This window comes from Chryseobacterium carnipullorum, assembly GCF_900142785.1.
GTDB classification, from domain to species: domain Bacteria; phylum Bacteroidota; class Bacteroidia; order Flavobacteriales; family Weeksellaceae; genus Chryseobacterium; species Chryseobacterium carnipullorum.
The window spans coordinates 115,344-172,171 of sequence record NZ_FRCD01000005.1; the positions used below are offsets into that span (position 1 = coordinate 115,344).

The following is a 56,828-nucleotide window of genomic DNA, read 5'->3' on the forward strand; positions in this document are numbered from 1 at the left end:
GTTTCATTTTTTAATAAAGCAGCTCCATTTTCATGCGTTCCAAACTGAGATTTTACTTCATAATTGGGATCAATTAATTTAACCTCAACTGAAACATCATTGTTCCAGAAGGAGTAAATACCGCTTTCCAATATTTGAGTTAATTTACCGTCAATTAACAATAAACCTTTGTGGTGATGAGGAACAAGAAACTTTCTTACAAAGCTTTTCACCTTTATATTTTCTAAAATTGTCTTAGAGATTCCTTCCGGGATTTCAATATTTGTTAAATCTATTTTCTGAAATTCTCTGTTGACCATTCCCATCCAGAATGCATAGTGTCCAACAGTCAAAACATCTTTAAAAGTTCCGTTTTCATGAACTAAAATGATTTCTCCATCTTTTACCTCTACGGTTTCCAAGAGATTTTTCAATGTTTCATTTTTCAACAGAATCGGTAAATCTTCACCGGCTTCAAAACGGGATTTCATCTCATAGATTTCTACCGATTTATTTCCGAAGACATAATGATTACCTTCTTTGAGAACTTCAATTAAGTTTCGGTTTTTGAAGACCAAACCCATTTGGTATGCTTTAATGTGTACATTTTTTATCATTTTATTATATTTTTAAATTGTATTATTTCAATTAAAAAGAGAAAACCGAATTTCTTTCTTCCAAAAAATGGCGGAAGCAAAGGAGTTTCAAAAAGCTCAAATCATTTCAAAATACTGTTCTTAAACTTATTTTTCCAATTGGTAAAATCTTGGGCGTGTCCCTTGGCCACCGCTGAAAGCAGCAACCCGGGTCGCTACGTTCACTGCTATCTTTTTTGCGTACAAAAAAGGATATCCGTTACCATCGCTCACGCGGAAAACCCGTCCTTATCAGAAAACTCCGTTCAATTGTGGTATTCATCAACTGAATTTCACTTTCAGAAAAAATCTTTCTTACTGGCTTTTTCAAAAATGTTGATTCAACAACTGAAAAAACTCAGATTTTCTCTATCAAGATGTTTTTAAAGAAAAACATTGAAAACTTTGTAAAAAATAGATTTTCAGTCTATCTTTAACTACATGTAAAGTGTAGTGCTCTAACCACTTGAGCTATCTCAATCTTAATTGAGAGAAGGATTCGAACCTTCGCAAAAAAACTATTTACTCTATCCTCTTGAGTTATATTTCCCTTAAGGAAACAGAAGGATTCGAACCTTCGTACAATAGCTAATGGTAGAAGTTTTTTGGTTAACTCCTCAAACCTTCGGGCCAAGCTGAACAGAGCGAAAACAATGTTTTTCAACAAATTCTTCTGCAATGGTGCTATACAGAAACACACAACCTGACTTGCCTGATATTTTAACTGAAATCTGTTTTTCAAAATTTCAGTGCTGTTTCATTTTGATAATGCAAAGTAAAAACTGTATTGCGCAATCATTCTGCGTAGGAAATAAAATTTGATAAAAAATAAAAAAAGACAGCTTCAAAATATGAAACCGCCTTGCGTTGTCTGATAAAGTTTATAATAAAACTTCCCTAAAAAAGAGATCCCTCTTATATGTCCTCCATTAAAATATCCAAAATTCCGAAAACCTGAGATTCTTTATCTGCGAAATATAATTTCAATTCCTGATAAACAAATTCTTTAATTTCAGTTTGAACTTTTGGAGTTCCTAACTTCCATCTTGTTGCGCCTAAGTAGGCTAACTCACCTCTTACTGAAGCATAAAGACAAAGATGTTTTTGAAGTTTTACAGTTCTAATACTTAATTTCAGGTTTCTTTTTGAAGATTCTTCATTTAAAAATTTCTTAAGACCCTGAAGAATTCCATCCAGTAATGAGCCCCCCAAAACTGTTTCTTTATAGTTCGCATATATTTTTAATTTAGGTTTTACCCAATAACTACTTACAAATGCCAGCGCCAGTGAATAGGAAAACTCTGTCTTTTTTTCAAAGTTCAGTTTAAAAACTGATGAATAGTAAGAAAAACTTTTCTCCAATTCGTAATCAATTATTTCGGACAAACCTTTTGGGTAATGGAAAATATTAATTTGTTTTTCAGTTTTGGACTGATCGATACATTTAATTTTTAATTGACTGTCTAAAAATGAAAATCGTCTCAATAAATTATTGAGTAAATCATAATTTAAAATTACATCTTGAAAAATTTCTTTATCTGGTATAAATTCAATTTTTATTATATTGGAGTCAGCATTCTGAACATCTTCTAAAAATTCGGGATTTCCTTTTTCAGATCTAAAAGCATGTACACCATTAATTTCAATCCTTGTGTATTTAGATAAAGCAACAATTCCTGCCAGTGATAAATAAAATTTTTCGTTTTTATAATCATGAAGATGTTTCAAAGCATTTAAAACAGGTAGAAAAGTTTTGGTACAAGAACCTTCTATTATTAATTGATTATTCTTTTTCAGTAAGAAAGTCATCTCATAAATACCTGCTTTTATAAAATCTTCAATCAGATAACTTAGTAATTCCTGATAACCATAGTGATTTAAAGCACCGATATACATTCCCGGACGTTTTCTGATATGCTCTAAAATATTGAGTTTTTCGATCATAATTTAAGTTCGAAATAAATTTAAATATACGATTTAATGCCGAATTGTTCATCTCTAATTATGCCTTTTGAATGCACCAATGCAAAATTTTCGCAATATTCTTCGCATCGTCTACTCCTCTGTGGTGAGTCCCTTCCAGCTTGAGATTCAACTCTCCTAAAGCTCTGCTCATTCCTACACTTTTTCTGACGGTAGGATGCAGCTGTCCGAATAATGTTTTTACATTGATATGGTCATCGCTCAACGGATAATCCACATTGAATCTTCTGGCCTGGTTCTGGAGCATATTCAAGTCATAATTACCGTAGCTTGCCCAGGTAAGATCTTCAGAATCGTATTCTGCTCTGAGGATATCCAGAGCGTCTTCTAGCATGATTCCTTCATCATCCAACATATTCTGCGTTATGGAAGTCAGTTCTGTACAGAAAGGACTGACCTTTGAGTACTGTGGCTTTACTAAAATGCCTTCGCTTTTTGAGACTTTGCCGGTTGCTGCATTCATGATGCATACTCCTATTTCGATGATCTCGCTTTCCTGGCCTCTGGGCGGTCTGTCGTCCCAGCAGGTGGCTTCCAGATCTATAATAAGTATATTTTCTGTTGTTTTCATTTGTTTAAAATTTAATGTTTAAGAAGATAGAAGTGAAGAATGGACATTCTTTTTCCAGCTTCTGGCTTCATTCTTATTCCAAAATCTTCTGTAAAATTTTGGCCGCATTGTAAGCATCATCTGCTCCACTGTGATGGTTTCCTTCAAAATCCATTTTCAGGTAGTCAAGGGCTCTTTTCAGGCCTATCATTTTATGGAGTCTGAAATGATCTCTGAATTCTTCCATGATGTTCAGATATTCTCCGTCAAAAGGAATGTCTATTCCGAGCCAGTCACACTGTTCAAAAATCTGCTCCTTGTCGAAGTTTCCAAAACCCGCCCAGTTAAGTGTTGACGGATGATATTCATGTATGATCTTTTCACAGGCTTCTTCAAAATAGATTCCTTTTTCTTCGATCATCTGTGGTGTAATTCCTGTTAGTTTTGTGCAAAAATCATTGATCTCTGATCTTTCGGGAATGACATAAATGCTTTGTTTTTGGGAAATGGCTTTTGATTTTAAATCAAGTTTGCAGATCCCTATTTCTATAATATCGACTTTCTCTCCAATGGGAATCCTGTCGTTCTCCCAGCAGGTAGCTTCTAAATCGATGATAAGTATTTCGTTGGTTGTGTTCATTTTTTTGTAAAATGTATAATGTAAAAAGTAAAATATATTCATGATTGTGTTAGTCCAATGTATTATAATGGCCGCCACTCATTACTCATTACTCATTACTCATTACTCATTACTCATTACTCATTTCTCATTATTTATAGTCCTCTGTCTCCAAACGGAGGTGACCATTTCTTTCGTTTCATAATTTCCTTAACCTCTTCGTAGGAAACCGGATAAAAATCGTGGCAGTCTACTCCCACGTCGAAGCTTAAAGCCATCTCATCATCGGGTAAAGTTCCGTGTGAATGGCCGTAGAGCTGCCAAACCCCGCGATGAGAGCCGTTCCAGATACGCATAGCGTAATGAAGGAGGATAATCTTTTGTTTGCCATTGCTGTTTTCCGGCTCATCAATTTTCAGTTCATGATAATCTCTCACGGATTCAAATCGTTTGGGGTATGTGAGCGCGGCACCTTCATGGTTTCCTCTGATCAAATGGATATTGCCGTTTAATCTGTCAAGAATTTCCTTGGTGAAATCCGGTTTTCCCAAACTGATATCGCCAAGATGGTAGACGGTATCATTGGTACCGATTCTTTCATTCCATCTTTTAATCAGTTCCTCATTCATATGGTCTAAAGATTCGAATGGTCTTTCTGAAAATTTTATAATATTGGCGTGACCGAAATGGTGGTCCGCTGTAAAAAATATATTAGGTTTCATTTTTTTAATAATTGGGTTGTTTAATCTTTACTACGTTTTTTCCCACGGATTACACAGAATACACAGATATTCTGTTGATTTGTATAAATAATTCGTGGTATTTGTGTTTAAGAAAATCAATTCTTTTGTAGTTCAAATTTTTATTTAATTTTCGCGAAATGCTTTATAAAAAGCAGTTTCAATTTCAATAACATCAGTTTCTGTATATCTTCTTGAAAAGTGAATAGGAATGGCTTCTTTTACCTTACATTCTCTCATAATCTTCCCTGATGCAGATGCAAAACTATGATGGTTAAGTTGGGCAAATTCCCGGTCAGAATCTTTATAGAAGCTCTCAATATACATCAGATTGGCTTCGTTGAAAACAGTCTTTATCTTTGTATAATTTTCTTCATCTGCTGCATGGTCCATGATGACCCCAAGCTTGTGACCGGGATTAAGGGTCAATAAATGAAAAAGATCAGATGCTTTGTAAGCTGCTCCTTCAATCTGAATTTCCAGATCCTGATCATTATTTTCAAAAGCCGTTTTCAGTTCGCTGATCCACTTTCCTTTTTTAAAGCCGGAAGCCTCTTCATGAAAGGTGACTGAATCTTTTTCTTTAAACAGATACGCAATGGAATCTGTTTTATGATCAAGAATGGCAAAGTCTATTTTTACCTGATCATCTTCAAAAAGAAAGTTCTGTGTCTTCACCAGTTCCAGATTCCAGTGTGGTGGACGGAGGATATAAACATTAATTTCTTCAGGAGAAATGATCTCCCGGATCTCATATTCAATGGCTTTTTCATCAATCAGATTCCATGTGTAAGATTTTAACCGCGCTTCAATCTGATGATGAATATTTTTCGGTCCGCAGATCACCACTCTTTCTCCACTACCAATCTGATGTCTAAAAATTCCGTCAAAATTCGAAAAATGATCAATGTGTGTATGACTGATGAACACTGCTGAAACCGACTGTATTTCTTTTACCGTCAGCTGGCTGGCTTCACCGCAGTCACACAAATAGTGTTTTCCTGAATTTGCAATTTTTATTAATATGCTGATGTCTTCTCTCAGAAGACTTTTTATCTCTGCCTGTATCATTGTATTCGTTTTTAAACATAAAAAAGTTCCGGTAAAAATATACCGAAACTAAACTTTAAGAGTCATCAACTCTTCTTTAATAAGATCAATCACTAAAGTATTCAACTTTTTGTTGATTCTTTTCTGTTCATCCTTTTCTATAGAATTGAAAGCATCAGGAAAATCTTTTTCAAAATCTTCCAGAATGTCCTGAGCAAAAAGACCTATGATCTTACCTGTCATTTTGGGTTCAAATTCTCCAATTTTACTCACCACATTATTCAATCTGTTGGCTGTAGCGTACCTCTGAATTTCTTCCCAGATATTCTGAGCATTTTCTGAAAAATCTGCCGGTTTATGAGTTTCTTTATGGTCTTTTTTCACCATTTTAGATCTTTCTACCCACTTGTCATTCTTATTTTTAAGAATAACTCTGGCGCCGTTTCCAAAATATCTGGTTTTCAAAGTTTTGACAATCGTTCCTTCGCACCTATTGTTCTCCATTTCGGGTAGGCCAAGCCAAGCCGGAATTTTAGAGTCAAATACATTCGGGAACCTCAAAGCATCTTCCAAGCTGCCCTGGAATAAAACCTTTGCGTAGAAAAATCCGGTTTCCTCAAAAATCTGATTCACCACATCGGTGTCCAAATAAGTAGTACCGTTCAATTTAATATCGAATCCATAGAATTCGTTATGAGGTGCGTATTCAATACCTTTTTGTACTTTGATGGCCTCTTTTACGGGTTCTACTTCTGGATGTTTGTAGCCACCTCCGAACAGTTCACCGTAGATCACGACCGTTTCCAATTCCGGATGAATGGTTTTAACCTTTTGAAACACATCGATTACATTTGTTCTGTACCTTTCTAAAATGTGGTGTGCGTTGTAGAATTTTTCATCCTTTTCAATGAAAGCGGTTCTCTTCGCGATTTTAATTTCCTTCCCGTCGGTAAAGAAAGAGAAATTAGCACCATGAACCTTTTCCTGCACGATGAAAACCTCATCCCCAAATCCCTGCAACCTGATCTGATCGATCACGCGGGCTTGGTAAGCATTTTCTATAGAGTTATATGTTTTGAAAATCATTTTTTTAGTTTTTAGTTTTTTTATCGTTTTCCAAAAGGCCTGGAATATTTTCCTGCCTTTCGATCAATCATCTTCATTTCCTTTTTTTCAGTAATCTTTGATATTTTGATTATGCAAAGTAAAAAAGTAAGAACGCAATCTTTTTGCGCTGATCTGAAAATGTTGATTACAGTTGTTTAAAATTTTCCAAAAGGCTTAGAACATTCTTCTTTCCCACCGGATTCATTGAATGACAATAGAATTTTGGCAGATCCAAATAATTATCCATGCAGTATTCTACCAGCCATTTGGCACAGTCATAGCCAGTTTTTCCAGTATATTCCTGAGAATCCGGTTTCAGATAGTGTTGGTCTGCCAGGTCATGGTCAAAAGAAATCATTTCGGGAAGTCCTTTTTCCACCATTCTGTTGACAAACTGCTCATAATTACGAACAATATGCCAGTCTTTTCTGAGGAAAATATCCTGTTTGGTATAATGATACGCTTCAATCGGATATCTTATATCGTCCAGAAATAATAGTCTTTTTGTCATTTCCATTGTTTTTATTTTTTTAGCCCGAAAGCTTGTCTTAACATTTTTTTTAAACCATCATATCAGCACAATTGGAGCTTGCGAATGCATAAGGTTTTGCCTTAAACACATATCCCATTCCCAGAATATATCCCATAGCATCTTTCAATGCTGTGTTTGATTTAAAATCAGGGTCGGTATTAATGTCTGCGTGTACCTCCATTTCCACTCCATAAGCATCCAGAATGGCACAGATAGCGTAAGCAATTTCTACGGATCTGTTGACCTCGTTCAGCATTCTTTCTTTGATACTGATCTTCTGTATTTGTCTTTCTTTTCTGATAAAGGTAAACGCTCCTTTTCCCTCCCGTACAAATACTACTGCCGTAGCATAGCTGATCGCTTCGCCGTAAACGTGGGAATCTGAGCCCACACATACTTTCAGGCGGTGACCGTTAGCCTGTTCGCGGATGATGGCTTCTTCTACCAGCTGGGTGATAGATTTCTGGAAAAAATTTCCTTTCATATTCTGCCATACTTCTTGTTGCGTTTCCATTTTTTTTACATGTTTTAAATTCTGCTTTATATTAATTTGTCTATTGTCAATTCGTTTCACAGTCAATTTTATAAAATTCACCATTGACGATTCACTATTGACCTTCATTTTTTGCACTCCGAACCGGACTCGAACCAATACCATCAGTTTTGGAGACTGAGATGCTGCCATTACACTATCAGAGTAGTTTTTTGTTGATTCATCAGGACTCGAACCTGAACAACAAGAGTCAGAGTCTTGTGTGCTAAACCATTACACTATGAATCATTTTTTGTGGATCAAAACCGAATTGAACGGTTCCCTTTTGCTTTTCAGACAAATGTGCAGACCTTCTACACCACTGATCCCTGTTTATATATAATGAGTAATTGGTAATGAGTAATCCCGACATAGTCCTATGGGTATTTATCAATCATCTTTCATCATTCATGTTTTGTACAGAAAAAGGGATTCGAACCCTCAATATCTTGATCCTAAATCAAGCGCGTCTGCCAGTTCCGCCATTTCTGCAGGTTTTATAAGTAATGAGTAATTTTAAAAAATTGACTTATTGACCATTCACCATTGATTACTCATTGCTTATTACTCGTTACTTATAAATTTGTGAATGATCGGATCAATTTTATCTCCTCGATCTGAACTTTCATGGTATTATTATTCACAATTGATTTTTGACCATTCACATTGTACTCCATAAGGGAATCGAACCCTTATCATCTGCTCGAAAGGCAGGCGTCCTAGCCGTTAGACGAATGGAGCGTGTAAACCAACTAACCAGGAATCGAACCTGAACAACAAGAGTACTTTTCCTGCATGCTGCCGTTACATTATCAGCGGTTTTTGTGGAAGCAGTAGGATTCGAACCTACTCAGCAATAAAGCAACAGATTTACAGTCTGCCCCGACTCTCCAACTCCGGCGCGCTTCCCAGTATAATGAGTAATAGATAATTAGTAATGAGCAATTTTCTAACTTCTAACCTCTAATTTCTATTTGAAGAAAAATAAAGTCTGTCTTAATTTTTTGTTTGATATAAGAACTTCTTCGCCCGACAAACTTTTACTTTTTCTTCTGAACTAACTAAATTTTATAATGATAAGTGATATGTAATCTTATAATTCCCTCTTACTTCTAATTTCTAATCTCTAATCCCTTTGTGAAGAAAAACAAAGCCTGTCTTAATTTTTAGTTTGATATAAGAACTTCTTCGCTCGACAAACTTTTACTTTTTCTCCGGAACTAATCTCATTTTAGTTATTTGAGATGGTTATGGGATTGTTCATAACCATTTTATTTTTGTTATTGAATTCACGAATATTTCACATTTTAAACCCACTCAGCTTACGCAACGGTTTTGCAGACCGCCCCGACTCTTCCCCTTCGGCGAACCATCAGATAGGATTATAAATGATAATTGATGATTAATAGTGAATTTACACCCCTATTAACTTCTAAAATCTAGCTTCTAATAAAAAAAGAAAAAGGCTGTCGGTATTTTCCATATTTGGCGTAAAGATCTTCTGCTCTTGACCCACCTTATTTCTTCTCTTTTGAAACAATTAACATTTAGTTTTTTGCGATTCCCGAAAGATTCGAACTTTCAACTTCCAGTTTAACAGACCGGCGCTCTACCATTGAGCTACGAAATCATTTTTTTTTGTGAATGGTCAATGGTCAATCCGTTTTACTGTCAATTTTTAAAAATTCACTTGCGAAGCAAAATTCACTATTTACCATTCACTTTTGCATCTTTTGTAATTCCGGAAGGACTCGAACCTTCAACCTTCGGCGTATCAGACCGACACTCTAACCACTTGAGCTACGAAATTGTTTTTTGTTTGTGAATGGTCAATTGTCAATTCGTTGTACTTTCAATTTTTAAAAATTCACTTGCGAAGCAAAATTCACTATTCACCATTCACTTTTACACCAAGCAAAACTTGTCTGGAAAGCAAGATTCGAACTTGCAACCTCCCGCGTCCAAGACGGGTAAACAACCACCGTTATCTTTCCAGTTTTTCAGGTTCGGTTTCCAATTTTTTTGCCGGGAGACAGCCGGAGCTAAAATTTTCCGTGAACCTTGCGGTCTATGCGGGAATCGAACCCGCAGTGCCCAAGAGACAGTCGGGCAGGTTAGCCTTTACCTCAATAGACCTTTTTTGTAATTCTGAGAGGGATCGAACCTCTAACCTTCAGTTTAGAAAACCAACGCTCTATCCAATTGAGCTACAGAATTGTTTTGTAATCCCAGAAGGAATTGAACCTTCAACCCCCGGTTTAAAAGACCGGTGCTTTGACCAATTGAGCTATGAGATTGTTTTTCTATGTGAATGGTTAATTGTCAATTTGCTTTGCTTGCCAATTTTAAATTCATTATTCACTATTGACCATTCATTCTTACCAAAATTCATTATTCCTATTCACTTTGGGTATCTTCGGGGATCGAACCCTGTTCTCCGGTTCCACAGACCGACGCTTTACCATATAAGCTAAAGAAACCATAAAAAAAGCACCTCTTTTCGGGAGGTGCTGTATATATTTTGACGTGTCAGATCACTGAGACCTACGTATATAAGCACCTTTTATGTATAAATTCACTATCCAGAATACATGGATATCCTTTCGGCTCCTGTCCGTGTAGTCTTGAATACTGATTAGATATGTTATGTAATTGTTTCATTATATTCCTGTTATTTAAAAAGTTTTTGAATCCTGAAAACCTGTTGCTTTCAATTTTCGGTTGCAAAGTAAGTATGAAATTTTTTAATCTGCAAATTTATTTTTCAATTAAATATTTGACAATCAATAAGTTAAAATGTATTTTTAGCATAAAGAATAACCGTCCGCAATATCCTGCGGATCTCTTAAATACCTAAATGACTGTCTCTCATCGGGTTACTTATCACTCTTATTTATCGTATTAAATTGACATTGTTAATTAAAAATTTTTTGTTTGTATGGTTATTTTTTTTCATTCTAAATAATTTATGGCCTAAAACACAAGAAACGCCTCGAGTTATCGAGGCGTTTCTGCGGTATTTTGTTTAAATTCTTACGGGTTTATTGTAAATAATTTTCAAAGCAAGCACATTTCGCCTCATTCCATATCATCCATTCGTATCCGAATAATCCTTTTATTGAAGGGCTATCGCATAGATTTACATTGATATGTGCTCTTTGTAGTGTCATAATTTTCTGGCGCAAAGATAGGAAAAATTGTTTTTCAGCAATGAAAATAATACTTTGGTTCACTAAACAAGGGGATAGTTTGCCTGTGAAAATTATTCAATTAAGGGCTTTTGAGACGGTGGCTTCGAGTACCTCAGCCACCTTGTATTTGCCGGTATAAGAAATTTCTTCTATTTTTTTAATGCTTGAATCCTTAAATTTTTAAATCTTTAAATTTATTAATTTCTCAACATCTTATTCCTTCCCGTTTTAAACCTTGAAATATCTTTCAGGATCACACTGTCATCGGGATTAAAATATTTCAGTTCATTGATGATCTCAGAACGGGTACCTACTTTTTCTGCAATAATTTCATAGGCGATACTTCGTGTTACAGGCTGTAGTTTCGGATCCTTTTTAAACTCATGCTTCATTGCTTCCAGGTAGATCGTCTTTTTATAGGAAGGGGTCTTCTGATAAAGCTTATGGATTTCTTTTTCCAGTTTTATGATATCAAAAACATTGGCGAAATAATTATTCAGACAGTTGAATGAATCTTTATCTTCATTCCATCCCTTGAGCAGTATTTTCTGAGCTTTCTCCGGCTGTTCCATTTTTTTACTGTAGATCAGAGAAGCTTTTACCATTTGATTGTTGGCAGTATAATCGTCTACCACCATTTGGTAATAGCTGTGGGCATTATGGATATCGTTAAGTTCCTTATACAAATCCCCTACTTTTTCTTTCTGCTGCATTTCTTTATACAGGTCGATGGCTTTTTTGTATTGTTTTGCCTTTTCGTAACAGGATGCCGCTTCTGCTTTATTGTTTAGTTTTTTAAGATACACTGCTGCAGCTTCATTGTAGAAACCACCTTCTTCCAGGGTTTTTGCCCCGCGAAAATTATCCTGAAGCAAATTCATATACACTTTTGCTGCTTTTTTATAATCCTTATCGGCAATGTATTTTTCAGCAAGCTCTTCATATTTGCTTCGAATTCTGTCAAACAATGAAGCTTCGAGATAGAAATTTCCTCCGCCGGAACCTCGCTTGCCAGAATTTTTCCTGTTCTGTTCCTTATCTTTTAAAGCAGTAATGATGATCATGATAATAAAGGCTACCACAAGGAAAATCGCCAGCGTTCCTACAACACTCCAAAAGCTTTCGTGAAATAGCTGTGCTCCAATTCCTATGATCTTAAACACGGCCAGGATCATAAATGCAATCAGGAATTTGTCTATAAATTTCTGTTTATTCATCGTCGTCAGGGTTTAAAATAGTTTTGTCCTCGCTGAACAGGCGGTAAAGGAGAAGAATCACACAAATTACCAGAAGCCATACAAACCAGTTGTATCCAAACATTTTTATCAATGGATAAAACAAATATACCAGCATAGCAACAAGGAATACCGACAAAATGATCTTCACCCACAACGGGACACTGTCTCCACCAAGGTTTAATGATTTCCTTTTGAAGATGAAAGAGTAAATTCCTACAGCTCCAAACATAAAAATTACAAGATAGAGGATATCTGAAACCTCTGTTTTTTCAGGAGAATTGCTATCGCCGGACTCGAGCTTTCCTATTTTTGAATCTTTAACGGGAGTTGGAGGAGCTTGCATCATGTCAAGCGTTCCATAGAGTCGTCCCAGCGAATCTGCCATGAGTACCTGTTTTTTCTTTAAAACAAATTTCACCACTTCATCATTGACAGGTTTTCCCTTGCTGTATTGTTTCAGGGAATCTGAAATGCGACGTTTCATGGTTGCTTCTTGCTGCACCAGATGTTTCGTTATTTTTTTTGAGTAAACAATTTTCAGGGAATCTCTGCTGTTCTGTTCTCTGGCATTGAGTTTTTCGATATCATTTCCAACTTCTCCAAGGTTTCTTCCTCCTGATTTTTTATACTGCTCTCTTTCGTTTTTATCTTTTGACATGGCAGCGCCTGCTGCAGAATATTCACTGGAGAGTTTTTTTCTTGTTTTTCCGTAAATAGAATCAATTTTCATATCAATATCCGTCACTCCGGATTGGTAGGCAATCATATCAGCGCGGGTTTTATCAGCACCGTTCATAATTTTACCCGATGAAACAAGAAAATCTTCTTTGATTGTTTTGTTTTGATCTGAAGGCATAAAAATCCTGAAAAGTATCGCGATGATGACCACTGCCCAAAATATTTTACGGAAACTCCGGGTTCCTGCCGTTTCTTTTTGATCTCCGGAACCTCCGAATAAAGCACTTAGCCAGCGGTCTCCAAAAGTGAATTTTCCAAAGCCGTCTCCCCGGGAAGTTCCCATAATATCCAGTGGAACTCCCAGCTCTACAGCTCTGTCAGGATATTGTTCTATATATTTTAAGTATTTTTCAATCTCTTTTTTATTTCTGGCCATTACTTTTTTAAGGTCAAAAGGCAGGTTTTTCATCCATTCTTCTTCATTCTTGGGTTGTTGAAGGGCCGCCAGAATTTTTTCATCATCCATCTCCACCGTAAAGCTTTCGATATGCTGAGGTGTTTTCACTCCATTGGAAGGTTTTCTTACTTTACCTTTTCCTATTCCAGGTTCCTGCAGCAAGGAAATCCAGTTTATTTCTTCCGAGAGTTTAACCAATCCAAATTCAGGGTGCATGATCATCAATTTTGCTCCTGCAGATTTCCAGTCTTCCGGATTGACTTTAGGATAAAATACAGTATTTTCAGGGATAAAAAGCTGATCGTCTACACACTGGAAATAGGCATTTTTTCCAATTTCCTGAGGAGCTTCATGATAAAAAACAATCAAACATCCGTAGAGAACATTGGGCTGATCTGACGGGATAGCATAGGATTTTACTGTATTGAGATCTACTCCCAAAACTTCCAGCTCATGAAGCCATACTCCAGGGGAAGAATCTTTGATCAAAAGACCCTTTTTGGGATAGCTATTTTTCGGAAAAGGTTTTATTCTAAGCTCCATAATCCAAGATCTGATCAATAAATGCTGTTAAATACTGTGAATACATTTCTTCCAGGGTTTTTACTTTCAACAAGGTCTGTTGTGGAAGATAATATTCTGAACCTCCGTATTCTGTATGGGTAGACACTGCCAGGAAACCATATTCTGTAGAGGGAATATAAAAAGTAGGAATTCCGGTATTGCTGCTTTTAAAGGTAAGCATTCCACGGGCATCTGTGATGATTTCACTTCCGTCCTGAAATGTAAATTTATTTTTGTTCTGTTCTGCAAGAATCTTAATAGTACATCTGTTTTTATAAAGATTTAATGAGTTGTCATACAATCTGGAGAGCTCATTTCCGGAAATCACAAGATTATTATTTTCATTGATTCCCAGTCTGTTAAAGTTGCTGATAATCTTCATTCCGCTGCGGTCCAGCTTGGCGACTTCGGTTTCAGCTTTTGCAATATTCTTATCTATTTCGCGATCATCATTAAATACAGATTCTACAGATATATTTCCTTCCAAATTGATCTTATAAAGAGAGGAATTCATGGGCTGATGCAGATAAAAGCTTCTTCCGAAATACGTCAGATGGTATGAGTTCGGAATATTCAGTCCAGTCGTATTTATTTCGGAATATTCTTTTGTATTCAGGTTTAGTTTTGAAATCAGTTTTTTATCAGGCTGATACTGGCAGAGAATGAATTGTTGCTGTCTGTTTTTTGCCAGAGCAAACTGTCCTCTTGGTTTTACCGAAATATCTTCGATCAGCACTTCACATCCATGGTATGTTTTGTAATAATCATAGGAGTTCCGGTCATAATAATTATCGGAAAGATACGTTTTCAGCAACTGCTTTTTGGAACTTAAAATATAAAATTCCCCTTCATATAAAAACTGGGCTATTTTATTGGAAGGCGTTGGAAACAGGATCGGATAATTCTGTGGAAGATCTGTTTTCTTACCATTAACGGTAGTCGCTTTAAGTTTACGCTGAGGTGGGTTCGCCCACAATTCCTGGAGCGGAAGTTTTATCTTCTGGATATGCTTCCGGGCTCCTTTATGATGTTTATAAAAATTCAGTTCTCCTTCTGATGAGGTCGTGATCAGGAATTTAAGTCGGTCTCTGTTTTCGTGGATTACTTTTCTGATCTTTTCGTCAGCTAAATTTTCCTGATGGGTAATAAAGAAAACTTCAAGATCTTTTTCGGTATGTTCTTCATTGAAAAACTTGCCCAATGCTTCTGACACTTCGAGAACCGGACTCACCTGATTCAGATTTTCAATAACATCTTCCGTTTTGTCGAGAGATATAGGTAATCCAGCCTGCCCCATAGCAAAAACCTTACATTCTGAATGGGCTTTTGGATGACGGATCACAGCAATAGCCGACGCAAAAGCCAATACTTTTGGAGTACCCCAGTTCCTCAGGGAGGTATCAACTAGAATGACGCGTTCAAAAATATTTTCTTCCGGCGGTATTTCTCTCTGGATGTATAGTGCTTCGTTATTGGCAATACGATTCATGAACACCTCATCTTCATTCGCAAATTCGGAAAGCAGCATTCTGTGAAGATCGCCTTTATTGGCCATATCGGAAATTCCCCCGATGGGCTGTTCTCCCGGGGATAAATGACGCATAGGTATTCTAAGTCCGCTCCAGATCCTCTTTATGAGGCTTCCTACCTGGAATGTTTTTGGTTCTTCTATCAGCTGCTGGATAAAATCCTTATCGGTTTCTACGGTGGTTTCTTCCTCTACGACTTCGTCATCCAGTTCAGGTTCATCAATATGATCCCGCATAGCATCAATGATAGACTGGACGGTAGGGAATTTTTCATTTAACAGCTGTAATGCACTCAGGTCTCTGTTGATCGCCGATGGTCCTGCATATTTTTTTTCGGCACTTGCGGCCAGCATATGAGGTCTTTTGTAGTAGATGTTGAGAATCATTTCTGCTTTGCCGGGAGCTATTCTGTTGTGGGCATCCTGAAAAAGCGTCTGAAGCAATATGATTCTGTTCTGTCCGTACTTATAGACTTTATTTAATGATTTGATCTTTTCAAGGAACTCAATACTCTTGTCAGCGGTGAAATCAAAATTTCCAATGCTGTGAAAAGTAGCGGTATGTTTCATTGGGCCTGCGAAATCTGTGTATCCATCCTGCATGGCATATAAAACCATGAGTAATGCTCCAAAAGGAGGCCATCCCTGCGGCTGAAGTTCTTTCAGGATTTCCATGATGTAAGGCCTGTAGGCTATAGCCCCAACCCCGGGAATCGAGATAAGATTGTAGTCATGGTATCCGGAATCTCCGGCGATATCCTCGTCGGTTTCCCACTCCCAAAAGTAGTTTTCGTATGATTGGAAATATTCGTTCAGATCCATTCTTTTGTTTTTTCAGTAAGACGGAATGAGCTTACAGAAAGTTTCCGGAAATTTTCTTTCTTAATGGGAAGATAGGTTCCGTCTTCGTTCCATAACAGCCATTTGTCCGACATTTTGTTATATTGCTGCTGCAAGAGTGAACTCAGATTTTTAAATTCGAAATCAAAACCTGAAGGCAAAAGATGACCGTCTCTGGTCCAGTAGGTTTTTCCGGGCAGACTCAACAGCGGTGTTCCGAGAAACAATGCTTTATCGTCAATCACTGTCCATTCTATTTTATCCAGTTTGAAATTCGGCTGTGCAGGAATACTGTCTTTAATTTCTGTTATTGAGCTTAAGAGTGATACAGCAGGATATTCTTCATTCCCCGGTTTCAATCTGACTTCCACTTTTTCGCTGATCCCAAAATAATTGTTGTTGGAAGCAGGAAACGTAAGTCGTAATGCTTTATCTATAGGTGACCAAAGCAAAGCTGTTCTCATCTTTTTGCTGGGTACCAGTGCTTCTTTTTTAAACAAAAGTCCGTTGCGCAGTTCGTACAGCATAAAGTTTGGTAGCTGCCGGATATCTGCGGATACAGCCTGTTCTTCGGTAAAATCCTTCAGCCAAACCGTATCGTCGTCTACTGCAATCTGTACATTTTTCCAGTCCCGAATAGCGCCCAGAAAATCTTCATTGGCCCGCGGAAGTTCTGCCCAGAATTCTTTTACACACTTTGAAGGATCTTCTGCCATAAGCTTTCAATTTCTTGCTGAATATATTGCTTCTGCTCAGGATTTCTGATCCAGTCGCATCGGGTCTGCAGGTATCTTAATTTATCTTTGATCACATTCTGTTCTTCAAAACTCAGCATTCCGCTGTTCCATTTTTCCACCAGGATTTTTACATCCTTCATGACTTCCTCCGGATTGGGAGTTTTATTCTGCATGGCTTGTGGATGGGAGTTTGGATGATCATCTTTTTCAATGGTTCTGTTGATAATGCCTTCAAGAATCTCGATTTGTTCTTCAGTATCCCAGATATGTTTCAGGACCCACAGGTCTGAAAGTACGGCTTCATTTCTTCCGCAGATCAGGGCACTGGCCGCAATCAGGTTCTGAAGTTTTACGGCTCTACGGTCCGAAATCGCAATTCCGGTATTTCTCAGGCTGATGATGGTATTTAAATACACTTCATAGATGGGTCTGAGGTCTATGGTTTTACACAGGTTTTGCAGTTCCCTGATTTCATCTGCAAGAATTTCGGGAATTTCCGTCTCGGTTTCATTTTCTAATTTTCTTCCGGCAATAAGAACTTGCTGCAGCAACTCAGGATTTACATAATCGACATTAATCCTCACCAGAAAACGGTCAAACAATGCATTTAAAGATTCATCTTCTGGAAGAACATTACTGGCTCCCACAAACATAAGGGCTGGGAGTTGTTTCGTTTCTTTTCCTCTTTTGAATATTTTTTCGTTGAGGGCAGTCAGAAGTGAATTCAGGATGGCCGAGTTGGCATTGAAGATTTCGTCCAGAAAAACCAATGAAGCTTCCGGCATCATGCCTTCCGTATTGGTAAGAAGTTCACCCTCCTTTAATTTTCTGATGTCAAAAGGCCCGAAAATTTCGTTGGGCTCTGTGAAACGGGTCAGCAAATATTCAAAGTTTTTGCCATCTTTCACTGTTTTGGACAGCGTTCTTACAATCGCAGATTTTGCGGTTCCTGGTGGTCCGTATAAAAACGCGTTTTCTTTGGCCAGAAGACATATTCCCAGCAGGTCTACGACATCATTTTTTCCTACGAAGGTGTCTTTTACGTAGTTGAGAACGGTATTGAGTTTTGTGATATTTTGAGTCATTAGTATTTATTTAATGAAAAATCTTAACAGTAAAAAGTATATAAATCCAATTACAATGAGTGAAAGAATAAGATCAATATAAAAAGTAAATGGAAGTTCTAGAAATTTAAAGCCTACAACAAAGTATCCAACTATTATCACAAGGCCCATAAGCGCCGATAGGAAGGAATACAGTGAGGAAATCATCATGACCAGTGAGATAAAAATAAAATATATTCCCACACTTAAAAAAATAAAAAAATGCTTCCCGTATGCGGTGTATTGGCTGTGAATAAAATTTACAAACCCAGAAAAGTCAGTCTTTCCTGAAAACAGCAGCCAGATATGGGTTCCGAAATCTTTAAAAACCACAAGGGGATCATACCCTGAAATCCAACTGACAGCAACAATTAAAACGGTGAGCATAGTTCCCATTATTCCATGAAAAATAAAGGCATTTTTCATAGTCCGCTTATCATATTTCTTCAGTTCATCATCATTAGGCCCCACATCCCCTCCTGAATCGGTTTTCACAAGGCTGGAAAGGGGAATATAACCAAACTTAATTCTGAGATCATTTTTTATGGTGTAGGCATACAAGGGTTTTGAAAAGGACATGAACATCCAAATCTCATTCACTTTCGTTTTAAACATCAAAATATTGGCATAATATGCCAAAATACAGAACACAAAAAAGTAGGAAGCAACTATTCCTCCTAATGCAACTGCAGTATTAATCTCCATGGGCAACTATTTTTAAATCCCGCCAGTAAACATCCTTATGAAGTCCAAAATCTGCCACAAGCAATTTATTAATATAGGGAATTTCTGCCAGAGTATAGGCTTTCTTTTCAACGATCCTTTCCAGATATAATTTTCGGTATGTTTTGTCCTGAAGTTCCTTTTCCCAGTTGACTTTCTCCAGCTTTAGCGGATATCCAATGCCGGAATAATGAAATTGAGTAAGTATTTCTTCTAAAATTTTAACCAACGGATCATAAGGATCTGCAGTCTGTAAAACGGAAGTAATCTGTGGCAGAAACCTCAGGGATAAATCTGCAGATAAGATGGTAGAAACATCAGCGGTTATTTTCATTCTCGGGATCAGTTTATCCAGATCTTTTGATGTATTTTCCCGGATAAGATAGAGCTGAGCACTGTGGTACAGGACTTTTGCTCCCCAAACTGCAGCTTCTTTATCACAATGTATAGCTGTGGATAAAAATTCCAGTCTCTCTTTTTCGAACTCTGCTTCGAAATAATCTCCTGCTTCCTGCTCTTCTTTTTTAGAAATTTCCTGCAGGTTTGAAAATACAGTAATGGACCCGCTGTTTCGCAGCAGAAAAATAGTGTCTAGAAATGGGGATCTGGTTTCCATCATCTAACAAAAATAAAACTATTTCGCAGAGAATAAAATTTTTATATGAATGATTGACAGTTAAATAATATTTGGGGTGAATTATTTATAAATATATTGATTCAATTAATGATAAAAGTCTTTTTTCTGTTTTTCAGCTCTCGCGGATTGGGCAGATGATGGAGATCATTGCGTTGGTTTAATTTAAACCTCATAGGTTTTGGAAACCTATGAGGTTGGTTTGGGGAATTTATGCTTAGAAAACTTAGGATATTGAGCTACAAATCTTTATAAATTTCAATCTAAAAGTTGCTATCTTTGTTCCTTCAAAATAACATTATGAGTATTCACATCAGTGCAAAAAAAGGAGAAATTGCTAAAGTAGTATTGCAGCCGGGGGATCCGCTTCGTGCACAATATATTGCTGAAAATTATTTGGAAAATGCTAAACTGGTAAGCAAAACAAGAGGAATCTTTTATTATACAGGTCTTTATAAAGGAAAAGAGATCACTGTAGGTGCCAGCGGAATGGGCTTTCCGAGTATCGGGATCTATTCTTTTGAATTATTTACGGAGTATGAAGTAGATACGATCATCAGAATCGGAACCTGCGGAGCTTACACGACGGACCTTAAGCTTTTTGATATTTTAAATATTGAAAATGCGGCCAGCGAAAGTACGTATGCCAAATATGCATGGGAAATTGAAGATGAGATCCTTCCTCACCAGGGAAATATCTTTGGAACCATCAATGAAACCGCTCAGGAACTTTCTTTAGCAACAAAATCGATCAATGTACACAGCAGCGATATTTTCTACAGAAAAGATCAGAATATTCCTGCGATTGCTACGAAATACAACTGTCCGGCTGTAGAAATGGAAGCTTTCGGATTATTCGCAAATGCACAACATTTAGGGAAAAACGCAGCGACGATTCTTACGGTAACTGATATTATTCCTACCCACGAAAAAATTTCTGCTGACGAAAGAGAAAAAGCCCTTAAACCGATGATGGAACTGGCTTTGGAATCAGCAATAAAAAGTCTTTAATAAAACAAAAAGTTAAGCTGCAATTTTGCAGTTTCGCCATAAAAAAGAGCTTTACTTCATCAGTAGAGCTCTTTTTTATAGTTTGAAAAAATTCCTGGCGGTTTCCGTGGTTTCCTCTGCAACTTCGGAAATACTGATTTTCTTCCAGTGAGCGATCGTCTGTGCCACATAGGGAAGGAAAGATGGTTCATTCCTGCGGTTCTGCATTCTCGGCATATTTTTCGGAAGCATGAACGGGGCATCTGTTTCGATCATCATCCGGTCGAGCGGCGTGTATCTGATCACTTCTTCCAGCTGTCTAAATCTTTTATCATCACTTATCGCACCTGTAAATCCTAAATAAAATCCTTTATCAAGATAAATTTTAGCTTCCTCCAAAGTTCCTGTAAAGCAATGAACAACTGCTTCGGGTAATCTGGAAAGGTATTCATCTGTAATTTCATTAAATCTTTTAAACGCTGATCTTTCATGAAGGAAAAGGGGCTTATTAACCTCAACGGCTAATTCCAACTGGGCTCTGTAGCATTTTTCCTGAATGGGTCTGGGCGAGAAATCCCGGTCAAAATCCAATCCGCATTCTCCTACCGAGACTACATAATTCAATTTCAAAAGATTCCGAAGTTCCATGATGCTTTCCTGATTAAAAGATTTGGCGTCATGAGGATGAATCCCTGCTGTAGAAAATAGAATTTCGGGATATTCTTCTGCGATTTCAGCAGATTCTTTACTTCCCCGGATGCTTGTTCCGGTAAGGATCATTTGTTCTACGCCATTGTCCAGGGCGCGGTTGATCATTTCTTCGTGTTCGTTATAGAACTGTTTATTGGTCAGGTTAATGCCAATATCAATGTAGGTATTCATTTGTTTTGTTTTTTTTTGTTTATAAAATATCTAACAATGTTGGGTCCTTTCAAAACGTTTTTGAATTCTTTTTCAGAATAAAATCCTCTGACATCCGAACGCTTTACTCCGTTGAATTCTTTCGTTATTTTTACCCAGATTATTTTGTGTCTGGCTTGTCTGGCTTTTTTCAATGTAAAAGTTTCGCTTAACTGATCGTTGATGACTGTTTTTGCTGTCCTTCGCCATTTTTTATTACCATATTTTCTCAGTTCCTGAGAGATTTTTCCGGCTTCTCCGGCTCTGAAATCTCCTTTATTATAAGTATTTCTCATCTTTTATTCGCATTAAAAAGGGAGGCAAGCAGGATTCGAACCCGCGTATCACATTAGCAGTGTGCGTTTTTCCGTTAAACTATTGCCTCCGTTTATTTGAAAATTTAAGAGTTTACTATGTTTTCATTGTTTTAGTTTTAAAATAGAAACAGACAGGGCCCGAACCTGCAACCTTCCGGTGAAGGGAATGTTTTTCCAGTTAAACTACTGTTTCTTTAGTTATGCTTCCACTTCCAGCAGGCTGAAATATTCTGAAGCGGTGAGCGCTCTGGGAAAGCCGCGTGGCGTAATTTCCCTTTCCAGTTCACAGATCAGAAGATCGCCCTGTCTTTTCAGACACTTGATGTGTGGAATAATGTTTTCATGTATTCTGAACGTAGATGCGATGGCGGTGAGCGCATTTCCTTTATATTCCTGTTCTATCCAAAGCCAGTGTTCCTTTTCTGTGGAAGGGCACCAGCATTTTACGGCGTAGGAATACTGATCTGTTTCACGCCAAGTATAAATTCCTAATTTTTTATTTTCAATTTTATACACTTCATAACGGTTGATTCTTCGGATCTGAGTTTTATTTCCGTTTTGATCATATTCGTTGTAATTCAGCTCTGCTTCTTCTTCATTGATCTTTTCTGCTTCCAGACGCTTCATCAAATTTCCTACCCCTATATAATTAAAACAGAAGAGACGCAGATTTCTGTCTGTAGATTCGAAGAATTCTTCAAATTGTATGGTTTCCACCCCATTCCAGAGTTTTTCTATTTTTTCCAGAATTTTGGTAAAAAACGGCGTTTCAAACCTCGTCCACTGGCGTTCATATTCTCTCGTCATAAAGTTCTGAAAACTGCTGTGACGCAGCTTCAGGATAGAAACCAGTTTCCGGATGGTGTAATTCTGCTGATGAACTGCATAGTTGAAAGACGCTCCGGAAAGGATCAGTTTATCTTTGGAAATATACATTCTGTCATTGATCTTAAAAAAAATATTTTTAGCCAGATGTTCAAAATGATCGTCTTTCTGGTACAGATAAAAATTGATCTGTTTCACTGCCGGAAGTTGCGACCCGTTCTGTCTTTCATCACCGAAAAAATTAATATACTCAAGAGATTTAAAATTAACTTTGAATGCATTGATCAGCCTTCCGTTGATTCTCTTAAGATTTTCAAATTCCAAAGAAGTATGCATCTCCAGATCCCCGACTTCCTGAATTTTAGGGGCAATCGTCTGGTGGGTTTTATACGTTCCTTTTACTTTTTCCAAAGATATAAAATGACAGGTTTCGCCCTGATTCTGAATATTTCCGTTCACATTTCTCAATAATGGAAACCTTACGCCTGAATTACGGTTAACAGAAATGCTGCCTGAAATTTCCAGCAATGGAAAATCTGCATAACAACCCTGTTCCAATAGAATATTTCCCGTGATTTCTTGAAGCACCGGAAAAGAAGCTTTTGTCTTTTCAAATCTGAGGTATCCGACTATTTTTTTCAGTTCCGGAAAATCGTGTGTAAAATAATGCCCGGTTTTGTCACGGCATTCCATATTGATCTGTCCCTGAAGAAATTCAAGGTAGGGAAAAGATACATTTTTACCGTAAACATTAATCCTTCCACGGATTTCATAGTGTGGAATAATAATATCGTTCCCGAAAATATCGACATTGAAAACACCTTCTTTCGGAAGAAATTCCACTTCATACTGATGATTGATCGGGATAACAATTCTGGACTGCACAAGCTTTTTACCTCTTGCAATGACATTGGCTTTTTTAAGGGAAATATTTCCTCCTATCGTTGCCAGGTTTTTAAAATCAAAATCAATGATGCATTTGAAATGACCTTTTACTGTTTCCAACTCCCGGATTTGGGCAAAACAATGAAGGGTAAAATTTTCTTCTACCGTTTTAAGATGGGGAAGAGAGCAGTCTGCTGCATCTACAGACAAAGACCCTTTGACTGTTTTCAGGTTTGGAAAGTGACATCCTTCTCCACGCAGAAGCAGGGTTCCGTTCAGTTCTTCAATGTCCCATGTGATATTTTTGCCATATATTTCTACAGTTACATGGTCATCAAAAGCCTTCTCCGGAAGGTCTTCCGCGGAGAATACTTTATATCTTGCGATGGGATCAGTCGTATGCATTTTCTGTCAGTTGGGTTATGGGATTGTATTCCTGCTGGATGTATTTTACAAAATAGTCACTTTCTATACGAAGGATTTTATGTTCACCGTGAAAAATAAAGCCATCGCCATAGATTCTGAAAGTTTCCGTACTACCGTCTTTTTCAATAATCTTATATCCGGGCGCTTTCAAGGTATGCTGGTTGCTTGTCTTTTCCAGACAGTATTCTTTATAGGTTTCAGTGTGTTCTTCCAAGTTGTTGATTTTTTCTCTTGCTTCTGAACTTTTTCTTAGGTATGGCTTAATGTCAGATGATTCGGGAATATTCCTGTTTTCTACAAAATGAAGGGTACTTTCCTGCGTGACAGGAACAACTGTTATTTTTTCAACAGGACCGTTTTCTCTAAAAAAATCAAATATCTTTTTCAACATGGCTTTTATTTTTTGATGATAAAAAACAGAAAGAAAATCGGATTCGAACCGATAATTCGCTTCTTAGAAGCTGGTTTTCTCCGGGTTAAACTATTTCTTTCCTTATTATTCTCTGTGAAACGGCAGGATTCGAACCTGCGCCTCTGACTTGTAGACTCAGCGCTCTTCCATTGAGCTAACGTTTCTCCTTTTACCAGGCATTTATTTTATAATTTTTCAGCAGTACTCCGCTGTAATAATGTCCTTTTATTCCCTCAACGACCGGATGTAAAATTCGCGCCGCTCCGTCTACAGAATCCAGCGGCGGAATATATCCCTGCTCAAACTGCTTCTTTCGAAGGCTTTCTTTGGCTCCTGTAGAAATCCATCCTACATCTACTGCACTCATGTAAATCTGATCGTTTTCAAATTCTTTTGCAGAGGTAAGCGTCATCATATTCAGAGCCGCCTTTGTCATATTCGTGTGCGGATGAAATACTGTTTTATTATCGTAGCTGAAAATACCTTCTGAAGAGGTCACATTGATGATAAATTTCTCCGGAAACGCTGAGTTTTTCATCAAAGGTTTCAGTTCTTTGATCAGAAAATAAGGTGCGATGTGATTGATCAGATTCACCCCAACCAGTTCATATAGGGAAACTTCTTCCAGTGTAGAATTCCAGCTTGTTTTTTCTCTGTTGTCGACAGGCTGTCCGAAACGGGTAAGCGCCACCGGAGTTTCGTCGTTCTGTGCATATTCAAGTTTTGCGATTTCGCTTGAAATCTCTGTCTGGTTCGGAAAAAGATTTGGAATATTTTTGAATTCAACTAACTTTTCCTTTTCACATTTGATGATCGGAAGATAATATTCATCAGGATATTTTATGGTTTGTGCTGCATTGTTGATCAGAAGATCCAACGTATCAAAACGGGTTTTATAAAAATCTATAAAATTCTGGATTGCTTTCAGATTTCTCAGATCCAAACCATACACCCAGAGTTTTTCTTTCCAGTCTTCGTAATCTGCTTCCTGCTGCATCATTTCCAGCGCCAGTGCCGGAAAACGGGTTGTCAAAACCAAATTGGCTCCGTTTCTCAACAATTTCAATGCGGTGGCCCATCCTACTTTCACTCTTCCTCCTGTCAGGATAACATTTCGTCCTTTTAGATCTGCCGTTTCAAAACGTCTTTCATAGTTTTCTGCGGCACATTTCGGGCAAAGTCTTGTGTAAAAAGAATGGGCATACTGATAGCTCTGGTTACAGCAGTAGCAGTTTTTCGGGATCTGAAGCGGAGTGAGTTTCGTCTCCTCTTTTTCATCATCATAGAAAGCTGAAGCTCCTGCCAATGCCTTTTTCATCAGGACAGCATCAGAACTAACAGAGAGATCATGAGATTTCATTCTGGAATAATTTTCCTGGCGGATCTGTTTTTTAGCATTCTTATGAATTTTCGTGATCAGTCCTGAAAATGTCTGATTGTCAGGATTGAGGAACGGATCATCTTTCAAGGCATTCAGAACCTTGAGACATATTTCCCATTCGTTTTGCGAAAATTTTTGATCTGAAAAATTCATAGCTTCAGTTTATATCTGCAAAATTATCTGCGCAGTACGCAATCTTTTTACGCACTGAAGATTTATCCGTTATTCGTTGATAAATTTTTCAAGAAAACCGATGAGCTTTTTACCGCCGTGGCTCCACCGGATTCCGTGACCTTCTTTTTCCCTGACTTCAAAAACAAGCTCATGTTTATAATGATAGAAAACATTCCACCAGGTTCTGTTGTCCAGAATATAGCTGATTTTCTCCATCACTTTTTCCTGTTTCTGCAGATTATTTCCTTTGATTTCGCCCCAGAACTGATCGTCCATTCTTCCGATATGTTTCTCCCAGGCTCTTTGTGCCATGGTAATTTCACTGTTAAAACTTTTCATGCAGGCTTCAAGCAATATCTGGTTTAAAGGCGGAACAGCATTTTCATCCCTGATGCTGGCAGAAGTAAGTCGTTGTCCCAGAATAGTAAGCCAGTGTTCAAAAGGAATTTTTTCTAAATGTAATGCTTTAACCTCATCGGAATTATTGCTTTGAAATATATTGATAAACAGTTCAAAGCTTTCTTTTCTGTCTGTTTTAATTTCTTCATTAAAATACGGGAGCTCTGATTCAAGAATGTTTTCCTGAAATTTGCAGATATTGCTTTCCATAGTCGCCAGATGTTCATCAGCAAGAACAGCCTTGTATTTTTCTGTCCAGGAATCTGAAATTAATGGGATATAAGGTGTAAACACATTCATTTTAAACCATTTTGATGAGATTAACCTCCAGTTTTTCCTCTGTAATCAAATGGGCAATGAGATTGAACCATTGTTGACAGTGATCCAGAATCCATGCATCTGAGGATACTGCTATTTCCGCGTTTTCTGCTATCCATTTATCCGGATTGAACTCCAGAACACCTTCCCAATTGAAGTTATTTTCCTGTGCAAAATCAAGGACAATCTCTTTAATACGTCCACTATTAGACACCGGTTTATCAAAAATCCAGACCAGTTTCTGCAGTTCTGCTTTTTGGAAAAATGAACCAACCAATTCAATCGCTTTTTGTGTTTGGCTGACTCTTTTATAGGTTCCATGAACACCTGAAAGATCGCGAAAACATCCGTCTGCTCCTTCAAAAATATAAGCACCGGAGAGTAAGCTTTCCATTAAAATCAATATGTTGAAACCATCCAGATAAAGGATTTTATCTTTCAAATCCGAGACTTTAAGTTGTTTATATTTTCTGTTGACTATCTGCTGTTCCGATGCAGAAGCACCACGTAATGCCTGAATCTGTCGTGTTTTCAGTTTGTATCGATTTCCCACGAGTTCGGAGGAAGCTTTCTCTGCATAATCTCTGCTTAGTAAATACATCATGTCCTGAACACCCATTTTCAACTTATCGATCTGTTTTTGCAAACCGAAAAGTCCATCATCTCCTGTATTTTTTCCGCGGTTTCTGTTATTCATACTCAAAAATAGTTTTTTAAGCGGATATAATTACAGGAATCTGTTTCTGAACGTCTGTTATCTGTTATTTATCAACATCTTAAACGTTGAGTTATACATTTTACAACAAAAGAGACATTTCATACAACGTTTTGATTTTCATAAGGAATATGTGTTTGCAGTGAATAAAAAATATAGATTATGAATACATTGAAAAAATTATGTTCCCTCCTTACGGCAATTTTTGTGTTTTCTGCTTTTGGTCATGTTCTAATGATGATAAAATGATGACGGAGCAGATCATAAGGAACCCTAGATATTTTTAACAGGCTTATGATATCAATTAAAATAACTGCAGTATGATTTAAAATGTTTCATTACATTAATTCTTTCCACCATTTTTTCCATGTTATTGCTCCCAATTCATTGAGGTTAACTTTTTCTCCGATGATAGGATGGGTAACCGGGATACTGTTTTCTTCTGCATATTTTGAAACAAGTTCCAAAGGTTCAAACCATGGATGTTGGGCCAACTTGAATTTTGAGTTGTGAACCGGAATGAAGTTTTTGGCTTTCAGTTCCTGTACTTCCTGAATAATCTGCTCGGGCAGACTGTGGATATAAGGCCATTTTTCATTGTATTGTCCGCATTCCATCACTGCAAGGTCAAATGGTCCGTACTTTTCTCCTATCTCTGTAAAGTGGTTTCCGTAGCCACTGTCACCGCCCAGAAAAAGTTTTTTAGATGGAGTTTTCAAAACAAATGAAGTCCACAGTGAGATATTTCTGTTCAATAGTCTTCCTGAGAAATGTCTTGCGGGAGTGAGGGTGACTGTAAAACCGTCAGCCAGATCGATACTTTCCCACCAGTTTTTTTCAATTACTTTTTCCGTTTCCCATCCCCAGTACTCAAAATGCTGTCCTGTTCCCAGTCCGCAGATGACTTTACCTACTTTATCTTTCAGGGTCTGAACGGTTGAATAATCCAGGTGATCCCAATGGTCGTGAGAAATTAACAGGTAATCAATGTCGGGCATATCTTCCGGCTTATAATGGTCTGATCCCTGAAATGCTTTTACAGATCCAGGCATAGGAGAAGCGTTTCCGCTGAAAACCGGATCTACCAGAAATTTTTTGCCATCAATTTGTAGGAAATAGGAACTGTGACCAAACCACACGAGGACATCGTCTTCGGGTTTCAGATTCTTCAGGTCTGTAGTGACAAATGGAATCGGGGATTTCGGGGTTACGTTTTCTATTTTGCATAAAGTCTGTAGAAGTAATTTCGTCATGCTTTCCCCTTCCAGCAATGCCGGCGTAGGAAGGATATTCTGAAATTTTCCGTTCGTATAATTGGGCAGCGTGCTGAAATAGGTTTTTCTTTTTTCATTGGGAAACTGTCCCATTTGTTTCTTTAAATTCATTCCGTTGTTGTTTTTGTTCTGAAACTTTGCCATTAAGGATTAAATCAGAAAAATAAATATAAGGATTAGATTCTTTACTTAAACAGATCAACGAATAAAGGGGATTCTTTACTTTATTTTCCCTGATAAATACAGATTTACCCACAGGATTTGCTTTAACGATATGAACAATCTACAATCCTAATTCTTCTTTACATTTAAAGTACAAAGATGTTAATTCACCCCTTTCTTTGTTAACTTTTTATTTATTTTTCCAATTTTGATGTAACAAACCTCCTACAATAAGTGTCTTATTGGTGAAATATCACTTTAGATGAAAATAATTATATGTTCGGCTGCTTTATTAGTGGGCACTATGGTCTTTGCACAGGTAAAAAATGACACCATCAAGCAAAAGGAAAATCAGATTGAAGGTGTTATGTTAACGGCAAGAAAACCTACTGTAGAATCTAAAGCAGACAGAACGGTGTTTAATGTATCGAACAGCTCTATCCTTGCAGGAAATACCACCTGGGATGTATTAAGGATGACGCCTTTGGTCAGCATTGATAATAATGATGCAGTAAAAGCAGAAGGTGAATCGGTGACGGTTTATATCAACGACAGAAAATCTGTGTTTACGGGTAAGGAATTAAAGGAATATCTGAAAACCATTCCGGCGGATAACCTGATGAAAATTGAAGTGATCACAAGTCCGTCCTCGCGCTATGAAACAGCAGGATCAGTCATTAATATTGTACTGAAAAAAAGGGATGATGAGGGGATGAAAGGAAGCGTAACTTTTAATAACAGGCAAAATGCCAAAAACTCTCAGTACACGAACCTTAACCTGAATTACCATAAGAAAAATTTCACGCAGACCCTGATCGGCAGTTACAGTGACAATAGCTATTTCCAGAGAAACACCAGCCTTAATATGCTGTATAAGGATAATGACACTACCCAGAGCAGCAACGAAACTTTGGGACGAAGCAAAAGCCCATCCCTTTCTTCTACTTCAGAATATGAGTTGAATGACAAAAACAATATAGGCGTTATTCTGGAATATTACCAAAGTAAAAGTTCTTCCACTTCTGATGCAGATTTTCTGAGAACCAGGGATAATGCTCAACCCGAATCTTATCATCAGGATCAGGATGTAACGGGGCGTTACCGAACGCTGGGAACGAATGTTTTTTATAAATACTATGATAAGGAGAAAAACAGGATTCTGGATATCAACCTAGGTTCCAATTATAATTCTCAGGAAAATCTCAATGAATTTTTAAAAACATACAACGATATTTCAAAAGTAAGTCAGCTGGGAATTAATTCTCATGAGCAGACGAGAAACTATTACATCAAAGTAGATTATACCCAGCCTCTGGGAAAAGGCGGAAGCTTTGAAGTGGGTGGAAAAATGGATTTCAATAACAATGTGATCCCAAATACTCTTTCAGGAAATAACGCAGATCATCTCCGTACGAATGATGTTTTTCATTATGAGGATAATATCAATTCCCTGTATGCAAACTACAGCAAAACGTTTTTCGAGAAACTTGAAACAAGAGTCGGAGTACGTTACGAATATATCGACTATAAAATGAGGGAAGATGTATCCGGGACAAGCAGAAAGGATTCCTACAGTACGTTACTTCCCAATTTATTATTGAAATATTCTTTTTCCGATAAATATGACCTGACCCTAACGTACAACCGTAATCTCTGGCGTCCGTGGTATTCGGAGTTCAATCCTTTTCTTGTTCCTACGAATGACGGAACATTCTCCCGTGGAAACATGGACCTGGAACCGAACCCGAGTCACAGGGTTTATATGAAACTGGGAATTCTTAAAAAGTATTTCCTTTCCGCTAGGTATATGTATACGGACAAGGATTACTGGACCTCTTTAGCTGAGGAAGATGGCAGACTGGTAACCCTTCCGGCTAATTTCAACGGAAAAGTTCAGAAATATTATCTTTTTGCGAATACCAATCAGACTTTCCTGAAAAACAAGCTGAATGTGAATGTCGGAATTGGATGGTACTATATTGACAATCATGATTTTAATGAGATCAACAATTTGAAAGGTCAAAAATACATCAATTATCTGGGGGCTTCAGCTAATTTATCCTACACAAATCTGTTTAATAAAAACATCAACCTGAGTGTCTGGGCAGAGCTTTCTAACCAGAATAGCGGAAATTCATACGCCAATAAAACGAATATTTTCCATAATATTTCTGCGACCAAAATATTCCCTAAAACACAGATGGAAGTGAGCCTTCAGCTGATGAATATTTTCAGCAGACCTAATTTTGACTCCACAAGTTACAGCCAGGAAGGAACCTCTAGAACCGCAACAAGATCCGACTGGTATGGATTTTCACTTTCTTTCGTGAAGCGTTTTGGAAACCAGAAGGTAAAAGGGAATACGAAGACCGATGTTGAGAAAAACAGTGGCGGCGGGAAATAAAATAACGATTTAACTTTGGTCAATCCTGAAAAAACAGTTCAGGAGACGACGGATCTGAAGACTGGGGAAAAATTAGTAAATGACAGATATCAATCGAAGACTTTAATAAAAATATGCATCATATTTAAATTATTCATACATTAGTGATTAATTACAAACTAAAATATTATGAAAAATTTAAAGAAAGTTTCAAGAGACCATTTAAAAACAATCAAAGGCGGCCTCTCCTATTGTAATGAACAACGGTATTGCAATATAAAATTTTGCTGTGCTGACGGAGTCTGCCGACCTATAGATTCCGCTTACTGTCAATAAGCAGAAAATAATCTGACGTATTGATTTAAAATTCAAGCTTCTGAGCAATCAGAGGCTTTTTCGTTACAAAGCCTTTAAAATCCTTATCTGCTTGATTTTCATTGTATGCGTTTTCATCTGGGTGCCTTTATTTTTCAAGTAGCTTTACTTCATTGAATCATTGACGGTCTGGCTGTCTACAAACTGTTCAAAACTAACAATCTTGCCATCTTTTAATTTCCAGATGTGTGCTACTCTCGCTTCAAGCTGTTTCCCGGTCATTTTATGTATACCTGTGTAAGTTCCGTAGGCTACGACTTTATCGTCACCAGATACATAATCTTCCGGAGTAAATTTATAATCGATCCACTCACTTCCCAATCGGCTGAATACATGTTTCACCACACTTTCCAAACCAATATATGTTCCTGCATAAGGAAAACCCTTTGCCTCCGTCCATGAAATATGATCATCTGCATATTGGGCTAGATTGGCACCGTTTTCTTCTGAAGTTTTCCCTTCGTAAGTACTTTTTACAATTTCAAGATTTGTCATTTTTTGTTCTTTTAAGCAATACTATACAAAAATATGACCAGTGTATTGGTGTTTACAACAACATCTTATCTCGTATGGTATTTGCTTTAGTTTCCTTCTTATCAAGTAAGTTTGGCAACCTTATTTTACAGGTTTCATTCTATCAGCTCAAACAATCTCTTTCAATTTTGTTGATAAAATTCACTAAAGATACTGGTTAGATATTATGTAATACGACAGGTTCTGTCGCTACTGCATGATACTTTTGTGTGACAAAGAAATAGGAACAACTTTAAACAAATTATTATGAAAACATCTAACCGCTCCGGGTAAAAGTTACCTGTAAAATCAAAGCCCATAGGATAAATTTCTTGAGCTTTATTTAACATCACCTCAGCGTGATACTCAAAATTTAATTATATTTAACGCCTAAAAAAACAAGCAAACGATGAGAAAAAAAATATTATTCAGGTATTCCCTGATAGTGTTTATATTGGCATTATTCAATTCCTGCCGAACAGAAGATGAACTGAATACCCAAAAGAGAGAAACAGGGAACATACGGTACGGAATATCTAAACAAGTTTTCTTAGAATCGAAATTTAGTACAATCCTCAATTCAGGAAAAATAAATAATGCTAAAGGATCAACGAGCGGTCTTTCTGCAGAAGAACTTTCAGAAAGACTTGATCTGGAAAAAGCCCACATTTCTTCATTTGAAGGTAAAGAAATACTTCATGTCCCGGTAAGAGTTTTTGGAACCTATAAAAGATCTTTACTATCTATAAGCCGAAATCAGACCTCACAGGCTTATCTCCTTACTTATCCTGATCCTTCCAATTACAAACTTTTCTACATTACTAATCTTAAAAATGAGCTTTTAAAAGAAGTTAAAATAGGCGATGATGGTAAAGAAATTGTACTGGGAAGTCTAAATAAATCATCTGTTACGGCAAAGGGCGGAGATGCATGTACAGAGACTATTTATGTTAGCTGCAGCTCAGGCCAGCATAGTTATGCGTCAGGAAATGCAGGCCAGTGTGAATTCTGGCATAATCTTTCAGCAGGAACCCCACCTACACTCTTTACGGTTAATACTTCCTGTGGAGAAACACCTTCTCCCGGCGGTGGAGGTGGTGGAGATCCAATTACAAATCCGGGAGGTCCCAGGGGTGGGGGAACTTCTCCTGTAGGGGGTGGTGGAACCCCTAAACATAACTTTACTCCATCAGATTGTGTACAGGGTATTGACTGTTCAAACTGTAATCTTCCAGGAGATACAAATAATGATTGTGTCCTTAGCTATGATGAAGTGCAGGCTCTATATAACCCTTGTGTAAAAGCCAGTCAGGCTAATGCGAAGGCTAAAATTATTCTTGAACAAACTAAAATTAAAAATAAAACTACCGAAGCCACCGCAACTTTGTCAACAGATACGGTAGAAAAAGGATTCAACTTTGGAACCGACGCTGCCGGAGCCTATACGGCAGGAAATGTAAAAACAGGGACTAATAATTCGAATATTCAGTTACCTCCTACTGATCCTGATTTTACAGTGACAGGGAGTGTACATACCCATAATTCGATCGGTTTTGATTCTTTCTCCCCAGCAGATCTGTATGCATTTCATACTGCAAATAGTGTGAATGCAAATTTCAGCACTATATTTGTATTTGGTGCAACCGGGGCAGTGTATAATCTGTCAATTACTGACGCTCTAAAGTTTCAGGAGTTTCTGAATAGCTATCCTAAAACAGAATACCTTAATACTCAAAATGGAGATTGGAAAAACGACACATCAATAAGAAATGATGTGAAGAAAATAATAGACAATTTAATGGGGCAAGGAAAAGAGCCTAATGAAGCTTACGCTTTAGCCCACGCTTTTATCCTAAATAAATATAATATAGGACTGGCTATAGCAAAGAAACAGCCTGATGGAAATTTTAAAACCTTATTTGTAGAAGAAAAGAAAAATCCTCTTGATCCTGATAAAACAACTTATGAACAAACTAATAACTGTAATTTAAAAAAGAGTTTATGAAAAAAATATTCAAAATAATTTCCCTGTTTATTTTAATGCTGTTGAGTAACAAGATAAATGCTCAGATAGATACCCTGAATTATCTAAAACAATTTGAGGCTAATAAAGCACAGTATATAGGACAGCCTTTTTCTAAATTATTACAAGATATGACCCAAATACAGCCTAAAACAGTATGGGGAATTCCTGTTTTTAATAATATAACTATTATTAATGAATCCCGATTTAAATTTTGTAAAAAAGAACATAGTTTTAATAACGCAGTTATTTTAGAAATTATATGGCATAATGAAATTCCATTTTCTGAAATAAAATATTACCAAAATAAAAATCAATTTTATTTTACAGATGAAGAACGCTTATTTTACGGAAGTAAAATAGTAAAAGACATTAAGGTTTATCGCTGGTGATAAAGATGATTAAAGACACATTATATTTTGTAACTCCTGCAAAATAGTAGGAGTTTTTTTTATTTCATATCTAAATTTGATAAATATAATTACTATCAATACAATCTATTGGATTAATATTTTCAATAGATTTTATCCTTAACCCGGTTTTTTTTTACTTTTCGTGAGCTGACCCCCAACTAGGGATGAATTACGAGATTATGGGGAGAAACGTAATGAAGAACTATATAAAATAAACCTTTGAAACTCTATTAAGCTACTCGAAATAATCTCAAAAAAAAACCTCTTGATCCTGATAAAACAACTTATGAACAGACTAATAACTGCAATTTAAAAAAGAGCGTATGAAAAAAATATTCAAAATAATTCCCCTGTTTATTTTAACGCTGTTGAGTTATAAAGTAAATGCGCAATTAGATACCTTGAACTATCTGAAACAATTTGAAGCAAATAAAATGCAGTATATAGGACAACCTTTTTCTAAATTATTACAAGATATGACCCAGATACAGCCGAAAACGGTATGGGCTGATTATAATATTGAAAATAAAACTAAAACTAAAAGATCATTATTTAACTTTTGTGAGAAAGAGTACAGTTTTAAAAATGTTATAACGGTAAACATCACTTGGGATAATGATATTCCCTATACTCAGGTAGAATACTATGAAAAGAAAAACCATTTTTATTTTACAGATGAAGAACGTTCTTTCTATGGGAATAAAATCATAAAGGATATTATGGTTTACAGGTGATATAAGATTATTTAAATTACTTATATATTTTTTAGCTCCTAATTTTTTGTAGGAGCTTTTTTATTTCATCTCTAATTTGAGAAATATAACAACTATCAATACAATCTATTGGATTAACATTTTCAATAGATTTTGTCCTTAACCCGGTTTTTTTTACTTTTCGTGAGCTGACCCCAACTACGGATGAATTACGAGATTATTGGGAGAAACGTAATGAAGAACTATATAAAATAAACCTTTGAAACTCTATTAAGCTACTCGAAATAATCTCACCCCCCCCTCTTGACCCTGCTAAAACAACTTATGAACAGACTGATAACTGTAATTTAAAAAAGAGCTTATGAAAAAAATATTAAAAATAATTCCTCTATTTATTTTAATCATAGTGAGTAATAGAGCTTATGCACAATTAGATACATTAAATTATTTAAAACAATTTGAAGCAAATAAAGCGCAGTATATAGGACAGCCTTTTTCTAAATTGGTGAGTGATATGAATCAAATAACACCTAAAACGGTATGGCCAACTTTTGAATTCAATAATAAAAAAAATGTAGAGGAATCTATGTTTAAATTTTGCAAAAAAGAACATAGTTTTAAAAACTCTATAATATTAAGAATAGTATGGTATAATGAAATTCCATATTCTCAGATACAATATTACCAAAATAAAAATCAATTTTATTTTACAGATGAAGAACGTTTATTTTACGGGAGTAAGATTGTAAAAGATATTAAGGTTTATCGCTGGTGATAAAGATGATTAAAGACTTACCTATTATATTTTTTAACTCCTGCAAAATAGTAGGAATTTTTACTTTCAGATATTTAAAGTTGGAAGAAATTTAAAAATTAGATATATTATCAATGTAATCTATAGAAAGTTAAATTTTCAATAGATTATATATTTAACCCGGTTTTTTTACTTTTCGTGAGCTGACCCCAACTAGGGATGAATTACGAGATTATGGGGAGAAACGTAATGAAAAACTATATAAAATAAACCTTTGAAACTCTATTAAGCTACTCGAAATAATCTCAAAAAAAACCTCTTGATCCTGATAAAACAACTTATGAACAGACTAATAACTGCAATTTAAAAAAGAGCGTATGAAAAAAATATTCAAAATAATTCCCCTGTTTATTTTAACGCTGTTGAGTTATAAAGTAAATGCACAATTAGACACCTTAAATTATCTGAAACAATTTGAGGCTAATAAAGCACAGTATATAGGACAGCCTTTTTCTAAGCTGTTACAAGCTATGACTCAAATACAGCCGAAAACAATTTGGGCAGATTATAATATAGAAAATAAAACAATTACCAAAAGATCAAGATTCAAATTCTGTGAAATGGATTACAGCTTTAAAAATGTAATAACAATGAACATTACTTGGGGAAATGATATTCCATTTTCTCAAGTTGAATATTATGAAAAAAATAATAATTTTTATTTTACAGATGAAGAACGTGCTTTTTACGGAAATAAAATAGTAAAAGACATTATGGTTTACAGATAATAGTTTATAAAAAATATTATCACCTCAATTAATTAAGCAATAATTTCTACCTCATCAGATTGTGATGAGGTATTTTTATTTAAACTCATTTAAGAAAAATTGGAAAATGTAGACAAAATTAAATAAGAGTGGGTTTCGATTTATTTTTTCATTGTTAATTTATGTAATCAAACACAAAACATTTTGAGCATTTTATTTCATGGTTGGGAAAATATTGGGAAAAACAAAAAGTAAAAAAACCGTAATACTTTTAAAAACAAAGAATTACGGTTTTTTATCGTGGTCCCACCTGGGCTCGAACCAGGGACCACCTGATTATGAGTCAGGTGCTCTAACCAACTGAGCTATAGGACCTCAAAACTTGGTTAAATTTTGTGATTGCAAAAATAGTAAAATTTCTTTCACTACAAAACTTTTTATTGCTTTTCTTGACAAAGTTCTACCAGTACCCCATTGGTGGATTTCGGGTGCAAGAAGGCAACTAATTTGTTATCAGCACCTTCTTTCGGTTCTTCGGAGATAAACTGAAATCCTTCTTTTTTTAATCTTTCAATCTCTTCAAGGATATTTTCTACGCCAAATGCCAGATGATGGATGCCTTCGCCCTTTTTATCGATAAACTTTGAGATCGGGCTTTCAGGATTACTTGCTTCTAAAAGCTCTATTTTACTTTCTCCTGTCTCATAAAAAGAAGTGACTACTCCTTCCCTTTCCACACGTTCTTTTTTATAGGATTCTTTTCCTAATAATCTGGCAAAAAGTTCATCAGAGACTCCCAAAGATTTCACCGCGATACCAATATGTTCTAGCTTCATAAATACTAATAAATATAATTAAATCGTAAATTTGATACCCGAGCTGAATTTCAAAGGTATCAATTCAAACAAAAGTACTAAATTTGCATAACTTATGGAAAGTAACAGACAAAGAAAAGTAGCACAGATCATCCAGGAAGACTTCGCAGAGCTTTTCCGCAAACAGGCTTCAGAAAGCAAGCAGAGTATATTAGTATCCGTTTCAGACGTAAAAGTATCGGCAGACCTTGGGGTTGCCAAGATTTATCTGAGCATTTTCCCTCAGGAATTCCGTACTGCGGTCATGAAGGAAATCGAAGAAAATAAAGCACAATACAGAAATTTTATTGGTCAGAAAATGGGAAAACAGGTACGTATTATTCCTCAACTTAATTTTTACCTGGACACCGCTCTTGATGATGTTGAAAAATTAGAGAAAGAACTAAGAGGAGAAGGCGACAACCCGGTTTTATAAGATCTTGAAGAATATTGCATTTTACATAGCATCCAGATACCTTTTGGCTAAAAAAGGCAGTACCGCCGTGACGTTCATTACGTGGCTTTCGGCAGGTGCTATGATGGTTGCTGTGACTGCAATGTTCGTCATCATATCAGTATTCTCAGGACTGGAAACTCTCAACAAAGACCTTATTTCAAATCTTCACGCAGACCTGACCCTTAAAAGTGCTTCAGGAAAAACAGTTAAAGATCTGGACAAGGTAATAGGTATTCTAAAAAACAATAAGGCCATCAGCAATTTTTCCCGTGTGATTGAGGAAAAAGTGTATGTCAACTATAAAGGGAAGGGCGATATTGCCTATATAAGAGGGGTAGACTCCGCTTATATAAAGGTCAACCCTATCAACGAGGATGTATTTTACGGAACGTATCCAAGTTTCAAATACTCCAATGAAGTATTGATGGAAACCAATCTGCACAACAGGCTGTCCATTCCGATAGATTCCACAAGCAATTATGCTACGGTTTTCATGCCTAAGCCTGGAACCGGTATTATCAATAAGGAAGAAGATATTTATAACAAAAGAGATTTTCTGGTCACTGGAGTGTTTCCAGGGAAAGAGCAACTGGACAGTTATATTATTGCGCCTATAGAACTTACAGAGGAGCTTCTAAGCTTACCAAAGAAATCCGCATATCAGATTGTCATCAAATTAAAAAATCCTGAAAATGCAGATGCTGTAAAGCAAAACCTTCTTACATCTTTGGGTAAAAACGTAGAAATAAAAACCAAGGAAGAAGAAAATGCGGCTTTCTGGAAGATGATCAATACAGAAAAAATGTTCATCTACCTGATCTTTGCATTGGTAATCTTCATTACTACCTTCAACCTAGCCGGAGCCATTATTATCCTTCAAATTGATAAAAAAGAGCAATCCAGATCCCTTATTTCATTAGGTTTTCCCCTAAGCCATTTAAGAATGACTTATTTTTATACTGGAATTCTTATTGTAATTTCAGGTGTAATTGCCGGTTTAATTGCCGGAACCATCCTTTGCTATTTCCAACTTTACACTGAATTCTTCAGAGCCAATGAATTGTTACCATTCCCTGTAAAAATTGTTGGTAAAAACTATGTTATTGTAGCACTTACCGCTTCCCTTTTCGGAATTATGATTTCATGGTTCTTTTCCAAAATCAACAAAGACTATATTACTAAAAGTTAATACACTTACTCTGAAAAAAAATCTACTTCATTTTTGATTTTTTGTACCTTTACGGCCCAATTTTTTTTAAATGAAACGAATTTTATCCTTTTTTTTGCTGAGTTCTGCAATTATTCTTACTTCAGCACAGGCACCTCCAACCTATTATGACGGGACGGCAGGTTTGACAAGCATAGCTTTAAAAAACAAGTTAAGCCAAATTATCACCGACGGCCATCAGGCTAAAGCCTATAACGGTTTATGGACTGCCTACCAAACAACCGATCGTGACTACTTCTACGAAAATGATGGCTCTGTTCTAGATATTTATTCTGAAAACCCAACCGGTTCGGATCCTTATACTTATACCATTGGCACTAATCAATGTGGACAATATTCTGCTGAAGGTAACTGTTATAACAGAGAGCATATTGTACCTCAAAGTCTCTTTAATGAGGCTTCGCCCATGGTAGCGGATGTCAACTTCATCAGAGCAACGGACGGAAAAGTAAATGGAATGAGATCTAATTACCCTTTTGGAAAAGTAGGTCTTAGCCCGTCATTCACATCTCAAAACGGATCAAAATTAGGAACTTCGGCATCTGCAGGATACGGAGGAACTGTATTTGAACCCATTGATGAATTCAAAGGTGATGTGGCAAGAATGATTTTTTATTTTGTAACAAGATATCAATCTCAGCTTGCGAGTTTTACAAATGCCAATGGAACAGGAGATATGCTGGGAACAACAGCATTCCCGGGACTACAAACGTGGGAGCTTAATCAATTAAGAGCGTGGCATGCTGCAGATCCGGTATCGCCTGCTGAAATTTCAAGAAACAACGCAACTTACGAATATCAGAAAAACAAAAATCCTTTCATAGATCATCCGGAATTCGTTGAGCTCATCTGGGGAACACAGGTTGTAGATACTCAGGCTCCAACTGCTGCGACTAACCTTATTACTCAAAATCCAACTTCCAATACAATATCTTTAAGCTGGACAGCTGCTACAGATAACATTGGTGTTATCGCTTATGATGTATATGCAAACGGAGTATTAAAAACAACAGTTTCAGGAACTACGGCAACGGTGCAGGGACTGACGCCTTCTACGACCTATACATTCTATGTGATTGCTAAAGATGCTTCAGGAAACGCTTCTCCACAAAGTAATTCTGCAGACGGAACTACTCTTGCAGGACAACCTGGCGGAAACACAAGCTGTGGAACTGAAAACTTTGATAGCATCCCAGCTTCTGACTCAGGCTATACAACCAGAACGTGGACAAATAATAACATCACATGGACTGCAACAGACGCAAGAACTGACCAGACTATTTCAGGAAAAGCCATTACAATCAGAGACGGAAGCCTTACGAGCTCTACAATCTCTGGAGGAGTTAAAAGCTTATCTGTAAAAGCACAACTAAAATTTGGTGGAAGTTCAGGGAATCTGAACGTTCAGATCAATGGAGTAACCGTAGGAACAATAGCCTACTCTTCAACCGCTCCCACAGCTGCAATTATGATTGATAATATTAACGTAAGTGGTGATATCATCATTAAAATAGTCAACCCAATCACAACAAACAGAGTGGCTATCGATGACCTAAGCTGGACATGCTTCAATTCATTAGGAACTTCAGACGTGAAAAAAGATAAATCTCAATTTGCGATCTACCCTAACCCTGTAAAAAACAATGAATTATTTGTTAAAGGTGAAAACTTAAGCACAATTGTAAAAGCTGAAATCTATGATCTTTCAGGAAAACTTATTGAAGTAATCGCAAACCCTTTCAAAAATTCCAATAAGATCAACCTTAAAGGAATCACCAAAGGAAATTATATCCTAAAAACAGACCGTTTCTCTACAAAATTCATCGTAGAATAAACCGTAAAAAATATTTGAGAACAAAGACCGATTTATTCGGTCTTTTTTTTATTTTTGATCTATGGATTCCAATAAAAAACTAGGACTCATAGGAAAGAATATTTCCTATTCCTTTTCCAAAAAATTCTTTGAAGACAAGTTTCAGAAGCTTATGCTGAAAGACTTCACCTACGATATTTTTGATCTGAATGAAATCAATGAAGTGGAAAACCTCCTGACCGATCCGGAACTTTTAGGATTCAATGTGACGATCCCTTACAAGGAAAAGATTATTGATTACCTTGACGGGCTTAGTGACGAAGCTGAAAAGATAGGTGCAGTAAACTGTGTTTTGATCAGAGACGGAAAAAAGACCGGTTATAACACTGATGCTTTTGGCTTTGAGAAAACACTTCTGCTTCATAAGAAAACCTATCAGGACAAAGCTTTAATACTAGGAAACGGAGGCGCTGCAAAAGCAGTGAAATATGTAATGGATAAACATGGAATTCCATCGGTTACCATTTCCAGGAATTCTGATATCAACTTTAAAAACCTTGACAACGAAACCGTTCGCAATCATAGAATTATTATCCAGTGTACTCCCGTCGGAACGTTTCCCAATATTGAAGACTGTCTTGAATTCCCTTTTGACGGAATCACTTCTGAGCACCTGATCATCGATCTTATCTACAACCCGAACTATACTCAGTTCATCATTAAAGCATCAGAAAAAGGGGCTAAAACAGTGAACGGATATTACATGCTTGAACAGCAAGCAGAAAAAGCTTGGGAAATTTGGAATTTTCAAAAAAAATAACCTAAATTAGTACCTTAATTGGCTTTACAGCTATATATAAAAGGATATTAACGCCACTCACATAAAAGATTTGCTATGACTACAGAAAACAATCTTTCTGAAAACGAAGAAAATAAAAATTCTAACGAAGTATCTCAACAGGAAACATCAGAAGTACCGGCATCTCATGCTGAAACGGCTCCCGCTGATGATGCAGAACATTTGGAAGAGGACCATACTGAAGAGATTTCTCTCGCTGATGCTTTGAAAGAAATGGAAACCATCATCAACACAGCCAATGCTGGTGAAAATTTCAAAAGATTCAATCAGTTAAAAGAAAAAGCAAGTCATTACATTCATGATGAAGTGGAAGACAAAAAGCATGAGTATGAAGAGGGAGGAAATGCTCCTGAAAACTTCAGCTACGAGCATCCTTTACAGTCTAAATTGTCTGCTTTGATCAATATTTTCAGAGAAAAGCATGACACTTACCAGAAATCACAGGATGAAGAGCAGAAGAAAAACCTTGATCACCGCCAGAACATTATAGAACGACTTAAAAATCTTTATACCAATTCTGAACCCGGAACCAATCTTTTCAAATCCATTCGTGAAATCAAAGAAGAGTGGTCAAAAGCAGGTCAGGTGGCAAAATCTGAATTCAAGATTCTTAACAATAACTATTTTCACCATCTGAATCAGTTTTACCAGATGCTGGATCTGAATAAAGAATTTCTTGAGCAGGAATTCAGTCACAATCTGGAAAAAAGACAACACATCATTGCACGAGCCAAAGAACTCGAAAGTGAGCCTGTCATTCAGAAAGCATTAAATGAGCTTCAGTACCTTCATAAGCTTTGGAAAGAAGAAGCTGAACCGGTTGCTGAAGAATTCCGTGAAAAAACATGGGAAGAATTCAAAGAAATTTCCAATAAAATTCACGAAAGAAAATCTGAACTATCGGCAGCCATCGAAGGAGAGCAGAATGATAATCTTGAAAAGAAAAACCAGATTATTGCAGAGATCAAAAAACTATCTGAGCCTTCTGAAACTCCTAACCACAACTACTGGCAGAATTCTATCAAAAGAGTTGAAGATTTACGAACAGAATTCTTAAAAACAGGAAGTGTTCCAAGAAAATTGTCCAACCAGAACTGGAATGACTTTAAAACAATCCTCAGAAGCTTCAACACAACAAAAAATAATTACTATAAATCTCTGAAAGGTTCGCAACAGGCTAATCTCGAAGAAAAACTAAAACTTATCCAGACGGCTCAGGACAATATGAATAATGAAGAATGGGATATTACTGTTCCTTTATTCAAAAAACTTCAGGAAGACTGGAAAAAGGTCGGTCACGTTCCAAAAAGCATGACCAATAAAATCTGGGATGAGTTCCGTGATGCATGTAACACATTTTTTAATAATTACAGAGAGAAAAACAACGCTTCCAATGACAACTGGAAGGAAAATTACAAGCATAAAAAAGAAATTCTTGAAGACCTGAAAACGGTTTCCAATGACGAAGGCAGTATTGAAAAAATAGAAGCCATAAAAACAGCCTGGAATAACATTGGAAAAGTACCGAGAGACAAGATTGTTATCAATACCGAGTTCAACAGAACATTAAGAGAAAAGTTGAAATTAAATAAAATCAACGAACTTGAATTAAAAGAAGAAGGACTCACAGAGAACCAGCTTACCGATAAAGCAAGAAAAATCAAGAGCCAGATCTCTGATCTTGAAGGTGAAATTGTAAAACTGGAAAACAACCTGTCATTCTTCAAAAATCCGTCAAAAGATAATCCACTTCTAAGAGATACCTTCAATACCATCGATGAGAAGAAAGCGCATCTTGAAACTTTAAGACAAAATCTTCACAATATTATTGCAGGAGAGTAATCAATTAAACAATATTATAAAGGCGAAGCAAAGAAATTTGTCTTCGCTTTTTCTTTTCAACTTATGAACAACCACGAACAATATATAAAAAGATGCATTGAGCTTGCCGAAAAAGCATTAGGCAATACCTATCCCAATCCTCTGGTAGGAAGTGTAATCGTCCATGACGGAAACATTATCGGAGAAGGCTATCATCGTAAGGCCGGGGAAAACCATGCTGAGATCAACGCAATCAACTCTGTAGAACATAAAGAACTCATTCCTGAATCTACGATTTATGTTTCTCTGGAGCCTTGTGCCCATTACGGGAAAACGCCGCCTTGTGCCTTAAAAATAAAAGAACTTGGATTCAAGAAAGTAGTAATCGGGGCTATGGATTCCCATGATAAAGTGAATGGCAAAGGAAAGAAAATCCTCCTGGACGCAGGAATAGAAGTCGTTTCCGGAGTATTAGAAAAAGAATCTGTTGAACTCAATAAAAGATTTTTTACCTACCACGAAAAGAAAAGACCATACATCATCCTTAAATGGGCAGAATCAGGAGATGGATTTCTAGATAAAGACTTTACACCTACCGCCATTTCCAATTCACTTGTCAACCAGTTTGTCCATCAGTTAAGAGCAAACGAACATGCAATTCTGGTCGGAACCCAGACTGCTTTAAATGACAATCCAAGTTTAACAGTTAGAAATGCGGAGGGAACAAATCCCATACGGGTTCTTATAGACTTTGATTTAAAAGTTCCGAACCATTTTAAGATCTACAATAATGAAGCTCCAACTCTGGTTATCAATACCTCTAAAGAAGGAATAGAAAACAACATCACATTTATTAAAGTTGAAAAGAAGAATTTCTTACAGGATCTGATGCATGCACTTTATAAAGAGCAGATACAGTCCATTATTATAGAAGGCGGAAGTTATACCTTACAACAATTTATCAATGCCGGACTTTGGGATGAAGCAATAGTCATTAAAAATGATGCTCTGAAGCTTGAAAATGGAACAAAAGCTCCTGAATTCAAGCATGATACTACTGACCACAAAAATTTTCGAGACAACTGCATAAGTAAATATGTTAATTTATCTCAAAATAGAGAATTATATTAATTAAATAGTTAAATTAGTCTTTAACCAAAAAAAATTAATATGAAAAATCTAAAAAAAATCTCAAGAATCGGATTAAAAAGCATCACCGGTGGTGCCTTCGTAACCTGTACTCTACCCAATGGACAACCAACCAGATGCAGAGATAAATGTCCGCAGGATTTTTGCGGCCCTACAAGCTATATGTGCCTGATTCCAATGGATCTTTGTGGAGCAGGGATATAATATTAAGTTAGAAAATCAAAAAAGATACAAGGAAGCCGTCAAAATATTGATGGCTTCTCTATTGAACTTTAATTTCAGAATATACTATTTTTTCAGATAAACACTATAAAAAACAAAGGAAATTACCCATAAAAACATATCAGTCAAAAACTTACCCCGGAAACTTTCTATCTATTTTCACTTTTATTGGATTTAATTGCTTACCTTTTATCAAACTAACCATTAAATTCAATATCAACATGAAAAACTTAAGAAAATTATCAAGCAGAGAATTAAAGTCTATTCAGGGTGGAATCCAGGGATGCTATTATTTAGCAAATGGCACCTATTTTTGTCCTTGCAGACCAGGTTACTTCAGATGCGTTCCTACAGATGCCAGTGAAGTCTGTAAACCTAATGGTACGATATGTATTTAAAATAGAAAGGAGCGGAAACGCTCTTTTTTTTATCAATATATAAACCGTAAATTTGCAGTTCAAAAGTTACTGAACGGTATGTTCGAATATAAGACCATAGAAAAACCCATAGAAAATACTTTATTGAAAGAAAAAGGAAGCAAATTCATTGGATTTGCATTTCCTGTCAACAATGATAAAGAACTGAAAGATGCCCTTGAAAAGGTGAGAACGGAACATCCAAAGGCAACCCACCACTGCTATGCTTTCAGAATGGGTCTGGAAGGGGAAAACTATCGGGCGAACGACGATGGAGAACCTTCCGGAAGTGCAGGGCTTCCTATTTACAACCAGCTTTTGGCTCATGAGATCACCAATGTTCTTGTTATTTCCGTACGTTATTATGGCGGTACAAAACTGGGGGTTTCAGGTCTGGTTAAAGCTTATAAAGAATGTGCCAAAATTACCCTGGAAGAAGCGAATATCATTACCAGAGAACTTGAAGCCGAAATTGAAATTCAGTTCAACTTCAATCAACAGAATACCATTTTCACATTACTTTCTAAATTTGATGCAAAGGTTTTACATTTTGACGCCAATGAAAACTGCATTCTCACAGCTTCTTTAAAACTAGCCCAAAAAGAAAGCATCTCAGACAAATTATCCGAGATGCAGTATGTTTCATTTGAATTTAAAGATTAATTTCTTCTTCCTCCTAAAAGCAAAGAACCCCAATAAAGAAGCTGAGCCAAAGATCCGATAGCCGCTACTACATAGGTTCTTGCTGCCCACTTCAAACTATCCTGTACTCCTACAAATTCTTCCTGAGTAACTGTACCTGTATCTTTAAGCCACTTCATTGCCCTGTTACTCGCATCATATTCTACAGGAAGTGTTACAAAAGCAAAAAGCGTGGTCATGGCAAACATCGCTACTCCTATCGCCAAAACGGCTGTATTTCCATTGGGATCTTCAATAGATCTTGTCGCTGCCATGATTCCGATACCGGCAAGCAGCACAAACTGCATTAAATTAGAAGTTATATTAACAACAGGAACCAATTTTGAACGCAGATTAAGCATTGAATACCCTACTGCATGTTGTACAGCATGTCCGCATTCGTGAGCTGCAACAGCTGCTGCCGCCGCATTTCTTTGCATATAGACTCCTTCTGAAAGATTGACTGTTTTGTCTGCCGGATTATAGTGATCCGTCAGTTGGCCGGGAACTGAAATTACCTGTACATCATTGATCCCGTTATCTCTAAGCATTTTTTCTGCTACTTCCTTTCCCGATAGACCATTTCTGAGATGTACATTGGAATAATATTCAAATTTCGATTTCAATCTGGATGAAACCCACCAGCTCACCAGCATTGAAATACCGATAATGATATAATAACCCATCATTTTATATAGATTTTTGTGTTTAAATTTTAATGATAATGATGTAAAAACTGTGCCAAAGTATTACATTTTATTATTTATATTTGTCCTCAAATTCCCTTCTAATTATGTCTAAAGTTTCAGTTATTGAAGTTAAAAACCAAAGCGAATTAAAACAATTCGTAAGGTTTCCGATGGATCTTTATAAAAACAACCCTTATTATGTTCCTTCTTTTATCAAAGACGAATTTAAACTTTGGGATGCAAAAGAAAATCCTGCTTTAAATTATTCAAAATCCCGACAGTTTCTGGCATTCAAAGACAATAAAGTGGTTGGACGAATCGCTGTGATCATCAATCACAAAGAAGAACAGGAATTGGGCATCAGAAAAGTACGTTTCGGATGGATTGATTTTATTGACGATAAGGAGGTTTCTAAAGCTTTAATCCAGAAAGCTATAGATTACGCCAAAGAAAACAACATAGACAAGATTGAAGGCCCGATGGGATTCACCAACTTAGACAAAGCAGGAATGCTTACCATGGGATTTGATAAACTGGCCACCATGATCGGGATCTATAATCACGAATACTACCCTAAACATCTGGAAGAGCTGGGACTTACCAAAGAAAAAGAATGGGTGGAATATGAAATGAACTTCCCTAAAATCTTACCTGAAAAAGTAGAAAAATTCAGTGGATTAATTGCGCAGAAATACAAACTTAAAGTGCTTAATTTCAAATCTAAACAGGAGATTCTCCCCTTCGTAGAACCGATGTTTAAATTGCTTGACGAGACTTATAAACATCTTTCTACCTACACGCCTATTTCAGACGAACAGATACAGACCTACAGAGAAAAATACTTCCCTTTTATAGACAAAAACTACGTCATCTGCGTGGTAGATGAAAATAACGAACTGGTTTCTTTTGCCATCACGATGCCTTCATATTCAAAGGCTTTACAGAAATCAAAGGGAAAACTATTTCCTTTCGGATGGTGGCACTTCTTGCAGGCAGGAAAGAAAAATGACCGCGCGAATTTTTACCTGATCGGAATTCATCCGGAATATCAGAGACGCGGCGTAACAGCCATTATATTCAAAGAAATTTTCGTGCGTTTTACCAGTATGGGAATCGATTTTGCTGAAACAAATCCGGAGCTTGAAGAAAACAAGAGTGTCCAGGTTCTCTGGCAGGACTACAATCCGGTGAATCACAAGCGAAGAAGAACGTATTCGTTAATGGTCAATAATGACTGATCATTAATGATTAATAAAATATGAGTTATTCGTGACTTATTTTAAACCGGTAACAAATAACTCATACTTTACCCCTTGAAACCCCAACCCCGGCATTTGATAACCCGAAACCCGTATCTTTAAACCCGTATCCCATCATCCATGAAACCACATCTTATTGTTTTCGCTGCTCTCATCGCAGCATTTATCGCTTACAACTTCTTTTTTAAGATCGAAGATGATCGAATGAATACGGTAGTTAACATAATATTAGCCAGTATCCTTTTCGGATATATTTCATTCATGGCCTACTCTCTCCTCAAAAAAATGAAGAAATAAGTACTATTTTTATTGATTCTAAATTACCGCTTTTCCCCATTTTAATCCCACTTTTAAGCTTATTAATTTCATGCTTTCTTGTTTATTCGCTAAATTTGCAAATTGAGATAATAATGCAAAAATGAATTTACCTGAAAGTTATATTCCAATCCTTATCCAAGCAGGTGTAGCCATGGCGTTTGTAGCCGTTTCTTTGCTTGGAGCACATTTTCTGGGACCGAAACAGAAGAAAGGAAATTCTGTCAAGAACCAAAGCTGGGAATGTGGAGTTCCTGTAGAGGGAAATGCGAGAACACCGTTTTCTATTAAATACTTCCTGACTGCGGTATTGTTCGTACTATTCGATATTGAAATCGTATTTTTTTACCCATATGCGGTTAATTTCAGAGAATTCGGAGTAGAAGGATTCCTGGCCGTACTTACGTTCGTCGCAATCTTCTTCATGGCGTTTTTCTATGTTTGGAAACGTGGTGCATTAGATTGGGATAAATAAATTTTAACATTAAAAGATTTAATGTATTTGAATAATTTAAAAATGAGTAATGCTCAATTTTTTTGAATCCTTCAATACTTCAGTCTTTAAATATTTAATAAAAATGTCAGATAAAAAACCAGTAATAAGAACAGATGCACCTGCTCCCGAAGGATTTGAAGGAGAAGGGTTTTTCGCAACAAAACTGAGCAGTGTGATCGGAATGGCTAGAAAGTTTTCTCTTTGGCCTTTACCATTTGCTACTTCTTGTTGTGGTATCGAGTTTATGGCTACCCTGAACCCTACGTATGATGCTTCTAGATTTGGTATGGAGAGAAACTCTTTCTCACCAAGACAGGCAGATATGTTGATGGTTTGCGGAACGATATCTAAAAAATTAGGACCAGTCCTAAAAGAAGTTTACACTCAGATGGCAGAGCCGAAATGGGTGGTTGCTGTTGGAGCTTGTGCTTCCAGCGGTGGTATTTTTGACACTTACTCTGTATTGCAGGGAATTGATAAAATTATTCCGGTGGACGTTTACGTTCCTGGATGTCCTCCTAGACCGGAGCAAATCATTGAAGGCGTAATGCAGGTTCAGGCTCTTTCGGAAAGTGAAAGCATCAGAAGAAGAGATATGCCTGAATACCAGAAATTACTAGATTCTTACAACATAAGCAACTAACGGAATGACAAACGAATTTGTACTAGAAGCCATCACAAGAGAATTTCCGGATTCTGTTATTTCAAGTTCAGAACCTTATGGAATGTTGACGATTGAAGTGAAGAAAGAAGATATCAAAAAGATCATTCATTATTTGAGAGATTCCTCACTGGAATTTAATTTCCTTACCGATATCTGCGGAATCCATTATCCAGAATTTCCTGATAAGGAAATCGGGGTCATTTATCACCTTCACAATATGATGGCCAATTTCAGATTACGTCTGAAAATCTTTATGTCCAGAGAAAATATTGAAGTGGATTCTCTTGTAGAATTATTTGCAGGAGCGAACTGGATGGAAAGAGAAACCTTTGACTTCTATGGTATTAAATTTAAAGGACATCCTGATCTGAGACCAATCCTGAATATGGAAGATCTGGGATACCATCCGATGCTGAAAGAATACCGCTTGGAAGATGGAACAAGAACAGATAAGGACGATAATATGTTCGGAAGATAAAAATAATGCAATAAGCAGTAAGCAATAAGCAATAAGCTTAAAGCCTAAAGCCTAGAGCCTAAAGCATTTAAATTATGAAAGATAACTCATTATCTAATATACTTAACCAATACGAAAGTAAGGAGCAGATTGACGGGCAGTTGTATACCCTCAATTTAGGACCTACCCACCCTGCAACCCACGGGATCTTCCAGAATATCTTAACGATGGACGGAGAAAGGATTCTTCATGCGGAACAGACAGTAGGATACATCCACAGAGCCTTTGAAAAAATTTCTGAAAGAAGAAATTATTCTCAGATCACGACCCTTACCGACCGTATGAATTACTGTTCTGCACCCATCAACAACCTTGGTTGGCACATGACAGTAGAAAAGCTGATCGGCATACAAGTTCCGAAGCGTGTAGATTATATGCGTGTTATTTTAATGGAATTAGCCAGAATCGGCGACCACCTGATCTGTAACGGGGTAACCGGAATGGATGCAGGAGCGATTACAGGTCTTACCTATATGTTTATCGAAAGAGAACGTATTTACGATATGTACGAGCAGATTTGCGGGGCAAGAATGACGACCAATATGGGAAGAATCGGAGGTTTTGAAAGAGATTTCACTCCTAAATTCCATGAGTTATTACAGGACTTCTTAAAAACGTTCCCGGCAAGATTCAAAGAATTCGGTACTTTACTGGAAAGGAACAGAATTTTTATGGACAGAACCATTGGTGCAGGAGCAATCAGTGCTGAAAGAGCATTAAGCTATGGTTTCACCGGTCCAAATTTACGTGCATCAGGAGTAGATTATGATGTAAGAGTTGCACAACCTTATTCTTCTTATGAAGATTTCGACTTTATTATTCCTGTAGGAACTGCCGGTGATACCTATGACCGCTTTATGGTCCGTCAGCAGGAAATCTGGGAATCCCTTAAAATTATCAACCAAGCCTACGACAACCTTCCTGAAGGACCATTCCACGCGGATGTTCCTGATTTCTATCTTCCTGAAAAGGCAGATGTTTACAAGAAAATGGAAGCTCTGATCTACCATTTCAAAATCGTTATGGGAGAAACCGATGTTCCTAAAGGAGAAGTGTATCATGCTGTAGAAGGTGGAAACGGAGAATTAGGATTCTATTTGGTGAGCGACGGAGGAAGAAGTCCTTACAGACTTCACTTCAGAAGACCATGCTTCATCTATTACCAGGCCTATCCTGAAATGATCACAGGTTCTGTGATTTCAGATGCCATTGTAACGATGTGTAGTATGAATATTATTGCGGGAGAATTAGACGCATAATATAATAGACAAAAAGATAAAAGAAGAAAGGTAAAAGACTTTCTTCAACCCAATATAATACGAATTTAGAATAACGGACTTCAGAATCTTTTTTCTTTGTTCTTTACTCTTTAATCTTAGATAAAAAATGAGCGAAACAATAGCTTTTAAACCGGAAAGTTTAGCACAGGTACATAAAATTATGGCGAGATATCCTGAAGGTAGACAAAAATCTGCTCTTCTTCCTGTTCTACACATAGCACAGAAAGAATTCGGAGGATGGTTAGACGTTCCTGTAATGGATTATGTTGCTGAATTATTAAGTATTAAGCCAATTGAAGTATATGAAGTAGCTACTTTTTATACTATGTTCAATATGAAGCCGGTTGGTAAATATGTTTTGGAAGTTTGCAGAACGGGACCTTGTATGGTTTGCGGAAGCGAAAAAATCCTTGATCATATCAGAACTAAACTCAACATTAAGGATGGAGAAACTACAGAAGACGGTATGTTTACTTTAAAGCCTGCTGAATGTCTTGGCGCATGCGGATACGCACCCATGTTGCAGCTTGGAAAATTCTTTCATGAAAATTTAACAATAGAAAAAGTAGACGAAATCCTGGATCTTTGTAGAGAAGGACAAATCGCTTTAGACTAATAAATTGTAATAAAATTAAAATAGCCGTAAGCTAAAGCCGAACGCTAAAAGAATAAAAAAAAATGAGTAAAAAACTTTTACTTAAAGACGCACATATAGAAGGTATTCGCTACTTTGAAACCTACCGTAAACAGGGAGGTTACACCGCAGCTGAAAAAGCCTTGAAAATGACACCCGAGGAAATCCTGGAAGAAGTAAAAACTTCCGGACTTCGTGGACGTGGTGGAGCAGGATTCCCTACAGGGATGAAATGGAGCTTTCTGGCAAAACCGGAAGGCGTGCCAAGACACCTGGTCGTGAATGCCGATGAATCAGAGCCCGGAACATTCAAAGACAGATATCTGATGGAATTTCTTCCTCATTTACTGATTGAAGGAATGCTTATTTCATCTTTTACTCTAGGTTCAAATGTTTCTTACATCTACATCCGTGGAGAATACTCTTGGATTCCTGATATTTTAGAAGAAGCCATTGAAGAAGCTAAAGCAGCAGGATTTTTAGGTAAAAACATTTTAGGAACCGGTTTCGACTGTGAAATTTATGTTCAGAGAGGAGGAGGAGCTTATATCTGTGGGGAAGAAACAGCATTGCTTGAATCCCTTGAAGGTAAAAGAGGAAATCCAAGATTAAAACCGCCATTCCCGGCTGTAAAAGGACTTTGGGAAAGACCAACGGTAGTTAATAACGTGGAATCTATCGCAGCTATCGTACCGATCATTGATATCACCGGAGCTGAATATGCTAAAATCGGGGTTGGAAGATCTACAGGAACGAAATTAATTTCGGCTTGTGGAAACATCAACAAACCCGGAGTTTACGAAATTGATATGACCATTACTGTTGAAGAATTCATCTATTCTGATGAGTACTGCGGTGGTATTGCTAACGGAAAGAAGCTGAAAGCCTGTATTCCGGGAGGAAGCTCAGTTCCTATTGTTCCCGCTAATTTATTATTGAGAACCGTAAACGGAGAACCTAGATATATGAACTATGAATCATTGGCTGACGGTGGTTTTGCTACCGGAACGATGATGGGTTCAGGAGGTTTCATTGTTTTAGATGAAGACCAGTGTATCGTGGAACATACCATGACTTTAGCGAGATTTTATCATCACGAAAGTTGTGGACAGTGTACGCCTTGCCGTGAAGGAACGGGATGGATGCATAAGATCCTTAAGAAGATAGAAAAAGGAGAAGGAAAAATGGAAGACATCGACCTTCTTTGGGATATACAGAGAAAAATTGAAGGAAATACCATCTGTCCATTGGGTGATGCAGCGGCTTGGCCTGTTGCAGCAGCAATCCGTCACTTTAGAGACGAATTCGAATGGCACGTGAAAAACCCTGAATTATCTCAGACACAAAATTATGGATTAGCCAATTACGCAGATCCTATTCCTGCTGTTGAAAAAAATGCATAGCTAAAATGAAGAAGTTATTGGTTGTTGGATTAATGGTGTCAGGTTTTGCTTTCGGTCAAGTGAAAAAAGATACATTAGGCAAAGAATATAAACTGGAGGTAACTCCATATAAAGCTGAAAAGAAAGAAAAACCTTTACCACTAAGCAAAAAAGGTCAGGTGTTTGTTTTTTACGGATGGAACAGAGGCGCTTTCAGCAATTCTGACATCCATTTCACAGGAAACGGATACGATTTTCAGTTGAATAATGTACAGGCAAGAGATAAACCTACCAAGTTCGGAATCGTTTATATAGATCCAAGCTGGTTTACCGTAACGCAGTATAACTTCAGAATAGGATATTTTATAAAAGATAATTTAGCCCTTGTTTTAGGAATCGATCACATGAAATATGTGATGAAACAGGACCAGACGGCTGACTTTTCAGGAACCATTTCAGATCCTAAATATGCAGGAATGGTGCAGAACGGACAGGTTAATTTAGCCGATACCCAGTTCTTAACTTTTGAACATACGGACGGTCTTAACTATGAAAATTTAGGTCTTGAGAAATATAAAAATCTTATTCATAAAAAAAATATAGATTTAGTATGGTCTTATGGAGCAGGAATCGGGGTAATGTTTCCTAAAAGTAATATCAAACTTTTTGGAAATGAAAGAAGTGACCGTTTTCACGTTGCTGGAATGGGAACCGACCTCAGAACGAGCCTTAACCTGGTTTTCTGGAAAAACTGGATGATCAGAGCAGAAGCTAAAGCCGGATACATCAATATGTGGGATATTAAGACTACATTGAATAATAAACCGGATAAAGCGCGTCAGGATTTTGTTTTCGGACAGGTCCTTGCTGGAATCGGGTATACATTTAACACGAAGAAGTATAATTAAAATATAGCTTAACGCCTTAAAAGCATAAGCGAAAGCATAGAATATGAGCGAAGAGGTTAAAAAATTCAAAATAACTATAGACGGACAGACTACTGAAGTTTTGCCTGGGACTTCTATTTTGGAAGCTGCCAGACAAATCGGTGGAAAATCTGTACCTCCTGCAATGTGCTACTACAGCAAATTGGAAACCAGTGGAGGGAGATGTAGAACTTGCTTGGTCGAAGTTTCGAAAGGATCCGAAGCAGATCCTCGCCCTATGCCCAAATTAGTTGCTAGTTGCAGAACTAACGTAATGGACGGTATGGAAGTGAAAAACCTTTCGTCTGAAAAAGCTCAGGAAGGTAGAAAAGCGGTGACCGAATTCCTATTGGTTAATCACCCTCTGGACTGCCCAGTGTGCGACCAGGCTGGTGAATGTCACCTTCAGGATCTTGGATATGAGCACGGAAACCTTGAAACCAGAACTGAATTTGAAAGAAATACTTACGAAGCAGATGATCTTGGTCCGAATATCAAGTTGAATATGAACCGTTGTATTCTTTGTGCAAGATGTGTATTGGCTGCCAATCAGTTAACAGGTGAAAGAGAACACGGAATTCTTTTCAGAGGAGATCACGCTGAAATTTCTACCTATTTAAACAAAGCTCTGGATAATGACTTCATCGGAAACATCATTGATGTTTGCCCGGTAGGTGCATTAACAGACAGAACTTCCCGTTTTGCAAGCAGAGTTTGGTTCACAAAACCAATGAATGCAACCTGCAAATGTGATAAATGTTCAGGAAAAGCCGTAGTTTGGATGAAAGGTGACGAGATTGTAAGAGTGACGGCCAGAAAAGATCAGTGGGGTGAAGTGGAAGAATTCATTTGCGATACATGCCGTTTCGAAAGAAAAGAATTGTCCGACTGGAATATTGAAGGTCCTAGACATATCGACAGACACTCAGTAATTTCATTGAACCACTACGAAAAACCAAAGGATGAGCTAAGAGTTTTAGACAATCCTATGGCGAAAGAAATCAGTGAAAAAGACGAAAAATAATTAATAAGATATCAGATTTCAGACATTAGACAACAGACTTGCTAATTTCTAACCTCTACTATCTAACATCTATAAAAATAAAATGGATTTACTAACATTTAAACTTATACTTGTACTAGCACTTTTCCTGCTGTCTCTTACGATAGCGGCCTACTCTACCTGGGCAGAAAGAAAAGTTGCCTCTATCATGCAGGATAGAATTGGTCCCAACAGAGCCGGACCTTTCGGATTACTGCAGCCACTTGCCGACGGTGGAAAGTTTTTCTTTAAGGAAGATTTTACTCCAGCCAATGCCGAAAAGTTTCTTTTCGTATTAGGACCGGCATTGGTCATGTTTATTTCATTGATCACAGGAGCAGTTATTCCTTGGGGTAAAAGTTTAAATATTGCAGGTACTTCTTTTGATTTACAGGTAGCCAACATTGACGTTGGGGTACTTTTCATCATCGGAATGGCTTCCATTGGTGTATACGGAATCATGATCGGAGGTTGGGCTTCCAACAATAAATATTCATTATTAGGGGCTATCCGTGCTTCTTCACAGATGATCTCTTACGAATTAGCGATGGGATTAGCATTACTTTCTATCATTATGATGACGGGAAGTTTAGATTTAAAAGAAATTACAGAAAGCCAAACAGGTGGAAAACTATGGGGAGTGATTCCTTGGGTTTCCGGTATGAACTGGAATATTTTCTACCAGCCCATTGCTTTCCTTGTATTCTTCGTAGCTGCTTTGGCAGAGACCAACAGACACCCTTTCGATTTACCAGAATGTGAATCTGAATTGGTAACAGGATATTCTACGGAATATTCCTCCATGAAATTAGGACTGTATATGTTTGGTGAATATGTGAACATGTTTATCTCCAATGCTTTCATGGTCGTTCTTTTCTTCGGTGGGTACAACTATCCTGGAATTGAATGGGTAACTCAGAACTGGGGTGAAAATGCTGCAGGAATCTTGAGTATCGTAGCATTCTTAACGAAAACGGTAATCGGAATTCTGATCTTTATGTGGATCAGATGGACGCTTCCAAGATTTAGATATGACCAATTGATGCACTTAGGATGGAAAACTCTGATCCCAATGGCATTAGTCAATCTATTGATTACAGGTGCTGTGATTTTAGCATTTGCAAACTAGAATAATTTAAAAATGAGATGATGTGATGATGTGATAATATGGTGATGCGGGAAATAAAAACCCACTTCCATCTTCTAACATCTAACGTCTAACATCTAACATCCATAATTAAATGAAACTTACCAACAGATCAAAAGTTGTTTCCAACAAAGAAATGACCCTTGCTGAAAAAATCTATCTTCCTGCTATTTTTACCGGGATGGGGATTACATTTAAGCATGCTGTAAGAACCGTGATAAAAGGTGCTCCGGCAGTATATTCATATCCGGAAGTACAGAAACCAAGAGCTTCCATCTGGAGAGGCCATCACGTTCTGAAAAGAGACGAAGAAGGCAGAGAAAGATGTACAGCCTGTGGACTTTGTGCCGTGGCCTGTCCTGCAGAAGCTATTACAATGACTGCTGCGGAAAGAACCAAAGAGGAAAAAGGTCTTTACAGAGAAGAAAAATATGCATC

General features: G+C 37.0%; 56 protein-coding genes and 16 tRNA genes (2 of these 72 cut by a window edge). 29 read left to right on the forward strand and 43 right to left on the reverse strand.

Annotated elements, in window-relative coordinates:
* The 29 genes from BUC06_RS07250 to BUC06_RS07385 form a co-directional block, all read right to left on the reverse strand.
* Positions 1-596 carry the 5' portion of a slipin family protein gene (locus tag BUC06_RS07250; protein ID WP_228423645.1) on the reverse strand. Its footprint begins 916 nt before the window's first position, so only the first 596 of its 1,512 coding nucleotides appear in the window; it begins with the start codon at positions 594-596; its stop codon lies off the left edge, out of view.
* 933 nt (positions 597-1,529) lie between these two features.
* The gene (locus BUC06_RS07260) at positions 1,530-2,510 is read right to left on the reverse strand and encodes a DNA topoisomerase subunit B (RefSeq protein ID WP_167367405.1); all 981 of its coding nucleotides are present in this window, start codon (positions 2,508-2,510) and stop codon (positions 1,530-1,532) included.
* A gap of 106 nt (positions 2,511-2,616) precedes the next feature.
* The gene (locus tag BUC06_RS07265) at positions 2,617-3,168 is read right to left on the reverse strand and encodes a 3'-5' exonuclease (RefSeq protein WP_073331840.1); all 552 of its coding nucleotides are present in this window, start codon (positions 3,166-3,168) and stop codon (positions 2,617-2,619) included.
* 73 nt (positions 3,169-3,241) lie between these two features.
* Entirely contained in the window at positions 3,242-3,787 is a 546-nt protein-coding gene (locus BUC06_RS07270; protein WP_073331843.1) for a 3'-5' exonuclease, read from the reverse strand.
* Between the two features lie 134 nt (positions 3,788-3,921).
* Complete coding sequence (locus BUC06_RS07275) at positions 3,922-4,488, reverse strand: metallophosphoesterase family protein (RefSeq protein ID WP_073331845.1); 567 nt, start codon at positions 4,486-4,488, stop codon at positions 3,922-3,924.
* A 144-nt stretch (positions 4,489-4,632) separates the two neighbouring features.
* Entirely contained in the window at positions 4,633-5,577 is a 945-nt protein-coding gene (locus tag BUC06_RS07280; protein ID WP_073331848.1) for an MBL fold metallo-hydrolase, read from the reverse strand.
* Between the two features lie 48 nt (positions 5,578-5,625).
* Positions 5,626-6,642 carry an RNA ligase, Rnl2 family gene (locus BUC06_RS07285; protein WP_073331850.1) on the reverse strand — a complete coding sequence of 339 codons (1,017 nt, stop codon included), beginning with the start codon at positions 6,640-6,642 and terminating at the stop codon, positions 5,626-5,628.
* A gap of 166 nt (positions 6,643-6,808) precedes the next feature.
* Positions 6,809-7,174, reverse strand: a complete 366-nt coding sequence (locus BUC06_RS07290) for a cyclic-phosphate processing receiver domain-containing protein (RefSeq protein ID WP_394363677.1) — start codon at positions 7,172-7,174, stop codon at positions 6,809-6,811.
* 49 nt (positions 7,175-7,223) lie between these two features.
* A complete protein-coding gene (locus BUC06_RS07295) occupies positions 7,224-7,709 on the reverse strand; it encodes a ribonuclease H-like YkuK family protein (RefSeq protein WP_073331853.1) in 486 nt (161 codons plus the stop codon).
* 114 nt (positions 7,710-7,823) lie between these two features.
* A tRNA-Trp gene (locus BUC06_RS07300) sits at positions 7,824-7,894 on the reverse strand.
* A 9-nt stretch (positions 7,895-7,903) separates the two neighbouring features.
* Positions 7,904-7,976: transfer RNA gene (locus BUC06_RS07305), tRNA-Gln, on the reverse strand.
* A 7-nt stretch (positions 7,977-7,983) separates the two neighbouring features.
* A tRNA-Phe gene (locus BUC06_RS07310) sits at positions 7,984-8,056 on the reverse strand.
* An 89-nt stretch (positions 8,057-8,145) separates the two neighbouring features.
* A tRNA-Leu gene (locus BUC06_RS07315) sits at positions 8,146-8,219 on the reverse strand.
* 177 nt (positions 8,220-8,396) lie between these two features.
* Positions 8,397-8,468 (reverse strand) — tRNA-Glu (locus BUC06_RS07320).
* Positions 8,469-8,552: 84 nt separating this feature from the next.
* Positions 8,553-8,636, reverse strand: a tRNA-Tyr gene (locus BUC06_RS23755).
* Positions 8,637-9,285: 649 nt separating this feature from the next.
* A tRNA-Asn gene (locus BUC06_RS07325) sits at positions 9,286-9,357 on the reverse strand.
* Positions 9,358-9,463: 106 nt separating this feature from the next.
* Positions 9,464-9,537: transfer RNA gene (locus tag BUC06_RS07330), tRNA-Ile, on the reverse strand.
* 114 nt (positions 9,538-9,651) lie between these two features.
* Positions 9,652-9,723: transfer RNA gene (locus BUC06_RS23760), tRNA-Pro, on the reverse strand.
* Positions 9,724-9,791: 68 nt separating this feature from the next.
* Positions 9,792-9,863, reverse strand: a tRNA-Asp gene (locus BUC06_RS23765).
* 7 nt (positions 9,864-9,870) lie between these two features.
* Positions 9,871-9,944: transfer RNA gene (locus tag BUC06_RS07335), tRNA-Arg, on the reverse strand.
* Positions 9,945-9,950: 6 nt separating this feature from the next.
* Positions 9,951-10,024: transfer RNA gene (locus BUC06_RS07340), tRNA-Lys, on the reverse strand.
* 111 nt (positions 10,025-10,135) lie between these two features.
* A tRNA-His gene (locus BUC06_RS07345) sits at positions 10,136-10,208 on the reverse strand.
* 907 nt (positions 10,209-11,115) lie between these two features.
* Entirely contained in the window at positions 11,116-12,135 is a 1,020-nt protein-coding gene (locus tag BUC06_RS07355; protein ID WP_073331855.1) for a soluble NSF attachment family protein, read from the reverse strand.
* Positions 12,128-13,834, reverse strand: coding sequence for a hypothetical protein (locus BUC06_RS07360; RefSeq protein ID WP_073331858.1), 1,707 nt, complete (start codon positions 13,832-13,834; stop codon positions 12,128-12,130). Before BUC06_RS07360 ends, BUC06_RS07355 begins: the two co-directional genes overlap by 8 nt.
* Positions 13,824-16,205, reverse strand: a complete 2,382-nt coding sequence (locus tag BUC06_RS07365) for a hypothetical protein (RefSeq protein ID WP_073331861.1) — start codon at positions 16,203-16,205, stop codon at positions 13,824-13,826. The genes BUC06_RS07360 and BUC06_RS07365 overlap by 11 nt, the downstream gene beginning before the upstream one ends.
* Positions 16,196-16,939 (reverse strand): hypothetical protein, encoded by a 744-nt coding sequence (locus BUC06_RS07370; RefSeq protein WP_073331865.1) that lies wholly within the window; start codon positions 16,937-16,939, stop codon positions 16,196-16,198. Before BUC06_RS07370 ends, BUC06_RS07365 begins: the two co-directional genes overlap by 10 nt.
* The gene (locus BUC06_RS07375; protein ID WP_073331868.1) at positions 16,912-18,045 is read right to left on the reverse strand and encodes an AAA family ATPase; all 1,134 of its coding nucleotides are present in this window, start codon (positions 18,043-18,045) and stop codon (positions 16,912-16,914) included. Before BUC06_RS07375 ends, BUC06_RS07370 begins: the two co-directional genes overlap by 28 nt.
* 6 nt (positions 18,046-18,051) lie before the next feature.
* Positions 18,052-18,768: a hypothetical protein gene (locus BUC06_RS07380; protein ID WP_073331872.1), complete on the reverse strand. Its 717-nt coding sequence runs from the start codon at positions 18,766-18,768 to the stop codon at positions 18,052-18,054.
* On the reverse strand, positions 18,758-19,405 hold the full coding sequence (locus BUC06_RS07385) for a hypothetical protein (protein WP_228423647.1): 648 nt from the start codon (positions 19,403-19,405) through the stop codon (positions 18,758-18,760). The genes BUC06_RS07380 and BUC06_RS07385 overlap by 11 nt, the downstream gene beginning before the upstream one ends.
* Before the next feature lie 315 nt (positions 19,406-19,720).
* Here BUC06_RS07385 and deoD point away from each other — a divergent pair, with 315 nt between their 5' ends.
* Positions 19,721-20,431 carry a purine-nucleoside phosphorylase gene (deoD, locus tag BUC06_RS07390; RefSeq protein ID WP_073331874.1) on the forward strand — a complete coding sequence of 237 codons (711 nt, stop codon included), beginning with the start codon at positions 19,721-19,723 and terminating at the stop codon, positions 20,429-20,431.
* Between the two features lie 75 nt (positions 20,432-20,506).
* Here the strand turns inward: deoD and BUC06_RS07395 are convergent, their stop codons facing one another.
* From BUC06_RS07395 to BUC06_RS07445, 10 genes are all read right to left on the reverse strand, one after another.
* Positions 20,507-21,292, reverse strand: a complete 786-nt coding sequence (locus BUC06_RS07395; RefSeq protein ID WP_073331877.1) for a TatD family hydrolase — start codon at positions 21,290-21,292, stop codon at positions 20,507-20,509.
* On the reverse strand, positions 21,289-21,606 hold the full coding sequence (locus tag BUC06_RS07400) for a hypothetical protein (RefSeq protein WP_073331879.1): 318 nt from the start codon (positions 21,604-21,606) through the stop codon (positions 21,289-21,291). The genes BUC06_RS07395 and BUC06_RS07400 overlap by 4 nt, the downstream gene beginning before the upstream one ends.
* A gap of 20 nt (positions 21,607-21,626) precedes the next feature.
* Positions 21,627-21,695: transfer RNA gene (locus BUC06_RS07405), tRNA-Ser, on the reverse strand.
* A gap of 130 nt (positions 21,696-21,825) precedes the next feature.
* Positions 21,826-23,742, reverse strand: coding sequence for a hypothetical protein (locus BUC06_RS07415; protein ID WP_073331882.1), 1,917 nt, complete (start codon positions 23,740-23,742; stop codon positions 21,826-21,828).
* Entirely contained in the window at positions 23,729-24,154 is a 426-nt protein-coding gene (locus tag BUC06_RS23345) for a hypothetical protein (RefSeq protein ID WP_083564024.1), read from the reverse strand. Before BUC06_RS23345 ends, BUC06_RS07415 begins: the two co-directional genes overlap by 14 nt.
* 115 nt (positions 24,155-24,269) lie before the next feature.
* Positions 24,270-24,339, reverse strand: a tRNA-Val gene (locus tag BUC06_RS07425).
* A 5-nt stretch (positions 24,340-24,344) separates the two neighbouring features.
* Entirely contained in the window at positions 24,345-25,709 is a 1,365-nt protein-coding gene (locus tag BUC06_RS07430) for an SDR family NAD(P)-dependent oxidoreductase (protein WP_073331885.1), read from the reverse strand.
* A gap of 69 nt (positions 25,710-25,778) precedes the next feature.
* Positions 25,779-26,429, reverse strand: coding sequence for a hypothetical protein (locus BUC06_RS07435; RefSeq protein WP_073331887.1), 651 nt, complete (start codon positions 26,427-26,429; stop codon positions 25,779-25,781).
* Position 26,430: 1 nt separating this feature from the next.
* Positions 26,431-27,144 carry a DUF434 domain-containing protein gene (locus BUC06_RS07440; RefSeq protein WP_073331890.1) on the reverse strand — a complete coding sequence of 238 codons (714 nt, stop codon included), beginning with the start codon at positions 27,142-27,144 and terminating at the stop codon, positions 26,431-26,433.
* Positions 27,145-27,500: 356 nt separating this feature from the next.
* Entirely contained in the window at positions 27,501-28,580 is a 1,080-nt protein-coding gene (locus BUC06_RS07445) for an MBL fold metallo-hydrolase (RefSeq protein ID WP_228423649.1), read from the reverse strand.
* 280 nt (positions 28,581-28,860) lie between these two features.
* On the opposite strand from BUC06_RS07445, the gene BUC06_RS07450 reads away from it, so the two are divergent.
* Positions 28,861-31,002 (forward strand): outer membrane beta-barrel family protein, encoded by a 2,142-nt coding sequence (locus BUC06_RS07450; protein ID WP_073331893.1) that lies wholly within the window; start codon positions 28,861-28,863, stop codon positions 31,000-31,002.
* Between the two features lie 168 nt (positions 31,003-31,170).
* Positions 31,171-31,317 carry a bacteriocin-like protein gene (locus tag BUC06_RS24485; RefSeq protein WP_449384817.1) on the forward strand — a complete coding sequence of 49 codons (147 nt, stop codon included), beginning with the start codon at positions 31,171-31,173 and terminating at the stop codon, positions 31,315-31,317.
* Positions 31,318-31,461: 144 nt separating this feature from the next.
* Here BUC06_RS24485 and BUC06_RS07455 read toward each other — a convergent pair whose 3' ends face one another.
* Positions 31,462-31,851 carry a nuclear transport factor 2 family protein gene (locus BUC06_RS07455; protein ID WP_073331895.1) on the reverse strand — a complete coding sequence of 130 codons (390 nt, stop codon included), beginning with the start codon at positions 31,849-31,851 and terminating at the stop codon, positions 31,462-31,464.
* A 427-nt stretch (positions 31,852-32,278) separates the two neighbouring features.
* Between BUC06_RS07455 and BUC06_RS23770 the strand changes: the two genes are divergently transcribed.
* From BUC06_RS23770 to BUC06_RS07480, 5 genes are all read left to right on the forward strand, one after another.
* Positions 32,279-33,874, forward strand: coding sequence for a hypothetical protein (locus BUC06_RS23770; protein ID WP_073331899.1), 1,596 nt, complete (start codon positions 32,279-32,281; stop codon positions 33,872-33,874).
* Complete coding sequence (locus BUC06_RS07465) at positions 33,871-34,284, forward strand: hypothetical protein (protein ID WP_073331902.1); 414 nt, start codon at positions 33,871-33,873, stop codon at positions 34,282-34,284. The genes BUC06_RS23770 and BUC06_RS07465 overlap by 4 nt, the downstream gene beginning before the upstream one ends.
* A gap of 344 nt (positions 34,285-34,628) precedes the next feature.
* Positions 34,629-35,039, forward strand: coding sequence for a hypothetical protein (locus BUC06_RS07470; protein WP_073331904.1), 411 nt, complete (start codon positions 34,629-34,631; stop codon positions 35,037-35,039).
* A 340-nt stretch (positions 35,040-35,379) separates the two neighbouring features.
* Positions 35,380-35,793, forward strand: a complete 414-nt coding sequence (locus tag BUC06_RS07475) for a hypothetical protein (RefSeq protein WP_073331907.1) — start codon at positions 35,380-35,382, stop codon at positions 35,791-35,793.
* A gap of 356 nt (positions 35,794-36,149) precedes the next feature.
* Positions 36,150-36,560, forward strand: coding sequence for a hypothetical protein (locus BUC06_RS07480; RefSeq protein ID WP_073331909.1), 411 nt, complete (start codon positions 36,150-36,152; stop codon positions 36,558-36,560).
* Between the two features lie 280 nt (positions 36,561-36,840).
* Here BUC06_RS07480 and BUC06_RS07485 read toward each other — a convergent pair.
* Together BUC06_RS07485 and mce are read right to left on the reverse strand one after the other, a co-directional pair.
* A tRNA-Ile gene (locus BUC06_RS07485) sits at positions 36,841-36,914 on the reverse strand.
* 62 nt (positions 36,915-36,976) lie between these two features.
* A complete protein-coding gene (mce, locus tag BUC06_RS07490) occupies positions 36,977-37,375 on the reverse strand; it encodes a methylmalonyl-CoA epimerase (RefSeq protein WP_073331912.1) in 399 nt (132 codons plus the stop codon).
* 94 nt (positions 37,376-37,469) lie between these two features.
* On the opposite strand from mce, the gene rbfA reads away from it, so the two are divergent.
* The 9 genes from rbfA to BUC06_RS07525 all read left to right on the forward strand — a co-directional run bounded on the left by rbfA (position 37,470) and on the right by BUC06_RS07525 (position 46,021).
* A complete protein-coding gene (rbfA, locus tag BUC06_RS07495) occupies positions 37,470-37,829 on the forward strand; it encodes a 30S ribosome-binding factor RbfA (protein WP_073331915.1) in 360 nt (119 codons plus the stop codon).
* A 4-nt stretch (positions 37,830-37,833) separates the two neighbouring features.
* A complete protein-coding gene (locus BUC06_RS07500; protein WP_073331917.1) occupies positions 37,834-39,039 on the forward strand; it encodes an ABC transporter permease in 1,206 nt (401 codons plus the stop codon).
* 70 nt (positions 39,040-39,109) lie between these two features.
* Entirely contained in the window at positions 39,110-40,912 is a 1,803-nt protein-coding gene (locus tag BUC06_RS07505; protein WP_073331920.1) for an endonuclease, read from the forward strand.
* A 61-nt stretch (positions 40,913-40,973) separates the two neighbouring features.
* Positions 40,974-41,711, forward strand: coding sequence for a shikimate dehydrogenase family protein (locus tag BUC06_RS07510; RefSeq protein ID WP_073331922.1), 738 nt, complete (start codon positions 40,974-40,976; stop codon positions 41,709-41,711).
* A gap of 75 nt (positions 41,712-41,786) precedes the next feature.
* A complete protein-coding gene (locus BUC06_RS07515; RefSeq protein WP_073331925.1) occupies positions 41,787-43,592 on the forward strand; it encodes a DUF349 domain-containing protein in 1,806 nt (601 codons plus the stop codon).
* Between the two features lie 63 nt (positions 43,593-43,655).
* Entirely contained in the window at positions 43,656-44,702 is a 1,047-nt protein-coding gene (ribD, locus tag BUC06_RS07520; RefSeq protein WP_073331927.1) for a bifunctional diaminohydroxyphosphoribosylaminopyrimidine deaminase/5-amino-6-(5-phosphoribosylamino)uracil reductase RibD, read from the forward strand.
* A gap of 39 nt (positions 44,703-44,741) precedes the next feature.
* Positions 44,742-44,924: a bacteriocin-like protein gene (locus tag BUC06_RS23515; RefSeq protein ID WP_123876893.1), complete on the forward strand. Its 183-nt coding sequence runs from the start codon at positions 44,742-44,744 to the stop codon at positions 44,922-44,924.
* A gap of 239 nt (positions 44,925-45,163) precedes the next feature.
* A complete protein-coding gene (locus tag BUC06_RS23775; RefSeq protein ID WP_164466309.1) occupies positions 45,164-45,340 on the forward strand; it encodes a bacteriocin-like protein in 177 nt (58 codons plus the stop codon).
* Between the two features lie 78 nt (positions 45,341-45,418).
* Complete coding sequence (locus BUC06_RS07525) at positions 45,419-46,021, forward strand: IMPACT family protein (protein WP_073331930.1); 603 nt, start codon at positions 45,419-45,421, stop codon at positions 46,019-46,021.
* Here BUC06_RS07525 and BUC06_RS07530 read toward each other — a convergent pair.
* Entirely contained in the window at positions 46,018-46,725 is a 708-nt protein-coding gene (locus BUC06_RS07530; RefSeq protein ID WP_073332165.1) for a zinc metallopeptidase, read from the reverse strand. The genes BUC06_RS07525 and BUC06_RS07530 overlap by 4 nt on opposite strands.
* 107 nt (positions 46,726-46,832) lie before the next feature.
* On the opposite strand from BUC06_RS07530, the gene BUC06_RS07535 reads away from it, so the two are divergent.
* From BUC06_RS07535 to BUC06_RS07585, 12 genes are all read left to right on the forward strand, one after another.
* Positions 46,833-47,966, forward strand: coding sequence for a GNAT family protein (locus BUC06_RS07535; RefSeq protein ID WP_073331932.1), 1,134 nt, complete (start codon positions 46,833-46,835; stop codon positions 47,964-47,966).
* Positions 47,967-48,107: 141 nt separating this feature from the next.
* Positions 48,108-48,284, forward strand: coding sequence for a hypothetical protein (locus BUC06_RS23780; protein WP_164466311.1), 177 nt, complete (start codon positions 48,108-48,110; stop codon positions 48,282-48,284).
* A 121-nt stretch (positions 48,285-48,405) separates the two neighbouring features.
* On the forward strand, positions 48,406-48,777 hold the full coding sequence (locus tag BUC06_RS07540) for an NADH-quinone oxidoreductase subunit A (protein WP_073331935.1): 372 nt from the start codon (positions 48,406-48,408) through the stop codon (positions 48,775-48,777).
* 103 nt (positions 48,778-48,880) lie between these two features.
* Positions 48,881-49,441 carry an NADH-quinone oxidoreductase subunit B gene (locus BUC06_RS07545; protein ID WP_034730699.1) on the forward strand — a complete coding sequence of 187 codons (561 nt, stop codon included), beginning with the start codon at positions 48,881-48,883 and terminating at the stop codon, positions 49,439-49,441.
* 4 nt (positions 49,442-49,445) lie between these two features.
* On the forward strand, positions 49,446-49,940 hold the full coding sequence (locus BUC06_RS07550; RefSeq protein ID WP_073331937.1) for an NADH-quinone oxidoreductase subunit C: 495 nt from the start codon (positions 49,446-49,448) through the stop codon (positions 49,938-49,940).
* Between the two features lie 74 nt (positions 49,941-50,014).
* Positions 50,015-51,238, forward strand: coding sequence for an NADH dehydrogenase (quinone) subunit D (gene nuoD, locus BUC06_RS07555; RefSeq protein WP_073331940.1), 1,224 nt, complete (start codon positions 50,015-50,017; stop codon positions 51,236-51,238).
* Between the two features lie 127 nt (positions 51,239-51,365).
* Positions 51,366-51,875, forward strand: a complete 510-nt coding sequence (locus BUC06_RS07560) for an NADH-quinone oxidoreductase subunit NuoE family protein (protein ID WP_073331942.1) — start codon at positions 51,366-51,368, stop codon at positions 51,873-51,875.
* Positions 51,876-51,937: 62 nt separating this feature from the next.
* Positions 51,938-53,296, forward strand: a complete 1,359-nt coding sequence (nuoF, locus tag BUC06_RS07565; protein WP_073331945.1) for an NADH-quinone oxidoreductase subunit NuoF — start codon at positions 51,938-51,940, stop codon at positions 53,294-53,296.
* 5 nt (positions 53,297-53,301) lie between these two features.
* Positions 53,302-54,183 (forward strand): hypothetical protein, encoded by an 882-nt coding sequence (locus BUC06_RS07570; protein WP_123876895.1) that lies wholly within the window; start codon positions 53,302-53,304, stop codon positions 54,181-54,183.
* 43 nt (positions 54,184-54,226) lie between these two features.
* Entirely contained in the window at positions 54,227-55,225 is a 999-nt protein-coding gene (locus BUC06_RS07575) for an NADH-quinone oxidoreductase subunit G (RefSeq protein WP_073331948.1), read from the forward strand.
* A gap of 82 nt (positions 55,226-55,307) precedes the next feature.
* Positions 55,308-56,372 (forward strand): NADH-quinone oxidoreductase subunit NuoH, encoded by a 1,065-nt coding sequence (nuoH, locus tag BUC06_RS07580; protein WP_073331950.1) that lies wholly within the window; start codon positions 55,308-55,310, stop codon positions 56,370-56,372.
* 112 nt (positions 56,373-56,484) lie between these two features.
* Positions 56,485-56,828, forward strand: the 5' portion of a protein-coding gene (locus BUC06_RS07585; protein ID WP_073331953.1) for a NuoI/complex I 23 kDa subunit family protein. Its footprint extends 214 nt past the window's final position; only the first 344 of its 558 coding nucleotides appear in the window; its start codon is at positions 56,485-56,487; its stop codon lies beyond the right edge, outside the window.

What these genes read in the sequence shown, in the direction of transcription:
- BUC06_RS07400 (WP_073331879.1), bottom strand. Translation starts at nt 21,606, where the DNA reads ATGAGAAATACTTATAATAAAGGAGATTTCAGAGCCGGAGAAGCCGGA.
- BUC06_RS07575 (WP_073331948.1), top strand. Translation starts at nt 54,227, where the DNA reads ATGAGCGAAGAGGTTAAAAAATTCAAAATAACTATAGACGGACAGACT.
- BUC06_RS07550 (WP_073331937.1), top strand. Translation starts at nt 49,446, where the DNA reads ATGACAAACGAATTTGTACTAGAAGCCATCACAAGAGAATTTCCGGAT.
- BUC06_RS07290 (WP_394363677.1), bottom strand. Translation starts at nt 7,174, where the DNA reads ATGACAAAAAGACTATTATTTCTGGACGATATAAGATATCCGATTGAA.
- BUC06_RS07475 (WP_073331907.1), top strand. Translation starts at nt 35,380, where the DNA reads ATGAAAAAAATATTAAAAATAATTCCTCTATTTATTTTAATCATAGTG.
- BUC06_RS07510 (WP_073331922.1), top strand. Translation starts at nt 40,974, where the DNA reads ATGGATTCCAATAAAAAACTAGGACTCATAGGAAAGAATATTTCCTAT.
- BUC06_RS07265 (WP_073331840.1), bottom strand. Translation starts at nt 3,168, where the DNA reads ATGAAAACAACAGAAAATATACTTATTATAGATCTGGAAGCCACCTGC.
- BUC06_RS07385 (WP_228423647.1), bottom strand. Translation starts at nt 19,405, where the DNA reads ATGATGGAAACCAGATCCCCATTTCTAGACACTATTTTTCTGCTGCGA.
- BUC06_RS07455 (WP_073331895.1), bottom strand. Translation starts at nt 31,851, where the DNA reads ATGACAAATCTTGAAATTGTAAAAAGTACTTACGAAGGGAAAACTTCA.
- BUC06_RS07540 (WP_073331935.1), top strand. Translation starts at nt 48,406, where the DNA reads ATGAATTTACCTGAAAGTTATATTCCAATCCTTATCCAAGCAGGTGTA.
- BUC06_RS07450 (WP_073331893.1), top strand. Translation starts at nt 28,861, where the DNA reads ATGAAAATAATTATATGTTCGGCTGCTTTATTAGTGGGCACTATGGTC.
- BUC06_RS23345 (WP_083564024.1), bottom strand. Translation starts at nt 24,154, where the DNA reads ATGTTGAAAAAGATATTTGATTTTTTTAGAGAAAACGGTCCTGTTGAA.
- BUC06_RS07515 (WP_073331925.1), top strand. Translation starts at nt 41,787, where the DNA reads ATGACTACAGAAAACAATCTTTCTGAAAACGAAGAAAATAAAAATTCT.
- BUC06_RS07560 (WP_073331942.1), top strand. Translation starts at nt 51,366, where the DNA reads ATGAGCGAAACAATAGCTTTTAAACCGGAAAGTTTAGCACAGGTACAT.
- BUC06_RS07355 (WP_073331855.1), bottom strand. Translation starts at nt 12,135, where the DNA reads ATGAATAAACAGAAATTTATAGACAAATTCCTGATTGCATTTATGATC.
- rbfA (WP_073331915.1), top strand. Translation starts at nt 37,470, where the DNA reads ATGGAAAGTAACAGACAAAGAAAAGTAGCACAGATCATCCAGGAAGAC.
- BUC06_RS07530 (WP_073332165.1), bottom strand. Translation starts at nt 46,725, where the DNA reads ATGGGTTATTATATCATTATCGGTATTTCAATGCTGGTGAGCTGGTGG.
- BUC06_RS24485 (WP_449384817.1), top strand. Translation starts at nt 31,171, where the DNA reads ATGAAAAATTTAAAGAAAGTTTCAAGAGACCATTTAAAAACAATCAAA.
- BUC06_RS07395 (WP_073331877.1), bottom strand. Translation starts at nt 21,292, where the DNA reads ATGAATACCTACATTGATATTGGCATTAACCTGACCAATAAACAGTTC.
- BUC06_RS23775 (WP_164466309.1), top strand. Translation starts at nt 45,164, where the DNA reads ATGAAAAACTTAAGAAAATTATCAAGCAGAGAATTAAAGTCTATTCAG.
- nuoD (WP_073331940.1), top strand. Translation starts at nt 50,015, where the DNA reads ATGAAAGATAACTCATTATCTAATATACTTAACCAATACGAAAGTAAG.
- BUC06_RS07465 (WP_073331902.1), top strand. Translation starts at nt 33,871, where the DNA reads ATGAAAAAAATATTCAAAATAATTTCCCTGTTTATTTTAATGCTGTTG.
- deoD (WP_073331874.1), top strand. Translation starts at nt 19,721, where the DNA reads ATGAGTATTCACATCAGTGCAAAAAAAGGAGAAATTGCTAAAGTAGTA.
- BUC06_RS07545 (WP_034730699.1), top strand. Translation starts at nt 48,881, where the DNA reads ATGTCAGATAAAAAACCAGTAATAAGAACAGATGCACCTGCTCCCGAA.
- nuoH (WP_073331950.1), top strand. Translation starts at nt 55,308, where the DNA reads ATGGATTTACTAACATTTAAACTTATACTTGTACTAGCACTTTTCCTG.
- BUC06_RS07295 (WP_073331853.1), bottom strand. Translation starts at nt 7,709, where the DNA reads ATGGAAACGCAACAAGAAGTATGGCAGAATATGAAAGGAAATTTTTTC.
- BUC06_RS07470 (WP_073331904.1), top strand. Translation starts at nt 34,629, where the DNA reads ATGAAAAAAATATTCAAAATAATTCCCCTGTTTATTTTAACGCTGTTG.
- ribD (WP_073331927.1), top strand. Translation starts at nt 43,656, where the DNA reads ATGAACAACCACGAACAATATATAAAAAGATGCATTGAGCTTGCCGAA.
- BUC06_RS07380 (WP_073331872.1), bottom strand. Translation starts at nt 18,768, where the DNA reads ATGGAGATTAATACTGCAGTTGCATTAGGAGGAATAGTTGCTTCCTAC.
- BUC06_RS07275 (WP_073331845.1), bottom strand. Translation starts at nt 4,488, where the DNA reads ATGAAACCTAATATATTTTTTACAGCGGACCACCATTTCGGTCACGCC.
- BUC06_RS07280 (WP_073331848.1), bottom strand. Translation starts at nt 5,577, where the DNA reads ATGATACAGGCAGAGATAAAAAGTCTTCTGAGAGAAGACATCAGCATA.
- BUC06_RS07415 (WP_073331882.1), bottom strand. Translation starts at nt 23,742, where the DNA reads ATGCATACGACTGATCCCATCGCAAGATATAAAGTATTCTCCGCGGAA.
- BUC06_RS07440 (WP_073331890.1), bottom strand. Translation starts at nt 27,144, where the DNA reads ATGAATAACAGAAACCGCGGAAAAAATACAGGAGATGATGGACTTTTC.
- BUC06_RS07285 (WP_073331850.1), bottom strand. Translation starts at nt 6,642, where the DNA reads ATGATTTTCAAAACATATAACTCTATAGAAAATGCTTACCAAGCCCGC.
- BUC06_RS07505 (WP_073331920.1), top strand. Translation starts at nt 39,110, where the DNA reads ATGAAACGAATTTTATCCTTTTTTTTGCTGAGTTCTGCAATTATTCTT.
- BUC06_RS07570 (WP_123876895.1), top strand. Translation starts at nt 53,302, where the DNA reads ATGAAGAAGTTATTGGTTGTTGGATTAATGGTGTCAGGTTTTGCTTTC.
- BUC06_RS07525 (WP_073331930.1), top strand. Translation starts at nt 45,419, where the DNA reads ATGTTCGAATATAAGACCATAGAAAAACCCATAGAAAATACTTTATTG.
- BUC06_RS07360 (WP_073331858.1), bottom strand. Translation starts at nt 13,834, where the DNA reads ATGGAGCTTAGAATAAAACCTTTTCCGAAAAATAGCTATCCCAAAAAG.
- BUC06_RS07480 (WP_073331909.1), top strand. Translation starts at nt 36,150, where the DNA reads ATGAAAAAAATATTCAAAATAATTCCCCTGTTTATTTTAACGCTGTTG.
- BUC06_RS07445 (WP_228423649.1), bottom strand. Translation starts at nt 28,580, where the DNA reads ATGGCAAAGTTTCAGAACAAAAACAACAACGGAATGAATTTAAAGAAA.
- BUC06_RS07535 (WP_073331932.1), top strand. Translation starts at nt 46,833, where the DNA reads ATGTCTAAAGTTTCAGTTATTGAAGTTAAAAACCAAAGCGAATTAAAA.
- BUC06_RS07270 (WP_073331843.1), bottom strand. Translation starts at nt 3,787, where the DNA reads ATGAACACAACCAACGAAATACTTATCATCGATTTAGAAGCTACCTGC.
- BUC06_RS23515 (WP_123876893.1), top strand. Translation starts at nt 44,742, where the DNA reads ATGAAAAATCTAAAAAAAATCTCAAGAATCGGATTAAAAAGCATCACC.
- nuoF (WP_073331945.1), top strand. Translation starts at nt 51,938, where the DNA reads ATGAGTAAAAAACTTTTACTTAAAGACGCACATATAGAAGGTATTCGC.
- BUC06_RS07365 (WP_073331861.1), bottom strand. Translation starts at nt 16,205, where the DNA reads ATGGATCTGAACGAATATTTCCAATCATACGAAAACTACTTTTGGGAG.
- BUC06_RS23770 (WP_073331899.1), top strand. Translation starts at nt 32,279, where the DNA reads ATGAGAAAAAAAATATTATTCAGGTATTCCCTGATAGTGTTTATATTG.
- BUC06_RS07370 (WP_073331865.1), bottom strand. Translation starts at nt 16,939, where the DNA reads ATGGCAGAAGATCCTTCAAAGTGTGTAAAAGAATTCTGGGCAGAACTT.
- BUC06_RS07435 (WP_073331887.1), bottom strand. Translation starts at nt 26,429, where the DNA reads ATGAATGTGTTTACACCTTATATCCCATTAATTTCAGATTCCTGGACA.
- BUC06_RS07260 (WP_167367405.1), bottom strand. Translation starts at nt 2,510, where the DNA reads ATGTATATCGGTGCTTTAAATCACTATGGTTATCAGGAATTACTAAGT.
- BUC06_RS23780 (WP_164466311.1), top strand. Translation starts at nt 48,108, where the DNA reads ATGAAACCACATCTTATTGTTTTCGCTGCTCTCATCGCAGCATTTATC.
- mce (WP_073331912.1), bottom strand. Translation starts at nt 37,375, where the DNA reads ATGAAGCTAGAACATATTGGTATCGCGGTGAAATCTTTGGGAGTCTCT.
- BUC06_RS07430 (WP_073331885.1), bottom strand. Translation starts at nt 25,709, where the DNA reads ATGAATTTTTCAGATCAAAAATTTTCGCAAAACGAATGGGAAATATGT.
- BUC06_RS07375 (WP_073331868.1), bottom strand. Translation starts at nt 18,045, where the DNA reads ATGACTCAAAATATCACAAAACTCAATACCGTTCTCAACTACGTAAAA.